Origin of the sequence: Microbacterium zouquanmingi (assembly GCF_052266675.1) — a bacterium.
Lineage (GTDB): Bacteria > Actinomycetota > Actinomycetes > Actinomycetales > Microbacteriaceae > Microbacterium.
The window spans coordinates 254,309-309,118 of sequence record NZ_JBQPRA010000003.1 but is presented as its reverse complement, the minus strand read 5'-3'; the positions used below and the strand labels follow the sequence as shown (position 1 = coordinate 309,118).

The window sequence follows — 54,810 nt, the reverse complement described above, 5'->3', positions numbered from 1 at the left end:
CACTGCTGGCGCTGCGCGGCGCGGTCGCATCTGAGCGGCGTGTCTGCTCGACGAGCTCAGGCGAAGCGCCCGAGTCGGATGCCGGCGTAGGCCAGCGCCGCGACCGTCTCACCATCGCGGATGTGACCATCGGAGACCATCTGGAGCGCCTCAGCGAAGGGCACCCAGGACACCTCTTCGATGCCCTCCTCTTCAGGAGCGGCATCCGCGCTGTCGGCCGCGCTCAGGCCGCGAGCGAGGAAGACGTGCTCGGGCGCAACGGTGACGCCGTTCAGTGCGTTCATCGATCCGAGCAGCGACCACTCCTCGGCCTGCATGCCGGTCTCTTCGAGGAGCTCTCGCTGGGCCGCGACGAGAGGATCCTGCCCGTCGCTGCCTCCCGCCGGAACCTCGATCGAGCGGCCGGTCGTGTAGCGCTCGAGCGTGACCAGGCACACCCGATCCTCGGCATCGAGTGCGACGACGAACACGGATGCGTTGCGCATTGTGACGACGCCGTAGATGCCGTCTCCGGCGGGTCCTGTCACGGCGTCTTCTCGCACGGAGATCCAAGGGTTCTCATATACGAGACGGGAATCGCGGGTCTGCCAGGTCATGATCGTGAGCATATCTGGGGCGGTCGGCGAGGGCTGAAACCGATACGCTGGAGGAATGACGTATACGGGCAATCCTTTCGGACAGGTTCTCGTCGCGCTCGTCACTCCGATGACGGCCGACGGTGAGGTCGATTGGGATGCCACAGAGAAGCACATCGACGACGTCATCACCGCCGGCGCCGACGGCATCGTCGTCACCGGTACGACGGGGGAGACCTCGACGCTGACCGACTCGGAGAAGCTGAAGCTCGTAGAGGTGGGCAAGTCTGTATCCGCCGGTCGCGCGAAGATCATCACCGGCGGCGGATCCAACGAGACCGCGCACGCCATCGAGCTGTACAAGGCGAGCGAGAAGGCCGGCGCCGACGGCATCATGATCGTCACGCCGTACTACAACAAGCCGACTCAGGCCGGAATCCTCACCCACTTCCGCCTGGTCGCGGACGCTACGGACCTTCCCGTGATCCTCTATGACATTCCGGGGCGCACCGGGGTGCCGATCAAATACGAGACGCTTCTGCGACTGGCGAAGCATCCGAACATCCTCGCTGTCAAAGACGCCAAAGGCGACTTCAGCGAGGTCAGCCGTGTGCTGAACCAGACGGACCTGATGTACTTCTCCGGTGATGACGCGAATGCTCTGCCGCATCTCTCGATCGGTGCGACCGGGCTCATCGGTGTGACAGGAAACATCACGGCAACTCCCTATCGCACGATTGTGGACGCGGTAAACCGCGGCGACCTGGCGGCTGCGACTGCAGAGCACAAGCGTCTTGAGCCGCTGGTCCGCGCGGTGATGACTCACGTCCCTGGCACCGTGTCGGTGAAGTACATCCTGCACGGTCTTGGACGCATCTCCAGCCCACGTGTGCGTCTGCCGCTGGTGGGACCGGAGGAGTGGGAAGCTGCCCTCATCGAGGATGAGCTCGCGGCGGTCACGGGCCTTCCCGGCGCCGATTTTTCGAATTTCCGCCCCGACCGCAATGCGGCCGCTGGCGGTGCGCTGCCGAAGGTGCACGGCACGACGCGCTGAGACGACGGGCGCAGAGTGCGCCCACTTTGCAATACGGGCACGATGTGTCCGACAGAGGAGACATCAATGTCCATTCCCATCGCAGCTCCTGTGCCACTCGCCGACGGAACGCTCCGCGTCGTCCCGCTGGGCGGACTCGGCGAGGTCGGTCGCAACATGACCACATTCGAGTACAACGGCAAGATCCTCATCGTCGACTGCGGTGTGCTCTTCCCCGAGGACCACCAGCCCGGCGTCGACCTCATCCTCCCGGATTTCGAGCCCATCAAGGACCGCCTCGATGACATCGTCGGCGTCGTGCTCACCCACGGTCACGAGGACCACATCGGTGCGGTGCCGTACCTGCTGCGTCTGAAGAGCGATATTCCGCTGATCGGTTCCGGCCTCACGCTCGCGCTGGTCGAGGCGAAGCTGAAAGAGCACCGTATCAAGCCATTCACGCTCACCGTGAAGGAAGGGCAGCGCGAGACGGTCGGGCCGTTCGATCTCGAGTTCGTCGCGGTGAACCACTCGATCCCGGATGCCATGGCCGTCGCAATCCGCACGCCCGCCGGTCTCGTGCTCGCTACTGGTGACTTCAAGATGGACCAGTTGCCGCTGGATGGCCGCATCACCGACCTGCGCGCGTTCTCGCGCCTCGGTGAAGAGGGCGTCGACCTGTTCCTCGTCGACTCGACCAACGCGGACGTGCCCGGATTCACGCCTACCGAGAAGTCGATCGGCCCGGTCCTGGACCAGGTCATCGCCAAGGCCACTCGCCGAGTCATCGTCGCGAGCTTCTCCAGCCATGTGCACCGCGTGCAGCAGGTGCTCGACGCCGCGCACGCCAACGGTCGCCGGGTGGCTCTGCTCGGGCGCAGCATGGTGCGGAACATGGGCATCGCCGCGGATCTCGGATACCTCAAGGTGCCCGAGAACGTGCTGATCGACTACAAGAAGGCCAAGGACATCCCCGACGACAAGATCGTCTACATGTCCACGGGGTCCCAGGGCGAGCCGATGGCAGTCCTCAGCCGCATGGCCAACCTCGACCACGCCATCGAGCCAGGGGAGGGCGACACCGTCATCCTCGCTTCGAGCCTCATTCCCGGCAACGAGAACGCGGTGTACCGAGTGATCGACGGGCTCACCAAGCTCGGCGCGAATGTCGTGCACAAGGCCAACGCTCGCGTGCACGTCTCCGGTCACGCGGCCGCTGGCGAGCTGCTGTACTGCTACAACATCCTCAAGCCCAAGAACGTGCTTCCCGTGCATGGCGAGTACCGGCACCTCATGGCGAACGCCAAGCTCGCCCAGGAGACCGGCATCCCCGAAGAGAACACTCTGCTCGCATCCAACGGCACCGTGATCGACCTGAAGGATGGCCAGGTCCGCGTGGCCGGCCAGTACGACATCGGCTTCGTCTACGTCGACGGCTCCACGGTCGGCGAGATCACCGACGCCGACCTTAAGGATCGTCGCATCCTGGGTGAAGAGGGCTTCGTATCGATCATCGTGGTGGTGGATGCTGCCACCGGGCGCATCATCACCGGACCCGAGATCCACGCGCGAGGCATCGCGGAGGATGATGCGGTGTTCGACGATGTCGTGCCGAAGATCGTCGCCGCGCTCAAAGAGGCATCCGGCAACGGGGTCCGCGACACGCATGCGCTCTCGCAGGTCGTTCGTCGCACGATCGGTCGCTGGGTGAACCAGAAGCTCCGTCGCCGGCCGATGATCGTACCGCTCGTAATCGAAGCCTGATCGGCCGGAAAGCCGCGTCATTACGCGGCGATGTCGGTGCCCGACCGTAGTCTGTGAGTATGGCCAGGAGTACTACGAAGACCGAGCGCGCTTCAGAGAAGGAACCCGCGCGCTCGAGGGCCAAGACGGCTGCGGCGCCGAAGAAGTACATCGACGATGTCGACAAGCCGCCGCTCGCCGTCCGGGCGTGGACAGGACTGGCGCACGGCGTCGGCGGGCTGTTCCGCGCGTTCGGCCCTGAGTCTCTCGAAAAGGACCAGCGACGTGACGGATTCCCGCTCCTTCTGGTGATCCTGGCGTGCCTCGGCGCGGTCAATGAGTGGTTCTTCATCGGCAACGAGGTCGCCCAGAACATCAGTGCATACTCGGTGGGGCTTCTGGTTGGCCGTACGGCATTCCTCATGCCTGTGCTGCTTCTGATCCTGGCTGGCTGGCTGTTCCGGCATCCGTCATCGGTCAACGACAACGGTCGCATCGGCATCGGTTTCGGACTGTTCGTGCTCTCCATCGCCGGTATCTGTCACCTTGCGGGCGGGCAGCCGCAGCCGAAGGACGGCATGCCCGCGTTGAGCGCTGCCGGTGGGCTTTTCGGATGGATGCTGGGCGAGCCGCTCTCATACCTGACCGACATCCCCGCCTACGTCATCCTTGCCGTGCTCATGGTCCTCAGCATTCTCATCATCACGAAGACGCCGCCGAACCGCATTGGCGCTCGACTCGGCGATCTTTATGCGTGGATGTTCGGCGCGGAACGCGTCGAGAAGCCGGTCAGAGAAGCCAAGCCCGAAGGAGAATTCGAGCAGGACGACGACCCGGACGTGCTGCCCTGGTGGCGACGCAACAAGACGGGACGTGAGGAAGACCCTGACGAGGGCATCGGCTCGCAGGACCTCACTGAACTGCTCACGACCGTCGATGAGGCCCCGGCGAACCACACCGCCTTCGACCAGGCGATCATCGTCGAAGATCCATCGGACTCGGTAACCGAGGTGCTCACCGACGTCGAGGGTGTCATGGCCGGACTCGGCTCGCAGGGCGGCACTGCTCTGCTCGACGATTACGGCGACACAGGGGAGCAGCCTGAGCTTCCCGGTCTCTCTGGCTTCGGCACAGAAGGCCCGGGCGATCGCGGCCTGCAGGCACCGGCGGCGCCGTACGCGCTGCCTTCGACTGCAGTGCTGCGCGAAGGTCCGCCGCCAGTGGTCCGCTCCGATGCGACCGACCGCGTCATCGAGCAGATCACGGGTGTGTTCACCCAGTTCAAGGTTGATGCGAAGGTGACCGGCTTCTCGCGCGGTCCGACGGTGACCCAGTACGAGGTCGAGGTCGGTCACGGCGTCAAGGTCGAGAAGATCACTCAACTGAGCAACAACATCGCCTACGCCGTGGCCTCCAACGATGTGCGAATCCTTTCGCCGATCCCCGGCAAGAGCGCAATCGGCATTGAGATCCCGAACGCAGACAAAGAGATGGTGGCGCTCGGAGACGTGCTGCGCTCGCCCGCGGCGCAGAAGAGCACCCACCCGATGACGATCGGTGTCGGTAAGGACGTCGGCGGCAACATCGTCGTCGCGAACCTCGCGAAGATGCCGCACCTTCTGGTGGCAGGTTCCACGGGCTCCGGTAAGTCGAGCTTCGTGAACTCGATGATCACGAGCCTGCTGATGCGCGCGCGTCCGGCCGATGTCCGCATGGTGCTCATCGACCCGAAGCGCGTGGAGCTCACCAGCTACGCCGGCGTTCCGCACCTGATTACCCCCATCATCACGAACCCCAAGAAGGCCGCCGAAGCGCTGCAGTGGGTCGTCAAAGAGATGGACATGCGCTACGACGACCTCGCGTCGTTCGGATTCCGCCACATCGATGACTTCAACAAGGCTGTGCGCGCTGGCGAAGTCGAGCTGCCAGTCGGCAGCGAGCGCGTCCTCAAGCCTTACCCGTATCTGCTGGTCGTGGTCGACGAGCTCGCCGACCTGATGATGGTGGCGCCGCGCGACGTGGAGGACTCGATCGTCCGCATCACTCAGCTCGCGCGTGCCTCCGGTATTCACCTGGTGCTCGCAACTCAGCGTCCGAGCGTCGATGTGGTCACCGGCCTCATCAAGGCCAACGTTCCCTCTCGCCTTGCGTTCGCCGTGACGAGCGTCACTGACAGCCGAGTGATCCTCGATTCACCAGGAGCCGACAAGCTGATCGGCCAGGGCGATGCCCTTTTCTCCCCGATGGGCACGTCCAAGCCTTTCCGTCTGCAGGGGGCCTGGGTCGAAGAGAGCGAGATCGACGCCGTCGTCAAGCACGTCACGGCGCAGGCTCGCCCCGAGTACCGCTCCGACGTTCAAGAGGCGATGGACCCGGCGAAGAAGAAGAAGGAAGTCGACGAAGACATCGGCGACGACCTCGAGGTGCTGCTCGCAGCCGCCGAACTCGTCGTCTCTTCGCAGTTCGGCTCGACGTCGATGCTGCAGCGCAAGCTTCGCGTCGGTTTCGCGAAGGCCGGGCGACTCATGGATCTGCTCGAATCGCGTGAGATCGTCGGTCCTTCTGAAGGATCCAAGGCTCGCGACGTGCTCGTCACCGCCGAGCAGCTGCCCGCAGTGATCGCGAAGCTGCGAGGGGATGATGTTCCGGCCGCGCCTCCTGCGCACCAGGAACCTCCTGCCGCAGTGGAATCGGTTGACTACGGACGCGATCCGATCGAGTCGCAGTTCGACGGACTTCCGATCGAAGACAACGGTGAGGGCGATGAAGACGCCTGGGGCCTGACAGGACGTGACTGATGAGTATTCCGCGGCAACTGCCGAACGCGATCACGATCGCGCGCATACCGCTCGCGGCGGTGTTCTTCGTGCTGCTCCTGCTGGGAGGCACGTACGGGAACAATGACCTCGTCATCCGCTGGATCGCTGGCGCGCTTTTCGTGCTGGCGATCTCCACGGACTGGGTCGATGGCTACCTCGCCCGCAAGTACGACATCGTCAGCGACTTCGGCAAGCTCTGGGACCCAATCGCTGACAAGCTGTTGACGGGTGCCGGTTTCGTAGGCTTGGCGATTCTCGCCGAATGGCCGTGGTGGGTCGTCATCATCATCCTCATCCGCGAGTGGGGCATCACAGTGCACCGCTTCATCGTGGCCAGCAATCATATTGTCGCCGCTGCGTGGATGGGCAAGCTCAAGACTGCTTTCCAGGGCGTTGCACTGAGCTGGTGGCTGCTTCCGCTTCATCAGCTCATCGGGATGGACTGGTGGACCGGGATCGGCATCGCTCTCATGTACGTCACTCTGGTGCTGACCGTCGTAAGCGGCATCGACTACATGGTGTCTCAGATGCGCGGATCAAGAACAGCTCGGTCGTGAACAGGCCTGCCCTGAGCGATGCGGCTCGGCTCGTGTCGTTGCTCAGCGTGAAAGGCTTGACTCTGGGAGTCGCTGAGTCTCTCACCGGAGGTGCTCTTGCCGCAGAGATCGTCTCGGTTCCTGGCGCATCGGCCACCCTTCTCGGTGGAGTCGTGGCCTACGCGACACCGGTCAAGGCGACGGTTCTGGGCGTAGACGAGGCGCTTCTCGAGAAGTACGGGCCAGTGCACTCCGAAGTTGCAGCGCAGATGGCCACCGGAGTGCGCAAGGCGGTGCGGGTAGCGGGACGTCCGGCCGACGTCGGGATCTCGACGACGGGGATCGCCGGCCCTGATTCACCAGACGGTCAGCCGGTCGGCACGGTGTGGATCGGCGTTTCCCGCGGTGAACAAGTCGATGCTCAGGCGTTTCGATTCGACGGCGACCGAAGTGCGGTGCGAGAGCAGGCTGTCCGTGCAGCGATCGGAGTCGCACTGCAGATGCTCGGGGAATAGCCCGTATGAGCTCGACGTTGTCATAGACGTGTTGCTCAAAGCGAAAGCACAGCGTGAAACGGTAGCGTTTTCTCCAGCGAGTCGGGTTAGACTGGCGATCCGTTCGGAGGAGACTTCGGTGAGGGAAATGGAGAGGAGGTTCCAATGATTCTTGTACGACAGGAAATCGGCGACGTGCTGAGGGACTTCCGCCTGCAGAAGGGGCGCACTCTTCGACAGGTTGCGAGTAAGGCATCTGTTGCGCTGGGTTACCTCAGCGAGGTAGAGCGCGGCCAGAAAGAGGCCTCCAGCGAGATTCTCGCTTCGGTCGCTGAAGCGCTCGATGTGCCCATCTCCATCATCATGCGCGAAGTCGGCGACAGGATCTCTGTGCTCGAGGGCATTCAGGTCTTCCCTGACGTGGTTCCCGATGACCTTATGGCGTCGGTCGAGCCCGAGCTGTCCCTGCACTGATACGACAGCGGATTCAGCGAGCCGATGCGACGCAGTGAGTTTCTTCGTGCTGTCGAGGATGAGTTCGGGCGGCGTTCTGTCACCCTCCTGAACGACCTCGTGTTGAGCGCGGTGGGTAATCGAACTCCTACCGAGGCGCTTGAGGCGGGTGTGCCGCCACGAGACATCTGGCTTGCGCTCTGTGCCGAGGCGGACGTCCCTGCGGAGCGCCGTTACGGAGTCGGACGGCTCGAGCCGCGCAAGTAGTGCTTCTTCGCAGCGGGTGCTGTGTTCGTAACCGGATGCTGTGTCAGCGGCGTGTCGTCGAATATGTGTTCGATGTGCGCGTATCGTTCTGCACAAGTGGTCTCGAGGTCTCGTTGTCCACCGTTCGTGGCATTTCCGTCCCAATGTCGGAGGTCCCTCGTACGGTGATTTCAGGCCAAGAAGCCATACGCCTTGTCGGAGAGTCCGTCCCAACCGGGGCGGCCGCGACAGCCTATAGGCGGCACCACGCGAACACGAGGAGCACACATCATGCCATCAGCAGCAGACCGCGAGAAGTCTCTGGAATCAGCTCTCGCCCAGATCGACCGCCAGTTCGGAAAGGGCTCGGTCATGCGGCTGGGCAGCGACGAGCGCGCACCAGTGGCCGTCATCCCCACCGGATCCATCGCCCTCGATGTCGCGCTCGGTGTCGGCGGACTCCCGCGTGGCCGCATCGTGGAGATCTACGGTCCGGAATCCTCCGGTAAGACCACGCTCACCCTGCACGCCATCGCCAACGCGCAGCGCGCCGGTGGCATCGCCGCCTTCGTCGACGCGGAGCACGCTCTCGACCCCGAGTACGCGAAGAAGCTCGGTGTCGACATCGACGCCCTCCTGGTCTCTCAGCCCGATACGGGTGAGCAGGCCCTGGAGATCGCCGACATGCTCGTTCGCTCCGGGGCCATCGATCTCATCGTCATCGACTCCGTCGCGGCGTTGGTGCCTCGCGCTGAGATCGAGGGCGAGATGGGTGACTCGCACGTGGGTCTGCAAGCACGCCTCATGTCTCAGGCGCTCCGCAAGCTCACCGGTGGTCTGAACCAGACCAACACCACCATGATCTTCATCAACCAGTTGCGCGAGAAGATCGGCGTGTTCTTCGGTTCTCCCGAGACCACGGCCGGCGGTAAGGCGCTGAAGTTCTACGCCTCGGTCCGCCTCGACATCCGCCGTATCGAGACGATGAAGGACGGTACTGAGGCCGTGGGCAACCGCACGCGGGTCAAGGTCGTGAAGAACAAGATGGCACCGCCCTTCAAGCAGGCGGAGTTCGACATCCTGTACGGAACGGGCATCTCACGTGAAGGCAGCCTGATCGATTTCGGTGTGGAGCATGGTCTCGTGAAGAAGTCGGGCTCGTGGTACACCTACGACGGCGATCAGCTAGGTCAGGGCAAGGAGAACGCACGCTCGTTCCTCATCAAGAACGCCGATATCGCGTTGGAGATCGAGACGAAGATCAAGCAGAAGCTCGGCATCGGCGGCGCAGTTGCGCCTGAAGCGGTGCCTGCGGCTGACGAACTCGCGCAGCGTCGTCCGGCCTGATGAGTTCTGCACACGATGACGGGGGCGAGGATCGTCTCGCCCCCGTCATTCCACTCTTCAGCGGCAAGATGATTCCCGCATCAGAGCTGGCACGTGATGAGGCCTCCACCGAACCTCGATCGACAGCAATGCCGGCGCATTCCTCTGCCCCGGGTCACAGGCCCCCGCAGAGACCAGAAGAAGCCGATCCCGACGACGTCATGCGGCACGCAGAAGAGGCGCTGGTCCGCAAGTTGCGGGCACGCTCCCTGTCTGTGTCCGAGGCGCGACACGTCCTGCGCGGACAGGGGCTCGATGCCGCCGGCATCGACGAGGTGATCGACAGATTCTGCGAGCGGGGTTACCTCGATGACGCGCTGCTCGCCGAGCACCTTGTCATCTCAGGCATCGAGCGCAAAGGCCAGGGCCGTGTGGCTCTCTCTCGCGCGCTCGCGCAGCGAGGCGTCCCGCGCGATGTTATCGATGCCGCGCTCGGTGACCTTCCGGATGATGACGCTGAGCGCGCACTGGAGTTCGCCAGAACCAAGGCGCGGTCGCTCTCGCGACTGGACTTCGACACCGCGCTGCGACGACTGATGGGGCAACTCGCCCGACGGGGTTACGGGGGGTCAGTGGCGATGACGGCGGCACGGACGGCGCTGGCCGAAGCTTCGCTCGGGGGCCCGACCACAGGTGTTCGTTTCGTCGACTCGGACTGACCCCCAGATTCCGCTCGTAGAATAGGGGCACCATGACTACTCCGCGCAGCGAACCGACGATCATCACGGCCTCACCGGCCGCGGTTGATGCCGACGGACACCAGCGAACCTATGAAGTACGCACCTTCGGGTGTCAGATGAATGTGCACGATTCAGAGCGGCTTGCGGGATCGCTCGAGAGCGCCGGATATCTTCGGGCGGATACCGGTACAGAAGCCGACGTCGTCATCATCAACACCTGCGCGGTGCGCGACAACGCGGCAGGAAAGCTCTACGGCACGCTCGGTCATCTCGCCTCGGTCAAGCGTCGCAGAGAAGGCATGCAGATCGCCGTCGGCGGTTGCCTTGCCCAGATGGACAAAGACGCGGTTCTCGACAAGGCGCCCTGGGTCGACGTGGTCTTCGGCACGCACAACATGGGTTCGCTGCCTGGACTCCTCGAGCGTGCGAAGCACAACGGTGACGCCGAGCTCGAGATCCTCGAGTCCCTCGAGGTGTTCCCCTCGACGCTGCCGACCAAGCGCGACTCGGCGCACAGCGGCTGGGTGTCAATCTCCGTGGGATGCAACAACACCTGCACGTTCTGCATCGTGCCGAGCCTCCGCGGCAAGGAGAAGGACCGTCGCCCAGGAGACATCCTCAACGAGATCCGCCTCCTGGTCGAAGACGGTGCGATCGAGGTCACCCTCCTCGGCCAGAACGTCAACTCCTACGGTGTCGAGTTCGGAGACCGTCAGGCCTTCAGCCAGCTGCTGCGAGCTGCCGGTGAGATCAACGGTCTCGAGCGGATCCGCTTCACGAGCCCGCATCCTGCCGCGTTCACCGACGATGTGATCGATGCCATGGCCGAGACGCCTGCTGTCATGCCGCAGCTGCATATGCCGCTCCAGTCCGGCAGTGATCGCATTCTCAAGGCGATGCGCCGTTCGTACCGCAGCTCGAAGTTCCTCGGGATCCTCGATCGAGTGCGTGAGCGGATGCCGTTCGCGGCGATCTCCACCGACATCATCGTCGGCTTCCCCGGCGAGACCGAAGAAGACTTCGAAGACACCATGCGCGTGGTCGAGCAGGCTCGCTTCGCGAATGCATTCACCTTCCAGTACTCGATCCGTGAGGGCACACCGGCTGCGACCATGGCGGACCAGGTCCCCAAGGCTGTCGTCCAGGAGCGCTACAACCGCTTGATCGCGCTGCAGGAGAAGATCTCCCTCGAAGAGAACGAGAAACAGGTCGGACGCGAGGTCGACGTGCTCGTCTCGGTGGGCGAAGGAAAGAAGGACGCTGAGACGCACCGTCTGACTGGCCGCGCTGAAGACAATCGCCTGGTTCACTTCGAAGTGACCGAAGGATCGGAGATCCCGCGGCCGGGCGACGTCGTCACAGTCACGATCACCCACGGTGCCCCCTTCCATCTGCTCGCCGACGACCCGACGGGTGCGCCGCTGCGCATCCGCCGCACTCGTGGCGGCGACGCGTTCGACCGTGCGCAGACGGAGTCGTGCGGTATTCCGGCATCCACCGGCGAAACGGGCGCGCCACGCGCGGTCTCGCTGGGGCTTCCCACGCTCCGCGTCGGTGTCTGAGCCCCTCCCGCCGCGCCTATGGGCGATCGTCGGGGCCACCGGCACAGGCAAGAGCGATCTCGCACTCGGTCTCGCTGAAGCGCTGCGCGCCGACGGAAATCCCGCAGAGATCGTCAACGCCGATGCTATGCAGCTCTACCGCGGCATGGATATCGGCACTGCAAAGCTTCCCGTCGCGGAGCGTCGCGGCATCGGGCACCATCTGTTCGATGTGCGAGACGTCACAGAAGAAGCGGCAGTGGCGTGGTACCAGCCACTTGCTCGTGCGGCGATCGCAGACATCCACGCACATGGCGGCGACGCGATTCTGGTCGGAGGTTCGGGTCTGTATGTCTCGAGCGTGATCTTCGACTTCCGGTTTCCGCCGCGCGATCCCGCGATCAGGGCACGGCTCGAGCGCGAGCTCGAGGAACTCGGCATCAGGGCTCTCTACGAGAAGCTCGTCGCTGCGGACGGGGCGACCGCCGCGAAGGTCGATCCGAAGAATGGTCGCCGAATCGTGCGCGCGCTCGAAGTGCTCGAGCAGGGGGCGCAGACGCATGGCGCCGCACTGCCGGATGCTCCTCAACTGTGGCACGCCGACACCAGCATCATCGGTCTGCACGTCGAACGGCCGGAGCTTGTTGAGAGGCTTGACCGGCGCGTCGAGGGTATGTGGGAGCAGGGGATGCTTGAGGAGGCATCCGCGCTCCGAGAAGCGGGAATCGAACGAGGCACGACCGCACCGCGAGCGATCGGGTACGCTCAAGCGCTTGCGCAGTTGTCGGGCGAGAAGAGCGAGGCCGAAGCCATCGCTGAGACCCAGGCGCTCACGCGTCGGTATGCGAGACGACAGGTCTCCTGGTTCAAGAGATATCCCGCGATCAGATGGGTCTCGCCCATGTCTGACCCCCGTGACATCCTGATGGGATGACGACGCATTACTACACGGCTTCGAGCCTTGATGGTTTCATCGCGACGACACAGCACTCACTCGACTGGCTGCTGAAACAAGACATCGATGAGAACGGGCCCATGGCGTACGACGGGTTCCGCGCGATGCTAGGGGCGATGGCGCTCGGCGCGACGACCTACGAATGGGTTCTCGCTCACGAAGGCTCCTGGCCGTATACGCTGCCGACGTGGGTGTTCACTCATCGTGCGATCTCCGTACCCGAAGACGGCTCCGTGCGGCTCACGCAGTCCGATGTGCGCGACGTGCACGCCGAGATGACGGCGGCTGCGGGCGGCAAAGATCTGTGGATCGTGGGTGGGGGAGAACTCGCCGGCCAGTTCGCCGATGCCGGACTCCTCGACGAGGTTTGGGTGCAGTACGCACCGGTCACACTGGGGAGTGGTTCGCCTGTGCTTCCGCGGGTGCTCGACCTTGAACTGATCGATGTCGCGCGCAACAGGGCCTTTCTGTGCGGGCGCTATCGCGTGCTGCGCCGAACGCCGAACACGAAGTAGGCCGCAGGACCGATCCAGTTCACGAGAATCACCGGAATCCAGGCTGGTCTCGGCCCACGGATCTCTTCTGCGCGACGCTGCGCAAGGTCCCGGAACGCCACGATCGCAAACGCGACCTGGACGATACTGATCACCACGAGCGCCGCACGGCCAGCCGGACTAGCCACGAGAGGAAGATGGAGCGGGTCGCGGTGGCTTGCGGATCTCTAGAATGAGGGAATGGTCGCATTCACCAAGGGGCACGGCACAGGCAACGACTTCGTCATCATTGCCGACCCTGACGGTGAGCTCGAGCTCACCGTAGATCAAGTAGCCGCCCTCTGCGATCGCCATTTCGGCATCGGTGCCGATGGAGTGCTCAGAGTCATCCGTTCCGCGTCGATCCCCGAGGGCGACGCTGCCCTCGCAGAGGAACCTGCGGCCGAGTGGTTCATGGACTACCGAAATGCCGACGGCTCGATCGCCGAGATGTGCGGCAACGGCATCCGCGTCTTCGCGCACTACCTGGTGCGCTCTGGGCTCGCAACGATCGAGCCGGGTTCCACGCTCCCGATCGGCACGCGTGCCGGCGTTCGTGACATCACAGCGGGTGCGGACGGATACCAGGTCGACCTTGGTCGATGGAAGCTCTCGGGCGTTGACCCGCTCGCGAAGGCTCGCGGTCTGGATGTGGCGCGCCCCGGCCTGGGCATCGACGTCGGCAATCCGCACGTCGTAGTCGCACTCGCATCGGACGAAGAGCTTGCAGGTCTCGAACTCGAATACATTCCCGAACTCGAGCCCGTGCCGCCGACGGGCGCGAACATCGAGTTCGTCGTCCCGGGGGAGCCTCTGGTTCGCGACGGTATCGGCCATGTCACCATGCGCGTGTTCGAGCGCGGAGTGGGGGAGACGCTGAGCTGTGGCACCGGTGTCGCAGCGACCGCTCTGGCTGTTCGCTACTGGGCCGGCGAGCGTGCTCCGGACCACTGGCAGGTCGAGGTTCCCGGTGGTGTGCTCGGTGTACGGATGTTCCCTGCTGAAGACGGTGAGCATGTGGCGCTGTCCGGACCCGCACAGCTCGTCTACACGGGCACCATCGACCTGTTCTGATAACGCCGGCTCTGCCGCCTCAGAGAGGCGCTTTCGGTCGAATGCGTCGCTCCATGACGGACCGCGAGACAACAGGGTGTCTCATCGAGCACCATGGTGCGTATGAGCAAGCAGATCCGTTTCAACGCCTTCGACATGAACTGCGTCGCCCACCAATCCTCCGGGATGTGGCGGCATCCGCTCGACCAGTCTGCGCGCTACAAGGAACTCGCGTACTGGACCGAGCTCGCGCAGCTCCTCGAGCGCGGGCACTTCGACGGACTGTTCATCGCCGATGTGCTCGGCACATATGACGTCTACGGCGGCACGAACGAGGCGGCGATCCGTCACGGTGCCCAGGTTCCGGTCAATGACCCCGTACTGCTGGTGAGTGCGATGGCCGCCGTCACCGAGCACCTCGGCTTCGGTGTGACCGCTGGCACCGCGTACGAACACCCCTATCCGTTCGCGCGCCGCATGACAACTCTTGATCACCTGACGAACGGCCGGGTCGGCTGGAACGTCGTTACCGGATACCTGCCTTCTGCCGCACGCAACATGGGTCATGACGACCAGCTCGAGCACGATCAGCGCTACGAGGTCGCCGACGAGTACCTCGAGGTGACGTACAAGCTCTGGGAAGGCTCATGGGAGGATGACGCGGTGATCCGTGACCGCGAAGCCGGCATCTTCACCGATCCCGACAAGGTGCACGAGATCGGCCATTATGGCGAACACTTCACCGTTCCCGGCATCCACATCTCAGAGCCCTCTCCGCAGCGCACCCCCGTGATCTTCCAGGCGGGTGCTTCTCCGCGCGGCATCGCCTTCGCCGCAGGCAACGCAGAAGCGATCTTCGTCGCGGCGCCCACGAAGACCGTTCTCGCAGGCACCGTGAAGCGCATCCGTGACGCTCTCGAAGCCGCAGGGCGCGACCGCTACTCCGCGAAGATCTACACGCTGCTGACGATCATCACTGACGAGACGAGCGAGAAGGCCCACGCCAAGCACGAGGACTTCCTCCAGTACGCCAGCGATGAGGGTGCTCTCGTCTTCATGTCGGGGTGGATGGGCATCGACCTCTCGCAGTTCGACCTCGACGAGCCGATCGGCAACGTCAAGAGCAACGCGATCCAGTCGACCGTGGCCAACTTCCAGCAGGCGAACGACGACGGCAAGGAGTGGAAGGTTCGCGACATCGCTCGGCTCGGCAACATCGGCGGTCTCGGACCCCGCGTGGTCGGCTCGCCCGAAGAGGTCGCCGACTTCCTGCAGGACTGGGTCGAAGAGACCGATGTCGACGGCTTCAACCTCGCCTATGCGATCACACCGGGAACCTTTGAGGACATTGTCGAGTTCATCGTGCCTGAACTGCAGCGTCGTGGTGTCTATCAGACCGAGTACACGCCCGGAACGCTTCGCCAGAAGCTGCACGGGCGTGGAGACCGGCTGCCAGACGAGCACCGAGGCGCGGGATTCAGCCTGCGAAACGCGTCGCGCGTCTAATCAGTCAGCGTGATCGGTTCGGTCGGCGGGTTGCCGTGCCGCCTCACCTTGAGCACGCGGTAGCCCTTGCCGGTCGCTGCGCGGTGCACGCTATAACCGGGCTGGAAGGTCGCTGCCAGCCAGCGCTGGAGCGAGTCTGAGCCGAGATTGCGCTGCACGACGAGCCAGGCGTCGCTGTGCTCATCGAGTCGAGGAATCCAGCGCTCCAGCATCCCGTGGAGAACGTCTTTGCCCACGCGGATGGGTGGATTCGAGCGGATTGTTCGAAAGACGACGTCATTGGGAACATCGTCAGGCAGAACCGCGTTGATATTGGTGAGTCCAAGCGCCTCGGCGTTGCGACGGACGAGGTCAAGAGCTCGCTCATTGACGTCGACCGCCCAGACCGTCGAGTGCGGTGCGGCGAGGGCCATGGTGATGCTGATCGGCCCCCAGCCGCTTCCGAGGTCGAGAAAGTCTCCTCCGGGTGGCAGCGGAGGCATGTTGGCGAAGAGGACTGCGGTTCCGGCATCGAGGCGGTCGGGACTGAAGACGCCACCAGCGGTGGTCACTTCGAGGTCACGGCCTGCGAGGGTGACGTTGATCGCCCGCAGGTTCTCCGCACTTGCCGGGGTCGCAGAGAAATAATGATCGGACCCCATACGCCGAGCGTACCGGAGCGGCGGGTTAAGGTTAAGACGCCGAATACAGAAGGCAGAGGATGACGAAGACCACAGACGACGCGCACAGCGACGAAACACTCGACCGCGTGCTCGCGAGCGCAGAGAGGCGCACCGAGGCGAACGTGTTCGGTGCCGCCCAGGCACTGCAGGATGCCTCGACAGCAACCTACGGCCATCGCGATGGCGACCAATGGGATCTTGAGGACCGTCACGCGCTTCGCCGTGTTGGTGGTCTTTCGACCGAGCTCGAGGACATCACCGAGGTCGAGTACCGCCAGCTGCGGCTTGAGAACGTCGTGCTGGTGGGCGTGTATCCGCAGGGTGCACAGGTCGATGCCGAGAATTCGCTGCGCGAATTGGCAGCACTGGCGGAGACCGCCGGTGCTGTCGTTCTGGACGGCGTGTTGCAGCGGCGTCCTCATCCAGACCCCGCCACCTACCTCGGCCGAGGAAAAGCTCAAGAGCTCAAGGACCTGGTTGCAGCGACAGGTGCTGACACCGTGATCGCCGACACCGAGCTTGCCCCGAGCCAGCGCCGCGCTCTGGAAGACGTCGTCAAAGTGAAGGTCATCGACCGCACCACCGTCATCCTCGACATCTTCAGCCAGCACGCGAAGAGCCGCGAGGGCAAGGCGCAGGTCGAGCTCGCACAACTCGAGTACCTGCTTCCGCGTCTGCGCGGCTGGGGTGACTCGATGAGCCGTCAGGCCGGCGGCCAGGTCGGCGCCGGGGGAGCGGGCATGGGATCGCGTGGCCCTGGTGAGACGAAGATCGAGCTCGATCGCCGTCGCATCCGCACCCGGATGGCCCTGCTTCGTCGGCAGATCCGCGATTTCGCGCCCGCACGCGACGCGAAACGCGCCGAACGCAAACGCAACACGATTCCGTCGGTTGCGATCGCCGGCTACACGAACGCAGGAAAATCGAGCCTGCTGAACGCGCTCACGAGCGCTGGCGTGCTCGTCGAGAACGCTCTGTTCGCGACGCTGGATGCCACGGTGCGTCGCTCTATGACCGACGATGGCCGTGTTTACACGTTCACCGACACGGTCGGGTTCGTGCGGAGCCTTCCCCATCAGCTCGTCGAGGCATTCCGATCGACGCTCGAAGAGGTTGCCGACGCGGACATCGTTCTGCACGTCGTCGACGGCGCGCATCCTGACCCTGCGGGGCAGCTGCAGACCGTCCGCGATGTCATGGGCGATGTCGGTGCCCGTGACCTGCCTGAGATCGTCGTGTTCAACAAGGTGGATCTGCTCACGGATGACGACCGGCTCGTGCTGCAGGGCCTCGAGCCGAACGCACACTTCGTGTCGTCTCGCTCAGGGGAGGGCATCGAGGAGCTGCGCGCGGCGATCGATGCAGCGCTGCCGATGCCGGCGGTCGAAGTGCATGCGCTCGTGCCTTACGACCGGGGAGACCTCATCGCCGCGGTGCATGAGACGGGGATCCTGCTTTCGGCGGAGCACGGTGAGCACGGCACTGAGGTGCACGCCCATGTCTCAGAGCGCCTCGCCGCGGATCTGGCGCCCTTCGCACACGCGTGAGCTGGACCCCCGTCAGCGCGCCGAGAAACGAGCCTCAACCGTGGCCGAGATCACGATGTCTTCCGGTTCGTAGGCCATTTCTGCCACCCCGGTATCCGCGGTTGCGGCGAACGCCGCGCCCCGCGCTCTCAACATGGACGGTGCGGGCGCCAGCTCTCGAGAGATGAGTCCGGTGTCGGCGATCTCCACGGGAGTCACCGACTCAAGGCCCAGCGCGGCAGCGTAGGCCTGAGCGCGCTGGACTGCGACACCGACGGCAGCGGAGGCGACCTCACGTTCGACGTCGGCCCGTGTCTGGGCAGTGAGATGCCAGTCCACCCCGCCGATTTCGACGCCATCCCAGGACGAGATCGCTGACACCCAGACCGAGAGCTCGGATGCTTCCATGAAAGTGGGAGCGAAATCGACGCTGGCGCGGTAAACGAGCGCGAGTTGCTTTCCCTCGCTGCTCCACGGCCGTTCGGCGCGGACGGCGAGGCTCTTGCTGGACCAGTCCGTGACAGATCCAACATCCTGCCGCTCGGCGAGGCTCGCACGCACGGGTTCCGCCAGGCTCAGCGCACGCTCGACGACGGACGCGCGCGCAGGGCCTTCGGCGCGCACGGTGACGTGGATGGTGGCCCGCTCGGGCGCAATCCGGGTCTGGTTCTCGCCGCGCACAGTGATGGTGACATCGCTCATGGCTGTGACTCTACGCGAGGAATAGCGTGGGCACGGGTTCCGTTGTATCCTTTGATGCTCGGGTACTTCGGTGCTCGGGTGAGTAATTCCACAGAGTGACAGCGGTCATCTTCGCAAGAAGAACCACGGGGCTGATCGGTTTCGACAGTGCTTGTGAATTCACGTGAAGCGGGCCGAGGATGCAGGGTTATCTCGTGAACGCCCCCTGCAAAAACATAGTTGCCGAAACAAAGCGCAACGACTTCGCCCTCGCTGCATAAGCGAGCCCGATAGTCCGTCAGACCGTATGTGATTCCGATACGGACCCTGGCGTCATTTAGGAATCTTGCTGTGTGACGGCGTCTGGACGTCACGCGGGACTCTTCCCAGGCTGGGCTTGTCGACTTAGGTGTCTGTGACAAAGGTCGGAGCCGAGCAGAACGTCTGCACAGACTGCGCCCGGAGAAGCCGTGGATACTCAGCGTTGGACGGGGGTTCGATTCCCCCCAGCTCCACCGTCCGCTGTCACTGTGGATAACCCCCACGTTCCCTTTACGAGAGTATGGAACGTGGGGGTTTCTTCTTGCGCTCAGACGCAGGAATCTGATCCGTGTCGCGGAGAGCGTCCTCACCGAGCGGTTGTGCGTCAACCCCCTCACGGATTGATGCGCCGCAGGCATATGCTCCCCGGAACGATCGGAGGAGATGAGATGAGCGACCCGCAGAACACACACGGCACCCCGGGACCAGACGAAGAAGCAGACACTGCTTCCGGAGGCACCCCCGATGAGCCGGACAAGGTCATCGAGCAGGAGAGCGAGAGCACCGACGACGAGCATCGGCCGTTGGAGAACCCGTCCGGCGGTTGAGCTGACGTCGAGGTGGACAGACCCTCGCGTTCGGAGCTCCCCTGAACGCGAGGGTCTTCTTCACCTCACGGGTGGGTGATCAGAACCAGGCCCTGTTTTGTATCGGCGAGCGTCACCCAGCCGTCGCCGAACTCGTACGTCATGCCGAAGCCGGCTTCGTCGACCGCGATCGAGAACGATGGGTCTTCTGTTACGTAGTGGTGACCGCCCTCATCAACGCGCGTCCATCCCGCTGACAGCAGCTTCTGCTGCATCCCCGCCGATTCGGATGCGTCCAACGGTGCCCAGCCGAAGACCTGGACGTGATCGGACGCAACGGTGTAGTCACCCCAGACGCACTCCAGTCCGCCCTCAACCACTTCGCCGCCGATTCGGAATTCGCGCTCCTTGAACGTCCATCCGTGCGCGTCGAAGATTTCCACGGTGCTGGGCGCGATGAGAGTCTCGCACGTCGCGTCGGCGACCGGTTCGTTCACGGCCTCGGTCTCGACCGGGTCAGGGGATGCCGTCGGAGCGGCGGTTGAGGCGCTCGGGGTCGGAGTTGGTGTTTCGGGAGCAGGTGCGGGCTCTGCGGTGCACGCGGTGAGCACCAGGCCGAGTGCGAGAGCACTGAGAGCGCTCGGGATGCGGCTGTTCATCGGATCTCCGGATCAGTCGTTTGCGTGTGTGAGGGTGAGGAACTCGCCGTGCAGGATGCCGTTGGTCGCCAGTGCCGATCGGTCTGAGATGCTGTCGGCTCCGTCGAACGAGGTGAAGGTGCCGCCGGCCTCCCGCACGATCGGGACGGCAGCTGCGATGTCGTACTCTTTGACGTCGAACTCCGCGACCATCTCAAGTCGTCCTTCAGCCAGCAGCATGTAGCTGTACACGTCGCCGTAGGCGCGGTCGCGCCACACGCGATCGGCGACGCGGAGGAGATCGGGGAGGCGCCCGGCATCCGCCCACTGCGTGATGCTCTGGAAGCTGACCGCGGCATCGTCCAGCGATGCGACGGCGGACGTCTCGAGGCGACGAGGGCCAGAGTGCGTTGCTGTCCACGCGCCTGCGCCGGTTGACGCCCACCAGCGGCGTCCGAGAGCCGGCATGCTGACCACGCCGACCTGAGGCACGCCGTCGACGGCGAGCGAGATCATGGTGCCCCAGAGCGGCACGCCGCGCATGAAGTTCGCGGTGCCGTCGATCGGATCGATGATCCACTGGCGTCGCGCATCGCCCTCGACGCCGAACTCTTCGCCGAAGATGCCGTCGGAGGGGCGCTCCTCCGCAAGAACGGATCGCAGGGCGCGTTCAGTCGCCAGATCCGCGTCTGTCACGTGCGAGCGGTCGGCCTTCGTCGAGATCTTCAGGTCGCTCGCGTCGAAGCGCGGAAGCGACTCGGAATCGGCGGCATCCGCAAGCCGGAGCGCGAGCGCGAGATCGGCAGAGAAGTCGGTGGCGGCGGGTGTTTCGGTCACGTTCTCAGGATAGTCCTGGGGATGCCGACGCGTATGCGGCCTCGATTTCGCATGCGCTGGAGAAGCTGGTAATGTAATTCCTCGGCCGGGGTTCTCCCGGGCCAAGCGCCTCTAGCTCAATGGCAGAGCAATTGACTCTTAATCAATGGGTTCCCGGTTCGAGCCCGGGGGGGCGCACGGATCAGCCTCAGAACACTCTCGCCAGTGTTCTGAGGCTTTTCTGTTTCTCAGGCGAGACCGCGCATTCTTAGGCGCGACCGCGCAGGCGACAGCTCAGGCGACAGCGATGACCTGACCGCCGGTGATCTTCTGCAGCGTCTCGAAGGTCAGCGGCATCACGGTGTGCGGATGTCCTGCCGCTGCCCAGATCTCGTCGAAAGCGCTCAGCGCCTCATCGACGAATGCGCGGAGAGGTGCGGGGTGGCCCACCGGGGCGACACCGCCGATCGCCTGCCCCGTCGCCTCCCGCACGATGGATGCTGGTGCCATTTCTACGTGACTTGCGCCGATGGATGCCGCGACGACGGCGAAGTCCGCCCGGTGCCCTCCACTTGTCATCACCAGGATCGGCTCCCCATCAGCAAGAAGCACCAGACTGTTGGCGATTGCTGCGACGTCGCACCCGATCGCAGAAGCGGCCTCCACCGCGGTGCGTGCGGAATCAGGCAGCACGCGGATCTGCGGCTCGACGCCAGCGGACTCCAGTTGCTGCTTGACGATGCGACTGCGTTCGGGGAGGGGGATACTCGCGCTCATCTGCTCACGGTAGCAATCCCGTGAAGCGGGTCGCGTTATCGGTCAGGTTGCGTCGCCGAGCGTGATGGCCTCAGCATCCTCCGTGGCGGCAACCGCTGGCCCGTCATCGATGCGCGCGAGAATCCCGAGCGAGGGCCCCACGCGCTGGCCGGTTGCGCGCTCGAGCAGGGTGAGCGCGCGCCACTGTGCGGCAGGAGCGTCGTTGTCGGCTTCCTGGGCGGCGATGTACTGCGCATGATGCTTGACGAGAATGAGATGGATGCTTACGATTCAAGTAACCTGAATCAGCTTTCAGGTTTACCCCCAAGACCTTCCAAGGGCGAAAGGCATTCACATGCGAGTTACAAAGAAGCTGCTCCTGAGCTCCGTGGTCGCCACGGCAGCCCTCGTGCTGGCGGCATGCGCACCACAGGCCGCGACTGGTGGGGGTGGTGAAAACGAAGGCGATGGCCCGGCGGAGGTCACCGTCGGTGTCATCACCAGTGAGACAGGACCTCTGGCCGGTTACGGCGAGCAGTATCTCGAGGCGTTCAAGGCAGGCCTTGACTACGCGACTGATGGCACGAACGAGGTGGACGGCACCCAGATCGTTGTCGAGTACCGTGACGATGCGGGAGACCCGGACACAGCTGTGACCGCGGCGAAGGAACTCATCGGCGATGGCGTCAACATCCTCCTGGGGAGCGCCTCCTCTGGTGTCGCGCTCGCGATGGCGGAGCAGGCCGAGCAGAACAAGGTGTTGTTCATCTCCGGGCCGGCTGCCGCCGATGCGATCACGGGTATCAACGAGTACACCTTCCGCTCGGGCCGTCAATCCGCTCAGGACGTTGCAACGGCCGGCACCTTCCTTGACGATGTCGACGGCAAGACGGTCGCTGTGTTCGCGCAGAACAATGCCTTCGGCCAAGGAAACGTGGCAGCGGTCGAGGCGATCCTGGGCGGCCAGGGAGCGACAGTCGCCCCGGTGCTCGTCGCGGAAGACGTGACCGAGTTCACGCCGTTCGCACAGCAGGTCCTCAGCGCGCAGCCGGATCTGGTGTTCGTCGCGTGGGCAGGAGCGACCTCCGGTGCAATGTGGCAGGCAATGAGCCAGCAGGGCGTCCTCGACGAGATCCCGGTGGTCACCGGTCTCGGCGATGCAGCGACGTTCGGCGCATACGGCGAAGCCTCGGAGAAGATCAACTTCCTCAACCACTACTTCGCAGCAGCGCCCGACAACGAGGTCAACACCGCCATGGTCGAATCTCTCGAAGCGGCAGGTGCGACTCCCGACCTGTTCAGCCCGGACGGCTTCAACGCAGCGATCATGCTGGTGCAGGCCGTCAAGGAGGGCAAGGGGGATGTGGATGCGATGATCGCAGCCCTTGAGGGCTTCGAATTCCAAGGGCCGAAGGGAACCAATACGGTGCGTGCAGAGGACCACGCTCTGCTGCAGGACATGTACCAGGCCAAACTGGTCGCTGATGGATCCGGGTTCGTGCCCGAGCTCGTCGCGACCGTCGACGCGGCCGACGTCGCGCCGTAACCGGCGCCCCTGCGATAGAAGGCGAAATTCCCGATGAACGACACCCCAGTCCTGTCCGACCGCAGATCAGATGGCGCGTCACTCCGCGTCGAAGGTCTCGGCCTGCAGATCGGCGGAGCGACGATCCTCAAAGACGTCGATCTCGACATCGCACCCGGTTCCCTCGTTGGGGTCATCGGTCCGAACGGTGCGGGCAAGACCACGCTGTTCAACGCGATCTCGGGCGTGACCCGGCCCACCGCCGGTCGGATCATCCTCGATGGCGATGACATCACCGATCTGTCCGTCCCGAAGCGGGCACGGGCGGGACTGGGGCGCACGTTCCAGACTTCGAGTCTGTTTCCCAAGCTCAGCATTCTCGAGAACGTCCGGGTGGCTGTCCAAGCGGCGCGGGGCGGCAGCTACTCCCTGCTGAAATTCCCGCGACGTGACGATGCGGCGACCACCCAGGCGATCGCAGTGCTCGAACAGGTCGGGCTCGCACACCGCCTGGATACGCCGGCCGGTGATATCAGCCATGGCGATAAACGCAAGCTCGAGATCGCATCGCTGATGGCCACTGACTCACGCCTCGTGCTGCTCGACGAGCCGATGGCCGGAGTCGCCTCGGGCGACGTAGCAGGACTCGTCGGCAACATCCGTGAGATGCAGCAGGCCAGCGGCTGCACCGTGCTCATGGTCGAGCACCACATCGATGTGCTCATGGGACTCGTCGATCTCGTCGCAGTGATGTACTTCGGCACGATCATCGCAGTCGACACGCCGCAGAACATCATGGAGAACCCCACGGTGCAGAGCGCCTATCTCGGAACGGGGGCAACGGCATGACCGACCCCATTCTTCAGGTCCGATCGCTCCGAGCCTCCATCGCCGGTCAGCAGGTCGTCGAGGACGTGACCTTCGACGTGCCGGCCACCGGGATCACCGCGGTACTCGGCCGCAACGGCGTCGGAAAAACTTCGACTCTGCGCGGAATCCTCGGACTCATCTCCCGGCGCGGCGAAGTACTGCTCGAAGGCGAGAGGATCGACGGGCTGCCCACGCACAAGATCGTCCAGCGCGGTGTCGGCTACGTGCCCGAGGACCGCGAAGTCTTCGCAGGCCTCACCGTCGCAGAGAATCTCGCTCTCGCAGAACGGCAGCGAGATCCGCGCCGCGAGTTCGTGGCGGAGCTCTTCCCCGACCTCGTACAGCGCAAGGATCAGCGCGCGGGAACTCTCTCCGGCGGCCAGCAGCAGATGGTCTCCGTCGCACGCGCACTTCTCAACGACAACCGAATCATCCTCGTCGACGAACCCACCAAAGGGCTCGCGCCGAAGATCGTGCAAGAGGTGTCAGAGGCGCTCGCTGAGGCCGCGAAGACTGTTCCGATTCTGCTCGTCGAGCAGAATCTCGACGTGGTCCGCCAGCTCGCTGCCGACGCTATCGTGATTGCCGGCGGTCGGGTCGTGCACACGGGAGATGCGAACGCGATTCTCGACGACCCTGACCTCACCCGACGGCTCCTCGGAGTCAGTTCGGAGGCGCACGCATGAGCGCGCTCATCCTCACCCTCGTCATCGGCGTCGGCCTCGGCGCGCTGTACTTCCTCGTCGCCAGCGGACTGAGCCTGATCTATGGACTCATGCACGTGCTGAACTTCGCGCACGGCGCGTTCCTCACCCTCAGCGCTTTCGTCGGCTGGGCTGTCGCGCAGGCTGTCGGGGCCGATACCTGGCCGGGCTTCCTGCTCTCGATCCTCGTCGGAGCGGTGGTGGGTGGGGTGTTCGCGACTCTCACCGAACTCGTGCTGATCAGACCGCTCTATGAACGACACATCGAGCAGGTGCTCGTCACCGTCGGACTCTCGTTCGCCGCGATCGCCCTGTTCGAGGGCATCTGGGGAACCGATGCCATCAACGTCACAGGCCCATCGTGGCTCGGCCAGACGACGAATGTTCTCGGTGCCAGCATCCCGAACAAATATTGGGTGCTGATCATCGCCGCCGGTCTCGTTCTGGCGGGCCTTGTGCTGTTCCTGAAGAACACGCGATACGGCATGATCATCCGCGCCGGCGTCGAGAACCGCGCCATGGTCACCGCTCTCGGCATCGACGTGCGCCGCTCGTTCACCCTCGTATTCGCGATCGGTGGAGCCGCGGCGGGAATCGGCGGTGTACTCGCCATGCACGCCATGACCTACGTATCCGCCCACCTCGGCTCGACCCTGCTGATCTTCGCATTCATCGTGACGGTCGTCGGCGGCCTCGGCTCGCTTACGGGAGCTGCGATCGCTTCGGTGCTCGTCGCCGTGCTGCAGCAGGTCGCCAACACCTATCTCGGCGGCACCGGCGACTTCATCGTCGTGATCCTGCTCGCCGTCGTCCTGCTCGTGCGACCCGCGGGCCTCATGGGGAGGAAAGCATGATGGCTCTCAAGCGCTTTGCGCCCGCAATCGTCGGTGCAGTTCTCGTCATCGTGATGGCGATCCTGCCGTTGCTCAACCTGTCGCTGCCCGGCATCCTGCCCGGGCCCACGTACACACCGGGTTCGCTCGCTCTCCTCTCTCTGTGCATGGTCTTCGCGGCCCTCGCGCTGTCGTACAACCTGCTGCTCGGCTCGGCGGGCATGCTGTCGTTCGGCCACGCGCTCTATTTCGGCGCTGGTGCCTACGGTCTCGGCATTCTGCTCGATGCCTTTGCCCTTCCGCTGTGGCCGGGCGTGTTCGTCGCAGTGCTGGGCGGCATGGTGGTCGCACTCGTCACCGGCGCAGTCGCGATGCGCGTGAATGGAATTCCCTTCGCGATGGTGACGCTCGCATTCGCTCAGGCCGGCTCTGTGCTCGTCCGACGCAACCAGGCGATCACCGGCGGTGAAGAAGGCCTCGGCCTGCACACCGAGAGCGTGCCCGACTGGTTGGTCGGCGTGATCAACACCCGCAACCTGTACTGGTTCGCCCTCATCGTGCTCGTCCTCGTCTACCTGATCGTGCTCTGGGTCGATAAGTCCCGGCTCGGTCACCTCGCCGCCGCAGCGCGCGAGAACGAACTGCGCGTCGAGGTTCTGGGGCTCCGCCCTGCTCGTGCGAAGCTCATCGTCTTCGTGATCGCCGCCCTCTGCGCGAGCCTCGCCGGCATCGCCTACCTGCTGCTGCAGTCGGGAACTCAGCCCAGCGCGGTCGGCGCCGACCTCACGATCACGGTGCTGGTGATGGTAGTTCTCGGTGGTGTCGGATTCCGCTGGGGCGTGATCGTCGGCGGCGTGCTCTACACGATCCTCGATCAGCGACTCACGGTGCTTGCCAGGGCTGACGGGATTCAGGCGCTGCCCGATTTCCTCCGCATCCCGCTTTCGGAGCCTCTGTTCCTGCTCGGCGTACTGTTCATCCTCGTGGTGATGTTCCTGCCGGGCGGCATCGCCGGGACCGTCGACAACCTGCGTCGCCGTCGCCGTGGCGCCGTTGCCCGCGCGGGCTCGCTCGCAGCGCTTGAAGACAGCGAGTCGCTCGACGCCGAGGTGAGTGTGCGATGAGCTCCGAGCTCGATGGACTGCACACGGTCGGCCGATGGCTGCGCGATCGCGCGGCGTCGAATCCGGCGAAGACCGCGATCGACGACCGCGGTGTGGCTCTGGACTACGCGACGCTCACTCATCGCTCAGAACAGCTCGCGATGCGACTGACGCAGGCCGGGTACGGTGCCGGACAGCGCATCGCCACAGTGTCGGGAAACTCGGCCGATCATGTTGTCGCTTTCTTCGCGTGTGCGTTCCTCGGCATCGCCTTCGTGCCGCTGTCATGGCGCTTGACTCCGACAGAGCTGGCCGAGCTCATCCGTCGGAGCGGCTCTGACCTCGTACTCGTCGAGGACGAGTACGTCGCCCTTGCCGGCGCGGCATTGCGGATGCTGGGCCCGGACGCTCCCGCCTACGTGTTCCTCGGGAGCACAGGGGCCGAGGCCGATGTGCCTCGCGCGCAGGCACCGGTGCCGACGCGTCCCGTGCGTGACGAAGATCCGCTGCTGGTGATCTACACGTCGGGGAGCGAGGCGGCGCCCAAGGGCGTCGTGCTCACTCACGCGAACTGCTTCTGGACGAACATGGCGCTGTCGCAGGCCATGCCGATGGTGTCGACCGACGTCGTGCTGGCGATGCTGCCGCAGCATCATGTCGCCGCGTGGAACGTCCAGCCGCTCCTGGCGTGGTGGGCGGGCGCGACGGTGGTGCTCGAGCGCTCTTTCCAGCCCGACCGAGTGCTGCAGCTGATCTGCGAGCGACGGGTCACGACGATGATGGGTGTGCCGACGCAGTACCGGATGCTGCAGGCGACACCGGGCTGGGCAGACGCCGATTTCTCGTCCCTGCGCCACGTGCTCGTCGGCGGCGCGACGATCCCCGTTGATCTCGCTGAGGCATGGGCAGAACGTGGCGTGGCTTTCACGCAGGGGTACGGGCTCACCGAGGCAGGGCCCAATGTGCTCGCCCTGCCCGCAGCGGAGTTTGCCTCCCACCCCGGAGCTGTCGGCCGTCCCTACCCGTCGGTCGACGTCTGCCTGGTCGACGTCGCCACGCTGTTGCCGCTCGAGGGCGAAGCCACTGGCGAGCTGTGGGTGCGCGGCCCCAGCACGTTCGCTGGCTATCTTGATGATCCGGATGCTACCGCCAGAGCCCACTCGAACGACTGGCTGAGGTCGGGTGACCTCGCGCATCGCGATTCCGAGGGCATCTATCGGATCGTCGATCGACTCAAGGAGATCTACGTCTCAGGGGGCGAGAACGTCGCCCCCGCCGAAGTCGAGCGGGTGTTGAGCGAGCATCCGCTTGTCGCGTCAGTCGCCGTGGTCGGCGCGCCCGACCCGGTCTGGGGTGAGCGCGGCTGCGCGTTCATCGTGGCACGTGATGTGCTGTCAGCCGACGAGCTGCGCGCCTTCGCTCGTGAGCGCTTGGCCGCCTTCAAACTCCCGGCGCGGATCGTCTTTCTCGACGATCTGCCCCGGTCCACGATCGAGAAAGTCGCTCGTGCGCGCTTGCGTGCGATGGCCGCGCAGCTGATGAACGACCAAGCAGAAGAGAGCACTGATGACCGAGTCTTCTGAGACTGCCGCCGTCGATACCTTCGTGTCTCCTGCCACAGGGCGACCGCTCACGAAACGCGGAGAGGCCACCAGAACGAAGCTGCTGGTGGCAGCCGAGTCTGTGTTCGCCGACCTCGGTTACCACGAGGCATCGATCGTGAAGATCACCGAGAGCGCAGGCGTTGCACTCGGCACTTTCTACCTGTACTTCGACAGCAAGCAGAGCATCTTCGAGGCACTCGTCATCGACCTCAACAGCAGAGTGCGGCATTCGATGTCAGAGGCCATGGCTCAGGCGACTGATCGTCTGGAGGCCGAGCGGCTCGGCTTCGAGGGGTTCTTCCGATTCACGGCGGCTCACCCCGCGCTCTACCGTGTCGTTCGCGAAGCCGAGTTCGTGTCTCCGGCCACGCTCAGGATCCACTACGAGCGGATCGTGGAGGGGTACCGCGCGGGCCTGCGCGCAGCTCAGCGAGACGGCGACGTGGATTCTGGGCTCGATGCCGAGGTAGCCGCATGGGCGCTCATGGGTGCGGGAGAGCTGATCGGGATGCGATATCTGCTGTGGGAAAAGGATGCAGCAGGCAACCCTCCCTCTGCGATCGACCCCGCCGTGATCGCCGGTATGACGAGGTTCATCGAGAACGCGCTGCGGCCCAGAGCGACCGCATCCACGCGAGAAGGAGAGCGAGCATGACTGAACAGGATCTGACCGGACGCCGTGCAGTCATCACTGGTGGCGCGAGCGGGATCGGGCTCGCGTGCGCACAGGAAGTCGCGGCACGCGGTGCGCATGTCATCATCGCGGACCTCGATCGTGCTGCGGCCGAGCAGCATGCGGCAGCCCTGGGCGGCGAGGCATGGACAATCGATCTCTCTGAGACGACCGCACTCGATGACCTGAAGCTCGAAGCTGACATCCTGATCAACAACGCCGGGATCCAGCGGGTCAGTCCGATTCAGGACTTCGATCCTGATTCGTTCCGCACGATCACTCGGATCATGCTCGAAGCTCCCTTCCTGCTGATCCGCGCGGCGCTTCCGGGAATGTACGAGCGGGGCTGGGGGCGGGTCATCAACATCTCCAGCGTGCACGGTCTCCGTGCCAGTCCGTTCAAATCCGCGTACGTGGCAGCCAAGCACGGGCTGGAGGGGCTCTCGAAAGTGACCGCTCTCGAGGGCGGAGCGCATGGAGTGACCAGCAACTGCATCAATCCGGGGTATGTGCGCACGCCTCTGGTCGAGAAGCAGATCGCTGACCAGGCGAAAGTGCACGGCATCCCGGAGAGCGAGGTCGTCGAGAAGATCATGCTCACCGAGAGCGCGATCAAGCGACTCGTCACCCCGACCGAAGTCGCATCTCTCGCCGGATGGCTGGCGTCACCGCATGCCGGGATGGTCACGGGAGCCTCGTACACGATGGACGGCGGATGGACTTCTCGATGAGCACACACACCTATCGCACCGTGGATGTCCCGGTGAGCGGGGGAGAGCTGCGTGTCGGCGTCTGGGACCCCGTGGGCGCTCGTGATGACACGCGCGCACTGCTCGCCATTCACGGCGTCACGTCGTCGCACCTCGCGTGGCCGTTCCTCGTCGAGGAGCTGCCCGGGGTGCGTGTGATCGCACCCGACCTGCGTGGGCGCGGGGCGAGCAGGAGCATCACAGGTCCAGCCGGAATGGCCGCTCACGCGGCCGATATGGTCGCCGTTCTGGATGCTTTCGCGCTCGCCACTGTGCCCGTCGTCGGCCACTCGATGGGCGGCTTCGTCGCTGTGGTCCTGGCGCACCTGCACCCGGAGCGTGTGGAGCGCCTGCTCCTCATCGACGGCGGCCTGCCTCTGGATGTGCCAGCGGGTGTGAATCCTGAACAACTGGTATCCCTCATTCTCGGGCCGACGGCAGACCGGCTGTCGAAGCGCTGGAGCAGTGTTGACGAGTACATCGAGGCGTTCTGGAGGCACCACCCGGCGTTCGAGGGGGACTGGAGTGATGCACTCGAGCAGTACATCGCCTACGACCTCGTGAGCGACGGGGATCGATTGCGCCCCGCCACGAGCTACCAGACCACCGTCGAAGACACCATCGATCTGAACCTGGGGTCGGCGTTGACCGAATCGCTCGCGGATCTGCGGCATCCGACGCTGTTCGTCACGGTCCCACGCGGGCTCCAGAACGAAGAGCCGGGACTGTACCCGCCAGCGCACCGCCAGCGTCTGCTCGACGCGTTTCCTGACCTGGTCCACCAGCACATCGATGACCTCAACCACTACACGATCGTCATGAGCGATCGTGGTGCGGCCGCCCTCGCTCCGCTCGTGCGGTCAGCGCTCGAATCTCCGCGAACGCGAGTGGTCTGAGCAGCTCAATGCGAGGTGCGGCTGCTGATGCGAGAGGACAGCTGGTGAGCGTGCGCCAGGAGGGTGCGTCCTAGGTCCGCCAGGCGATCAGCGCCGAAGCGGAATTCAACCCCCGTCAGGCTCAACGCCCATTCCGGCCGTCCAGCGCGGTCGAACACTGCGGCCCCCATGCCCCAGCTGCCGTTCACGATGAGACCGGGGTTCACCGCGTAGCCGCGTTCCTTCGTCTCGGCCAGTCGTCGGCGCAGGGGAGAGAGCCCGTGCGTGCGTCCCCAGCGTTGGCTGAGCTCTGGGTGGCGCTCCAGATACGCATCCACATCGTGGTCAGGGAGAAAGGACAGGATGGCGAGCCCTGCGCTTGCAACGCCGAGGGGGAACCGCACTCCTTCGCTCAGCACGAAGGAGCGGATCGGGAACGCTCCCTCCTCGCGCAGCAGGCAGACCGTCTCGTCCGCGCGGCGCACCGAGAGGAAGGCGCTCTCCTCGGTCTTCACAGCCAGCGAGCGGACGATATCGCGCGCGAGTGCAGTGATGTCGTAACGGGCTGCGGCCACTGATCCCATGAGGAACAGCTCCGGTCCCGGCATCCATCGGGCGGTCTCCTCATCGCGATCGACGAGGCCTTCGGCGCGCAGTGCGCTCAGCAGTCGATGCGCGGTCGATCGGGAGAGATCGGCGGAACGCGCAAGGGACTGCACCGTCGCGCCCTCCTCACCGCTGGACGTCACCAGTCGCAACAGGCGGGCGGCACGCGCCACGGCCTGCGCGCCGGGTACCGTACGATCGTGGGTGTCCATAATGTGGACACTAGTCGGCGATTCGCCCATATCGCAAGAGCGGGTTTCGACCCGAAGCACGCGAAGGCGGATGCTGGAAGAAGACCTCACACGAAGGAGTGCTGCGTGATCGACAAGCAATGGGCCTCGGCTACCGAAGCCGTCGCAGATATCCCGGACGGCGCGTCCCTGGCAGTCGGAGGGTTCGGTCTCTCGGGCAACCCGATCGCGCTCATCGAAGCGCTGCTCGCGCAGGGGACCACGAACCTCAGCGTCGTCAGCAATAACTGCGGCGTGGACGACTGGGGCCTTGGTATCCTGCTGAACGCACAGCGCATCCGAAAGATGACCTCGTCGTACGTCGGCGAGAACAAGGAGTTCGAACGGCAGTTCCTCTCGGGCGAACTCGAGCTGGAGCTCACGCCTCAGGGCACTCTCGCCGAGAAGCTGCGTGCCGGCGGTTCTGGAATCGCCGCGTTCTTCACCCAGACGGGTGTCGGTACGCAGGTCGCCGAGGGCGGTCTGCCGCGTCGCTATAACGCAGATGGCTCGATCGCTGTGGCGTCTCCCGTGAAAGACGTGCGGTCCTTCGAGATCAACGGCGTGGCGAAGGACTTCGTCCTCGAAGAGGCGATTGCGACCGACTACTCACTCGTACACGCCGCGGTCGGGGACCGGCACGGCAACCTCGTCTTCAACAAGGCCGCGCGCAACTTCAACCCGCTGGCAGCCATGGCGGGTCGGGTCTGCATCGCCCAGGTCGAGGAACTCGTCGAACCCGGCGAGATCGATCCAGACAGCGTGCACCTTCCCGGCGTGTTCGTGCACCGCATCATCGAAGTGGGAACCGACATCGAGAAGCGCATCGAGCGTCGCACCGTCACTCAGAGCGAAGGAGCCTGATCATGGCACTCACCCGCCAGCAGATGGCCGCACGGGCGGCCGCGGAGCTCATCGACGGCTCCTACGTCAACCTCGGCATCGGCCTCCCGACACTCGTTCCGAACTACGTCCCCGAGGGCGTCACCGTGGTTCTTCAGTCCGAGAACGGCATCCTCGGTGTCGGACCATACCCGACCGAGGACGCGGTCGATCCCGACCTGATCAACGCAGGCAAGGAGACCGTCACGACGCTTCCGGGTACGGCGTTCTTCGACTCCGCCACGAGCTTCGGCATGATCCGCGGCGGCAAGATCGATGCGGCGATCCTCGGGGCCATGCAGGTGTCGGCCACCGGTGACCTCGCGAACTGGATGATCCCGGGAAAGATGGTCAAGGGGCCCGGCGGCGCCATGGACCTCGTCCACGGCGCAGGGCGCCTCATCATCCTCATGGAGCACGTCGCGAAGGACGGTTCGCCGAAGATCGTGAACGAGTGCTCCCTTCCTCTCACCGGCAGGGGAGTCGCGCACCGCATCATCACGGATCTCGCCGTCATCGACGTGACCGATGCGGGCCTGGTGCTGGTCGAGACCGCGCCCGGCGTGAGCGTGCAGGACATCGTCGACGCGACAGAGCCGCCGCTCACCGTCTCTGAAGAATTGAAGGAGATCTCATGAGTGACATCGTCATCGTCGCGGCCGCGCGCACGCCGCAGGGCCGCCTGAAAGGTCAGCTCGCGTCGTTCACCGCTCCGCAGCTCGGATCCTTCGCGATCAAGGGCGCTCTGGCACAGGCATCCATTGACCCGTCCGCGATCGACGCCGTGATCGTCGGGCAGGTGCTCGCGGCCGGTTCCGGCCAGAACGCCGCACGCCAGGCATCGATCGGCGCCGGTATCGGCTGGGATGTGCCTGCGCATTCGGTGAACAAGGTCTGCTTGTCTGGCCTCACCGCGATCATCGACGCGGCCCGCATGATCCGAACACGGGATGCCACGACGGTGGTCGCAGCAGGCATGGAATCCATGACCCGCGCCCCGCACCTGCTGATGGGTTCGCGCGATGGCTGGACCTACGGAAGCGTGGAGGTGCTTGACCACATGGCCTTCGACGGCCTCACCGACGCGTACGACAACGAGAGCATGGGCGCCTCCACAGAGCGTCACAATGAGCGCTTTGAGCTCACGCGGGAGGCGCAGGACGAGGTAGCCGCACGCTCTCACCAGCGCGCGGCTACCGCGATGGATGCCGGCGTGTTCGATGACGAGATCGTCACCGTCGAGGTACCGCAGCGGCGCGGTGAGCCGATCGTCGTCACCCGCGATGAGGGCGTGCGCCCTGAGACCACTGCCGAAACGCTCAGCAGGCTGCGCGCAGCATTCGCCGACGGCGGATCGATCACTGCGGGCAACTCTTCGCAGATCTCTGACGGCGCATCAGCTGTCGTCGTCACGACGCGCGAGAACGCCGAGGCGCAGGGGTGGCCGGTTCTCGCCACGATCGGCGCGAGCGGACAGACCGCCGGCCCCGACAACTCGCTGCAGGCGCAGCCAGCTCAGGCCATTGTGCGAGCACTCGACAAGCAGGGGCTCACTGCGGCCGATCTCGACCTGGTCGAGATCAACGAGGCCTTCGGCGCCGTCGTCGCACGCTCGCAGACCGAACTCGGCGTTTCGAGCGACATCGTGAACATCCACGGTGGCGGCATCGCGATGGGTCACCCCATCGGCGTCTCCGGCAACCGGCTCGTTGTGCACATGGCGCACGAGCTCGCACGGCGGGGGAGCGGAACCGTGGCCGTAGGGCTCTGCGGAGGCGGCGGTCAGGGTGAGGCGCTCATCCTCACCCGCTGAGATCGAGCCCGCCGCGCCGGGCGCGCACTGAGCACGCCGCGGCGTGGGGAGAGCTCACGAGTGAGTCAGCGGCGGCTCTTGGCGTGCCCTTGGGCATCGGCGAGCGCCTTCTGCGACCGGAACTGAAGCCGCTGAGCCTTCTTCGCCTTCTTGACCGATTGCGGCGAGTCGGCATCGACGAGCTGTCCGGTTCGCTCCCGCCTCATGTCGACGACAGCGCCGATCGCGAGGGAGAGAGTGATGCCCCAGCTCACCCATGAGAGCGCAGCGCGCCAGGTGATCGGTTCATCGCGCGTGCCGCGCAGCAGTGACACTCCTGCGGAGATCGCTGCGATGAGTCCGGTGCTGAAGAGGTAACGCATGGCACCAACCTACCTGCGCTCAGGTGTCCCAGGTAGAATGACTCCGGCGCGTGAGCGCTTGAAGCTGTGTATCTACCGGCCGTCGGCATCCTGACGGAAAGCGGCGACACCTGATCCCGCGTCTTCGAACGCGCGAGAGTCATGATCCAGACACACGCACCCGTTTCGGCGAGTCTCCTTCGACGAACCGGCCTCCCTTACTTTCTGATCGCCTTCGTTGCGCGACTCCCCTTCGCGATGATGGTCGTCGGTGTTTTGACTGTCGTCGTCTCCGCGCGCGGGTCGTTGTCGCTCGGCGGACTGACCTCCGCTGCCGTCGGGCTCGGTACAGCGTGCTTCGGCCCGCTCCTCGGGGCCGCGGCAGATCGTTTCGGTCAACGTCCTGTGCTCATCATTCTCACGATCGTCAACAGCGTGATGCTGGTCGTCTTCGCGCTGGTGGTCTACAGCCCATCGGCAGATGCTCTCGTGCTGGTGGCGGCCATGGGCATCGGAGCATCCGCACCTCAAGTCGCGCCGATGTCGCGTTCTCGGCTCGTGGCGATCATCAGCGAGCAGATACCGGAGAACCGCCGCAGTCGCGTTCTCTCCGGCACGATGTCGTACGAGTCCGCCGCGGATGAGACGGTGTTCGTCTTCGGTCCGTTCCTGGTGGGCATCTTCGGCTCCCTGATCGCCCCTTGGGCTCCGCTGATCGGCGCTGCAGCACTCACGCTCATCTTCGTGGGGGCCTTCGCCCTGCATCCGAGCGGCCGCCATGTGTCAGCCGACCGCGACGACGACGGTCGTGCGCCCTCCGCGGCCTCAGAACTGCTTCGGCCGAACCTGCTCATCGTGGTGATCGGAATCCTCGGTGTCGGTCTCTTCTTCGGCACGATGCTCACGTCGTTGACGGCGTTCATGGCTGATCGTGGTGCGCCGGAAGAGGCAGGTCTCCTCTACGGGGTCATGGGTGTCGGATCGGCACTCCTCGCGCTCGGGGTCGCATGGCTTCCGCCGCGATTCTCACTGCGGGCGCGCTGGCTGGTGTTCTCTGGCATCCTTCTGGCGGCGTCGTTCCTGCTTCCGTTCGCCGACTCGCCCGTCACGATGGCGTGGGCTCTGGCAGCGATGGGCATCGGGATCGGACCGACCCTGGTGACGCAGTACAGTTTCGGGGCTGCGCGCAGCCCGCTCGGACGATCGGCGACAGTGATGACGATGCTCGGCTCAGGGGTGATCGTCGGGCAGTCGATCGGATCCGCTGTCACCGGTGAGATCGCGCAGAGCTTCGGCACGCAGGCGTCGCTGCTTCTGCCCATCGCTTCCGCGGCGATCGTGCTCTTCGCAGGCATCCTGAACTGGTTCGCCAGCCGCACCCATCCCCGCAGTCGATAGCCTGGGGGTTCATCACCGGCATCGAGGAGCTCCCATGGACACCGCAGAATTCGTCGTCGTCGCAAACAGGCTTCCGGTCGACAGAGTGGTGGGGGAGCACGGCGAAGAGATCTGGCGCACGTCCCCAGGTGGTCTGGTCGCTGCCCTTGAGCCAGTGATGCAGAACGTGGACGGCGCGTGGGTGGGGTGGGCCGGGCAAGCCGACCTCGAGCTCGAGCCGTTCGTCGAGGACGGCATTCGGCTCATCCCGATCGCGCTCAGCGAGGCGGAAGTCGCCGAGTACTACGAGGGCTTCGCGAACGACACGATCTGGCCTCTGTACCACGACGTGATCGCACCTCCCCAATACCACCGGGAGTGGTGGGATGCCTACGTCACAGTGAACCGTCGCTTCGCAGAAGCCGCGGCGGCAGTCGTGGCAGAGCATGGCACGGTCTGGGTGCACGACTATCAGCTCCAGCTCGTGCCCGAGATGGTGCGCGCGCTGCGGCCGGATGTGACGATCGGCTACTTCCACCACATCCCATTCCCCGCACACGGCCTGTACGCCCAGCTGCCGTGGCGCGACCAGGTGCTGCGCGGCCTGCTCGGCGCCGACGTGATCGGCTTCCAGCGCGCTCAGGACGCGGTCAACTTCCTCACCGCAGTGCGGCGTCGCTTGCAGCACGAGGTCAAGGGATCCATCGTCACCGTCCCAGGCGAGAGCCGCTCGCGCCCAGTGCTCGCCAAAGCCTTCCCGATCTCCATCGACACCTCGCCGTATCTCGAGCTCATCGAAAAGCCCGAAGTGCGCGCTCGTGCAGCCGAGATCCGCGAGAGTCTGGGCAACCCGAAGCGCATCCTGCTCGGCGTCGACCGCCTCGATTACACCAAGGGCATCCGCCATCGCATCAAGGCGTACGGCGAGCTTCTCGCCGAGGGGCGCCTCCACGTCGAAGACGTGACGCTCATCCAGGTGGCCAGCCCGAGCCGTGAGCGCGTCGACGCCTACGTGCACCTGCGCGACGAGATCGAGCTGGCGGTGAGCCGGATCAATGGCGACACCGACACGATGGGGCACAGCGCGATCAGGTACCTGCATCAGGGATTCCCCCGCGAAGAGATGGTGGCCCTCTATCTCGCCGCCGACGTGATGCTCGTGACGGCGCTGCGTGACGGGATGAACCTCGTCGCCAAGGAGTACATCGCCACCAGGGCCGACAACCGCGGAGTTCTCGTGCTCAGCGAGTTCACGGGTGCAGCAGACGAGCTGCGCCGGGCCGTCCGAGTGAACCCGCATGACATCGAAGGCCTGAAGGATGCGATCATGGCGGCCGTCGAAATGACACCTGGCGAGCAAGGCCGACGCATGCGTCCGCTTCGCAAGCGGGTGCTCGAGCACGATGTGAATGCGTGGTCGTCCTCATTTATCAAGGCCCTCGCCGAAGTACACGCGCGGCACGCATGAGAGAAGAGATGAAATGACACACCGCTGGAATCGTGAACCCGCTGACGAGGCTCTGACCGCCATCGCGCGCACAGAACGCCTGGTCGTCGCTTTGGACTTCGACGGCACAGCATCTCCGCTCGTGCTCGACCCGATGGCGGCGCGCGCACTGCCCGAGGTGAAAGTCCAGCTAGAGCGGTTGGCGGCCCTGCCGGACACCTTCGTCGCGTACGTCTCAGGGCGCAGCATGAATGACCTGCGAGTGATCGCCGAGCACACGGATGACTCCGCCATCGCTCTGGCAGGATCGCACGGTGCGCAGTACTGGTTCCCAGGCCTCGGGGAGGTCGACATCGCGGACGCGGTGATGGAAGACGGCGCGCGCGAAAGCCTGTGGGCGGCTGCGCAGCCCATCGTCGACCGCTACGAGGGCGCACAGCTCGAGCCGAAGACGTTCGGCATGGGAATCCACACCCGCCGTGCGACGCCTGAAGCGGAGGCTGCGGTCTTCACTGAAGTCGACGCGCTCGTGGCCGAGCAGTTCCCGCACTGGCGACGCAGGGCTGGGCATCGCGTTCTCGAGTTCTCATCGCGCGTGGAAGGCAAGGATGCGGCGATGACTGTTCTTCGCGAACACTTCGATGCCACCGGCATCCTATTCGCCGGAGACGATGTCACCGACGAAGACGCCATGCAGGTGCTCGGCGCCGGAGATCTCGGCGTTCGTGTCGGACCCGGTGAATCATCCGCTGTGCTGCGTGTGGACACTCCACAAGACATCGCGGCTCTTCTGGAGGTGCTCGCGTCCGAACGCTCCTCCCGACGGGAATAGACTGCCGTCATGTCCTCGCAAGATCCTTCTTCACACGCGTCCCCAGACATCAAGCCCCGCAGCCGTGTCGTCACCGACGGAATCGAGGCGACGACCTCCCGAGGCATGCTTCGTGCCGTCGGCATGGGGGATGAGGATTGGGACAAGCCGCAGATCGGTATCGCATCCAGCTGGAACGAGATCACACCCTGCAACCTGAGCCTTGATCGCCTTGCGCAGGGCGCCAAAGAAGGCGTGCACTCCGGAGGCGGGTACCCGCTGCAGTTCGGCACGATCTCGGTGTCGGACGGCATCTCGATGGGCCACGAAGGCATGCATTTCTCGCTGGTGTCGCGCGAGGTCATCGCCGACTCTGTCGAGACGGTCATGATGGCTGAGCGGCTTGACGGCAGCGTGCTGCTGGCAGGGTGCGACAAGTCGATCCCCGGCATGCTGATGGCCAGTGCTCGCCTCGACCTGTCCAGCGTGTTCCTGTATGCCGGCTCCATCGCTCCCGGATGGGTCAAGCTCTCGGACGGCACCGAGAAGGACGTCACGATCATCGACTCCTTCGAGGCCGTCGGTGCGTGCCGCGCGGGTCTCATGAGCGAAGAAGATCTCAAGCGCATCGAGTGCGCGATCGCGCCCGGCGAGGGCGCCTGCGGTGGCATGTACACCGCCAACACCATGGCATCGGTCGCGGAAGCACTCGGACTCAGCCTGCCCGGCTCTGCCGCACCGCCCGCCGCAGACCGCCGTCGCGACTACTTCGCGCACCGCTCGGGTGAAGCAGTCGTCAACCTGCTTCGCCAGGGCATCACGACACGTGACATCCTCACGAAGGAGGCCTTCGAGAACGCGATCGCACTCGCCATGGCGCTCGGGGGCTCGACCAACGTCGTGCTGCACCTGCTGGCGATCGCCCGTGAGGCGGACGTCGAGCTGAACCTGCACGACTTCAACCGCATCGGTGACAAGGTCCCGCACGTAGCCGACATGAAGCCGTTCGGTCAGTACGTCATGAATGACGTCGACCGTCACGGCGGCATCCCCGTCATCATGAAGGCCATGCTCGATGAGGGGCTGCTGCACGGCGACGCCCTCACCGTCACGGGCAAAACGCTGGCCGAGAACCTCGCAGACCTCGACCCGCAGCCGATCGACGGCGAGGTCATCCACACCTTCGACAACCCGATCCACGCCACCGGCGGCCTGACGATTCTGCACGGATCCCTCGCACCGGAAGGCGCGGTCGTGAAGACCGCCGGCTTCGACGCCACGGTGTTCGAGGGCCCGGCGCGCGTATTCGAGCGCGAGCGGGCCGCGATGGATGCCGTCGCGAACGGCGAGATCAACGCCGGCGAGGTCATCGTCATCCGCTATGAGGGTCCGAAGGGCGGACCCGGCATGCGCGAGATGCTCGCCATCACCGCGGCCATCAAGGGTGCGGGGCTCGGAAAAGATGTACTACTCTTGACTGACGGACGATTCTCAGGCGGCACAACCGGCCTGTGCATCGGCCACATAGCACCCGAAGCGGTGGACGCAGGTCCTATCGCCTTCGTGCGCGATGGTGATCTGATACGGGTCGATATCGCAGCTCGCTCTCTTGACTTACTCGTCGATGAGGCAGAGCTCGCATCCCGCCGCTCTGGCTGGGAGCCGCTTCCCCCGCGCTATACCCGTGGCGTTCTGGCCAAGTACTCGAAGCTCGTGCGCTCCGCTGCGCAGGGCGCGACGACCGGCTGACACTGAGACAGGCTCAGGACCGATGGCAGGTTCGAGCGCTGACGACATCTGAGATCACCAAGGAAAGACATGACTGCTGACTCTGTTTCGGCCGTTCCACGGCCACCGTCCCCGAAGGCATCCGCCCCAGAGCTCACCGGCGCAGAAGCTGTCGTCCGTTCGCTGGAGCTGCTGGGAGTGACCGACGTGTTCGGCCTTCCTGGGGGTGCGATCCTCCCCGTCTACGACCCGCTGATGGATGCCAAAGACCTGCGTCACATCCTCGTGCGTCACGAGCAGGGCGCAGGACACGCGGCAGAGGGCTACGCATCGGCATCGGGCAAGGTGGGCGTGTGCATTGCGACCTCAGGGCCTGGCGCGACCAACCTGGTCACCGCGATCGCCGACGCATACATGGACTCCGTGCCGCTGCTTGCGATCACCGGACAGGTCTTCTCGAGCCTGATGGGCACGGACGCCTTCCAGGAGGCGGACATCGTCGGAATCACGATGCCCATCACAAAGCACTCGTTCCTCGTCAAGGACGCCGCGGACATCCCCGGCGCGATCGCTGCAGCGTACGAGATCGCTTCGACGGGGCGTCCTGGGCCCGTGCTCGTGGACATCACGAAGGACGCACAGCAGGAGACCGCTCCGTTCATCTGGCCGCCGAAGGTCGATCTGCCGGGCTACCGTCCGGTGACGAAGGCGCACGGCAAGCAGATCCAGGCCGCTGCAACACTGCTCGCCGAGGCGAAGAAGCCGGTGCTCTATGTCGGTGGTGGTGTCATTCGCGGGCGGGCGGCTGCTGAGCTGAAGGAACTCGCAGAGTCCACGGGTGCTCCCGTCGTGACCACGCTGATGGCGCGGGGTGCGTTCCCGGACTCGCACGAGCAGCACCTCGGCATGCCTGGAATGCACGGCACCGTCCCCGCAGTGCTCGCGCTTCAGGAATCCGACCTCATCGTCTCGCTCGGTGCGCGCTTCGACGACCGAGTGACCGGAAAGGTCGCTCTGTTTGCCCCGCACGCCAAGGTCGTGCACGTCGACATCGACCCGGCCGAGATCTCCAAGATCCGCACCGCCGACGTGCCGATCGTGGGCGATGTCCGCGATGTCCTCATCGATCTGGATGCCGCGTTCCGCGGAACCATCGGCACCACCAAGCCCGACATCTCGGACTGGTGGTCCTACCTCGACGGCCTTCGCGACGAGTTCCCGCTCGGGTACTCGGAACCCAGCGACGGTCTGCTCGCGCCGCAGTACGTGATCCAGCGCATCGGAGAACTGACCGGACCGGAGGGCATCTACGCCGCCGGCGTCGGACAGCACCAGATGTGGGCCGCGCAGTTCATCAAGTATGAGCGCCCCAACGCCTGGTTGAACTCCGGTGGCGCCGGCACGATGGGCTATTCAGTCCCTGCAGCCATGGGCGCCAAGGTCGCAGAGCCCGACCGCGTCGTTTGGTCGATCGATGGCGACGGCTGCTTCCAGATGACCAACCAGGAGCTCGCCACCTGTGCGATCAACAACATCCCGATCAAGGTTGCGATCATCAACAACTCCTCCCTGGGGATGGTCCGCCAGTGGCAGACCCTCATCTACGGCAGCCGGTACTCCAACACCGACCTGAACACCGGACACGACTCCATTCGGATCCCGGACTTCGTCAAGCTCGCCGACGCATACGGCTGCCTTGCGATCCGAGTCGAGAAGGAAGAAGACGTCGACGCCGCGATCAAACTGGCCCTTGAGACCAACGATCGCCCGGTCGTCATCGACTTCGTCGTCTCCGCCGACGCGATGGTGTGGCCGATGGTGCAGCAGGGCCTGAGCAACAACTACATTCAGTACGCACGCGATCATGCCCCCGCGTTCGATGAGGAGATCTGAACCATGTCGAAGCACGTGCTGAGCCTCCTTGTCGAGGACACGCCGGGCCTGCTGACGCGCGTCGCAGGACTCTTCGCGCGACGCGGATTCAACATTGAATCACTTGCGGTCGGTATCACCGAAGTGCCGGGCATCTCCCGCATCACGGCGGTGGTCGACGTCGAAGAGCTGCCGCTCGAGCAGGTGACCAAGCAGCTGAACAAGCTGATCAACGTCATCAAGATCGTCGAGCTCGAGCCGGCGAGTTCGGTGCAGCGCCAGCACGTGCTGGTGAAGGTGCGCACCGACAACACGACGCGCTCGAACGTGATCGAGGTCGTCAACCTGTTCCGCGCGTCGGTCGTCGACTACGCCTCTGATGCACTGGTGATCGAGGTCACCGGAGATCGCGGCAAGGTCGATGCGCTGCTGCGCGCGCTCGAGCCCTTCGGCATCAAGGAGATCGCGCAGTCTGGTCTTCTCGCCATCGGCCGCGGTGGCAAGAGCATCACGGAGCGCGTTCTGCGCGGCTGACCCTTCGACAAGCTCAGGGACCGACGTCCCGATCAACCACAATCAAGGAGAAATACAACGTGAGTACTGAGATCTTCTACGACGACGACGCCGACCTGTCCCTCATCCAGGGCAAGAAGGTCGCAATCGTCGGCTACGGCTCGCAGGGCCACGCCCACGCGATGAACCTGCGCGACTCGGGCGTCGAGGTCACCATCGCGCTGAAGGACGGCTCGAAGTCGATCGCCAAGGCTGAGGAGGCCGGCTTCTCGGTCAAGAACGTCGCGGATGCCACCGCTTGGGCCGACGTCATCATGATCCTGGCTCCGGACCAGCACCAGCGCACGATCTACTCGGAGTCGATCGCCCCGAACCTCTCCACGGGCAAGACGTTGGCGTTCGCCCATGGCTTCAACATTCGCTTCGGCTACATCGACGCTCCTGAGGGCGTTGACGTCATTCTCGTCGCTCCCAAGGCTCCTGGACACACCGTGCGCCGCGAGTTCGTCGCAGGCCGTGGCATCCCGGACATCATCGCCGTCGAGAAGGATGCTTCGGGTCAGGCCTGGGCGCTTGCGCTTTCCTACGCGAAGGCCATCGGCGGAACGCGTGCCGGCGTCATCAAGACGACCTTCACCGAAGAGACCGAGACCGACCTCTTCGGCGAGCAGGCTGTGCTCTGCGGTGGCATGAGCCACCTCGTGCAGGCCGGCTTCGAGACGCTCGTCGAGGCCGGCTACCAGCCGCAGATCGCCTACTTCGAGGTGCTGCACGAGCTCAAGCTCATCGTCGACCTCATGTGGGAGGGCGGTATCGCCAAGCAGCGCTGGTCGATCTCCGACACTGCTGAGTACGGCGACTACGTCTCCGGTCCCCGCGTGATCGACGCTCGTGTCAAGGAGAACATGCAGGGCGTTCTCGCCGACATCCAGTCCGGTGCCTTCGCCAAGCGCTTCATCGAGGACCAGGACAATGGTGCGAAGGAGTTCCAGGAACTGCGTGCCAAGGAAGAGAAGCACCCGATCGAGGTGACTGGCAAGGAGCTGCGTTCGCTCTTCGCTTGGAAGCAGCAGGACGAGGATTACGTCGACGGCTCTGCCGCGCGCTGATCCACCGCTTCGAAGAAAGGGCGCCCCTCGCGGGGCGCCCTTTCTCATTATTCCGCGGGATTCCGCGTCGACTCACCGGGTGAGTTCTTCGAGCACCTCGACGACGTGACGATAGGGCTTGCCGGTTGCACGGGTCATGCCGATCTCACAGGTCCGGTTCGCCGAGACGAAGGCATCGAAGCCGCCGCGCTCGGCGTCGGCCTCAGTCAGTTCAGCCGTTTCAACGGCCGTCGCGCTTTCGGTGAGCTCAGGGTGCAGCATCCCGCGGTCGCCGGCGAATCCGCAGCATCCCCACCCGTCCGGGACGTACACCTCGTTCGCCACCGCTGCCGCAAGTGCGGTCAGCGCTCCCGTCGCCCCGAGAGCGGTGGTCGAGCACGTCGGGTGCACCGCAATCGATTCGAGCTTCGCTGAAACAGTGAGCCGGGGGAGCACCTCTCGCGCGACGAAGGTGGTCGCATCTTCTATGCGCATTCCGGAATATTCCGGATACTCTGCGAGCGACTTCGCCAGCATCACGTGCAGTCCCTCCGTGCACGAGGCGGCGTCGCAGACGATCGGGAGCTGGCCGTGACGGCTCGCCTCCCAGAGGTTGGAGAGCACGCGCTCGGTCATCCGGTCGTAGCCCGAGAGCTGCCCCTTCGACTTCCACGGTGTGCCGCAGCAGAGGCTGCCTGCGTCCTCTGGGATCACAATGGGGATGCCGGTGCGATCGAGCAGCGCGCGCACGGCGTCGCGCGAGCCTTCACCATGACCTTCCGGTCCGAACATCGTCCCGATGCATGCGCCGAAGAACACCGCCTGTGCGTCAGCGGGATTCGACGCCTTCGGGGCGGGCGAGCCGCCGCGGGGGAGGTCTCCGTCGTAGAGCGGCACAGTATCCGCGCCGAGAACCGCTCGTCCGAGCTGCGTGGCTCCGCGCACGAGCTGAGCGGGCAAGGCATCCGCGATCGTGAGCGCAACGCCCCCGATCCGCGTCACCGCGCCCCAGCCCCGGGCTGCAGCATCCCACACGCCGTCCTCGAGCTTCGATGCCTCTTCGGCGCGCAGCCGGCGCACCAGATCTCCGGTGTTGATGTCGACCGGGCAGGCCACCGCGCACATCCCGTCGACGGCGCAGGTCTGCACCCCGTCGTAGTCGTAGTCGGCACGCAGATCCTTCAGGAGCTCAGTATCGCCCTGCTCTTCTGCCCACGCCATGTCACGCCGCAAGACGATCCGCTGGCGGGGAGTGAGGGTGATGTCCTTGCTCGGACACGTGGGCTCGCAGTATCCGCACTCCACACAGCGATCGACTTCGCTCTCGACGGTCGGCACGCGCTTGAGGTCCTGCAGGTAGGACTCGGCGTCCTCGGAGAGCACGACCCCGGGGTTCAGGATCCCCTGGGGATCGACCAGGCGCTTGATCTCCCACATCAGGTCGGTGAGGAAATCTCCGTATTGGCGACGCACAAACGGCGCCATGATCCGTCCGGTGCCGTGTTCAGCCTTCAGCGACCCGGCCTGTGCGAGCACGAGGTCCACGAGATCATCGGTGAAGCGGCGGTACCGCGCGAGGCTCTCCGCATCGTCGAAGCGCTCCTTGAGGAGGAAGTGCACATTACCGTCTTTGGCGTGGCCGAAGATGACGCAGTCTTTGTAGTCGTGGATGGCGAACAGCTCGATCAGCCGCTCGCACGTCGCCAGCAGCCTGTCGACCGGAACGACGATGTCTTCGAGCAGTGCGGTCGTGCCGGACGGGCGGGCACCGGCGACGGCCGTGTACAGGCCCTTGCGGACACTCCACAGCGAGGCGCGCTGGGCGGCATCGGTCGTCAGCGCGGGTTCGACGGCGAGGGGGAGGGCGCGGAAACGGCCCAGGGCGCGCTCGCTCTTCTCGACGAGCTCGTCCGGATCGGACGCATGCACCTCGACGAGGAGCGCTGCGTGCGCGTCGACCGTGATGCTCGCGATGGATGTGGGGACATCGCTCAGCCCCTGTGCGACGCGGAGCGATGCGGCATCCATCAGCTCGATCGTTGCGAGGTGCTGCGCGACCAGATCGGGAAGAGCTCCCATGGCATCCGCGAGGGATTCGAAGACGAGCAGTCCCGTGGCGATCTGCGGGCGCACCTCCACAGTGCGGAACCGGGCTTCGGCGACGAACGCCAAGGTGCCCTCGGATCCGATCACGAGGTGTTCGAGAATCTTCACCGGATCATCGAAATCGACCAGTGAGTTCAGCCCGTAACCCATCGTGTTCTTCATCGAGAACTGTCGGAGGATGAACTCGACCGACTCCGGGTCGGCGAGAAGCCGTTCTCGCAGAGTCAGCAGGCCCTCCGCGAGGGCCGGCTCCGCGGACTGGAGCTGCTCGAGCGCGTCGGGCGCGCCGGTGTCGAGAACGGTTCCGCTCGGCAGCACGAGCAGCAGCGAATCTACCGTCTGATACGAGTTCTCCGTGACACCGCAGGCCATACCGCTGGAGTTGTTCGCGATGACGCCACCGATCGTGCACGCGATCTCGCTCGCGGGATCAGGGCCGAGCTTTCGCCGGTAGCGGGCCAGACGCGTATTGACCTGGCGCACGGTGGCGCCCGGCTCGACGCGAACCAGACGCCCTTCGTCTTCGACGTGGATGCCGCGGAAATTGCTTCGAGTGTCGACGAGGACATCACCGGATACGGCCTGACCAGAAAGGCTCGTCCCGCCCGAACGGAAAGTGAGCGTTCGCCCAGCGGCGCGCACGGCATCGAAGGTGCGAGCGACTCCGGCGGCGTCTTGCGGGGTGAGGACGGCGTCGGGGATCAGGAGGTAGTGCGACGCGTCATGCGCTCGCGCGAACCGGTCGATTGAGCGCGAGGAGATCGCCGTCTGGGAGCCGAGTCGCTCAACGTCGAGCGGATGCGCGAGAGTCGTGGACACGACAGCCTCCAAAAGTTGTCTGACAAGAATACAGGGGAGTCTAGTCTCGTCTAGGCTCATGATGTGACAAGCACGGATGAACCCCTCGGCATCGTCGGAGTCGTCGACGCTGTCACGCGTCGACTTCGCTCGCAGATCCTCTCCGGGGAGATCGCCGCTGACGCCGCACTGACCGAGGCGAAAGTCTCAGCATCCTTCGGCGTCGCCCGACCCAGCGCGAAAGCAGCGATCGAACAGCTCGTCGCCTCTGGGCTGTTGGTGCGCACAGCGCATCGTTCCGCGCGGCTCGTGGCGATCGATGCGGCGATGGTGCACGACGTCTACCGCACCCGCACGAGGTTGGAGAGCGCGGCCCTGCGCGAGCTTGCGGCAGGCCGGAGCGTTGTTCCCGCTGCCGCGCACGCGAACGCAGAGATCTTCGCGATGGATCCAGGACCGGATGCTGCAACCGTCGAACCTGACCTTCGCTTTCACACTGCGCTCATCGACGGCATCGCGAGCCCGCGGACTTCACGCATGTATGCCAGCGTGCTCGACGAGGTGCGCCTGTGCATGGCGCAGGTGCAGAATCGAAGACTGCTCGATGCGCGCGACATCGCCACGCAGCACGCTGACATCCTCGACGCTGTCGCGGCAGGCGATGGCGAACGCGCTGCGGCGCTGCTGGCCGCGCATCTCGGCGCGGCCGAACAGCGCCTGGTCGAGGCGTTGGGGGAGTGCACGCACTCCGAGTGAGGCTATTCGCTCTCGCTGCCCGACGCGTCCTGAATCTCGATCGGGGCATCCGCAGGGTCCGCCCAGACGGGAGCGGGGAGCATGGTGTTCACCGCTCCGCCCTGGATCGCGCGGAGTGCATCAGCGATCTCGTCGGCATTCTCCGGCACCGCGAGGCCGCACGTGCGCAGCTCAGAGGCGAACTTCAGCGTCAGACGGATCTTTCCCGCTTCGATGGCCTGCGCCGTCGTGCCGGTGCGCTTCTCGCTGCCGGTCTGGATGTCGGAGACCTCTTCGCACACGTGGTAAACGGATCCACCGTCGACCCAGACGACCTCGTCCTGTCCGAGCAGCTGGATGACCGTCGACTGGTCGGCGGTGTACTGCTCTACCGATGACGGGTTGTAGTCGATGCCGAGCGCGACAGCAGCGATGGCGAGAACGACACCGACGATGCCGGCCGTCGTCTTCTGCCCCTTGTCCATGTCCTTGTTGAGGAAGATCAGGATGACCAGCGGCAGGAACGCGATGACAGCGATGATCGCGCCCAGCTGATTTTGGACGAAGAACCTCACCGTGTCGGACTTCTTCGCCGGATCGAGCTTGTTCGCCTTCTTCCAGAGGAAAGAGCCGGTGATCGACAGCGCAGCGATCACGACCAGCACCACGATCAGGGTGATGAACGCCCACTGCGGGAACTGAGCGGAAACGCCCTGTTCCTCGAGCAGGCCGGTGTCGGCGTTACGAACGAGGACACCGTCCTCGCCGACGTATTCGCGCTGACGAAGCAGCCAGAAGATGGCCACGGCCTCGGCTGCGATCGCGACGGCCCAGAGCACCACCGCGATCCAGCGGAACATCGTGGCCTTCTGCTTCGCCTCCGCGGTCGGGGTCCAGGTACGTTCCGTCGTCGCTGCGACGTCGGATGCGGGCGACTTCTTCTTGTGTTCTGCCACGGTGGATCCCCCTTGTGATGCTGTGAACTCCCTGAGCATATCGGCAGCGCTTGCGGGTAGCTACGCTGGAGCCATGACATCGGATGCGGACGACGCGCTTTCCTGGGAAGGCGATGACGGTCACCCAGATCAGAAGAGCGCGGCCGAGGCCGAGCGCGAGCCAGTACTCCCGAAGGGCTGGAAGGCCGTCGGCAAAGACAGTACAGCGGTAGAAGATTCCGGTTCGGACGGCGCCATCGTCGACTCGGAGGAACCGCCCGCATTGAGCACTCCAATGCTGCTGCTGGCGGGGATCATGGGCGGGATCTACTTGCTCTACACGATCGGATGGATCATCGGGGGCTTCCGCCTGCAGGTGGGCGCGCTCTTCCTCATCCCAAACGTGATGTACCAGGTGGGCGTCTGGGCGGCAGTGCTGGCGCCAGCACTGTGGTTCACCGCGGTATGGCTGCTCACCCGTCACTCGCCATCCTGGCAGCGCATCCTCTGGCTCCTGGTGGGGGTCGTGCTGCTTGTGCCATGGCCATTCGTTATGACGGGGGCGGTGGGAGCATGAGCGAGCAGACTGTGCAGAGCAGGCCTTCGCTGGGCATTCTGAAGACGATCATCATCGGTGCCGCAGGTCTCTTCTACGCCTACGGTGTGTGGAATGCGATCGCGTATCTCGTGACATTCGCGCAGCTGGGGCTGAACGCGTACGGCTGGTTCGTGCTGATCTTCTCGGTGCTGTTCCCGATCCTCGTGTTCGCCGGGGCATTCGCTCTCGGCAGACGGCGCACTGCGCTGGAGCTCAGCGTGGTGATGATTGCGGGGCTCGGGTTGGTCGCGGTGTTCTGGATCAACGTCGTCGCCCTCAGTGCGGTCAACCCGCTGTCGTTGACCTCGTGACCCCGCGCGTCACATGAACGGAGTGGGCGCAAGGCTCAGGTAGGGTGGACACGATCGCGCCCCCGACGGTGTGCGGCGCATCGATCCCCATCCGCGCTGTGCCGCCAACTCGAAGGATCCGCCTGTGCCAAAGCCCGTCGTGCTCATTGCCGAAGTCCTCTCACCCGCAACGATCGAGGCGCTCGGCCCCGACTTCGACGTCCGTCAGGTGGACGGCACGGATAGAGAAACGCTGTTCTCGGCGCTGGCAGATGCAGACGCGGTCTTGGTGCGCTCGGCGACCAAGATGGATGCTGAGGCTCTCGGCCACGCCCCCAAGCTCAAGGTGATCGCACGTGCCGGCGTCGGCCTCGACAACGTAGACATCGCGGCTTCGACCAAGGCCGGGGTCATGGTGGTCAACGCCCCGACCTCGAACATCATCTCTGCCGCAGAGCTCACCTGCGCTCACATCCTGAGCCTTGCCCGCCACGTGCCCGCCGCCAACGCATCGCTCGCAGGCGGAGCGTGGAAGCGCAGCTCGTACACCGGCACCGAGCTGTTCGACAAGACGCTCGGCATTGTCGGCCTCGGTCGCATCGGCGCGCTCGTCGCCGCGCGCATGCAGTCGTTCGGCATGAAGATCGTGGCGTACGACCCCTACGTGACAAGTGCTCGCGCCCAGCAGCTCGGTGTCGAGCTGCGCACCCTCGATGAGCTCGTGGCCGAGGTCGACTTCCTCACCATCCACATGCCGAAGACCCCCGAGACCACGGGAATGATCAGCGCAGAGCAATTCGCTGCGATGAAGAACACGGCGTACGTCATCAACGTCGCCCGTGGCGGCCTGATCGACGAGGTCGCACTGCGCACCGCCCTGCAGAACGGCGAGATCGCCGGGGCCGGCCTCGACGTGTTCACCTCCGAGCCCCCTGCAGAGGGCGGCTCTGCACACGACCTGCTCGCGTTGCCGAACGTCGTCGTCACCCCGCACCTGGGAGCCTCGACCGACGACGCGCAGGAGAAGGCGGGCATTTCGGTGGCCCGCTCGGTCAAGCTCGCGCTCGAAGGAGACCTCGTCCCGGATGCGGTGAACGTCGCCGGTGGCGTGATCGACCCGTTCGTGCGTCCTGGGATCGCGCTGGTCGAAAAGCTCGGACAGATCTTCAGCGGACTGGCAGGCTCCGCAGTCACGACCCTCGACATCGAGGTTCGCGGCGAGCTCGCGGACTACGACGTGAGCGTGTACAAGCTTGCAGCCCTCAAGGGCATCCTCTCCAACGTGGTCAGTGAGAACGTCTCATACGTCAACGCACCGCTGTTCGCCGAACAACGTGGCATCGAAGCGCGTCTGATCGTCGAGAAGGAAAGCCCCGAGTACCGCAACCTCACAACGCTTCGCGGCGCCCTCGCCGATGGCACTGTTCTCTCGGTCGCGGGAACCCTCGCAGGCACACGAATGGTGGAGAAGATCGTCGGCATCAACGGTCACGATATCGAGGTTCCGATCGAGACGAACCACATCGTCATGCAGTACATCGATCGTCCAGGCATCGTCGCTGTCTATGGCCAGAAGTTCGGTGACGCAGGCATCAACATCGCCGGCATGCAGGTCGCTCGCCGTGCCGCCGGTGGCGAGGCGCTCACCGTTCTCACCGTCGACTCCCGGGTTCCGGATGAGCTGCTCGCCGAGGTCGGTGAGGCTATCGAGGCCACACTCATGAAGCAGATCGAGATCGCCGAGGTCTGAGCCGACTCACGTGGCTGCGCGCGTGACCAGATCCACCAGCGCGCGCAGCTCGGCATCGCGGGGGACCAGCGGCTCAAGGCCCTGCGCGTCGAGCGAGTTGTTGAAGTACAGCCCGTCACTGACGAGGAGTACGAGGTCGAGCGCGGTCTCGTCGCGCACATGCGGCCTGATCGCCTCGCCCCAGCTGCGCCGGGTGTCGCGCAGTGCGCGCACAGCGTCGGGTGATCCGCCCTGCGCGAGGCGCGAGACGGCGATGAGCGCGCGGTCGAGCGGCTCGTTCTCCATGACGGATGTGCGGATGTAATACGCGACAGGGCCTTCGGATGCCGCAGCCATCTCTTCGAGATCTGCTTCGACGAGACGCTCCAGGCGTGTGATCATGCCCGCAGCGAGATCGTCCTTCGAAGCGAAGTGATATAGCAGCCCGCCCTTGGACACTCCCGCCGACTTCGCGGTGGCATCCAGAGTGGCCGTCCGTTCGCCGTCCTCGATGAGGATCACTTCAAAGGCGTCCAGGACGCGTTCGCGTGCCAGGGGAGGGCGAGACATATCTGTTACTATACCAGCCGGACGGTTTAGTAACAGGATCGTCATCTCTGATGAGGAACTCATGACCAACTCTCCGTCGACGGACACCGCTGGCTTTAACGCACCGCGCGCAGGCGCGCGCGGATGGTTGGCGCTCGTCGTCCTCATGCTCCCGGTGCTGCTCGTCTCTGTCGACAACACCGTGCTGAGCTTTGCGCTGCCCGAGATCTCGCTGGCTCTTTCGCCTTCCGGTGCGCAGCAGCTGTGGATCATCGACGCCTACCCGCTCGTGCTGGCGGGGCTCCTCGTGACGATGGGAACGCTCGGGGACCGGTTCGGACGCCGACGGATGCTTCTGATCGGCGCGACGGGATTCGCGGCAGTATCCGTGCTCGCCGCGTTCGCGCCCACCGCTGAGCTCCTGATCGCAGCGCGTGTGATGCTCGGATTCTTCGGTGCGATGCTCATGCCGTCAACGCTGTCGCTGCTGCGCTCGATCTTCCAGAACCGAGACCAGCGCCGCATGGCCATCGCTGTCTGGGCATCCGCGTTCTCTGCGGGTTCTGCGCTCGGTCCGATCGTCGGCGGTTTTCTGCTGGAGCACTTCGGGTGGGGATCTGTGTTCCTCATCGCCGTGCCGGTGCTTATTCCGCTTCTGATCGCCGCGCCGCTGCTCGTGCCAGAGAGCCGCGACCCGAATCCTGGGAGGATCGACCCGATCAGCATCCTGCTCTCGATGGCTGCGATGATTACGGTCGTCTACGCCATCAAGTCCTTCGCTGTGGACGGCCCGACGCTGATCGCCACTGCGTGGGCACTGGGGGGCACCGTCATGGGCGTGATGTTCGTGCGTCGCCAGCTTCGCGCACCGATCCCGATGCTCGACATGGCCCTGTTCCGTCGGGGGACGTTCTCCGGTGCGATCCTCGTGAACCTGCTGAGCGTGGTGGCGCTGGTCGGATTCTTGTACTTCGTGCCGCAGCATCTTCAGCTCGTGCTTGGCATGTCGCCAATGTTGGCAGGACTCGCACTCGTGCCCGGCATGATCGCGGTCATCGTAGCCGGGCTGACGGTTGTCCCGATCTCGCGTCGGGTGCCTCCGCACATCGTCGTGCCCGCAGCCCTCGCGTTCTCAGTGATCGGCTACATCCTGGTGGCGTTCACGACCGAAGGACATGGCGTGATGCCGCTCGTGCTGGCATTCGTGGTGCTGGGGATCGGAATCGGCGCAGCCGAGACGATCTCCAACGAGCTGATTCTCTCGAGTGCCCCAGCCTCGAAAGCGGGTGCCGCGAGTGCCGTCTCCGAGACTGCGTATGAACTCGGCGCCGTACTCGGGACCGCGGTGCTCGGTGGGATCATCACGGCGTTCTACCGGGGCGCTCTCGTCGTTCCGGAAGCCATCCCCGCGGATGCGGCGGCGGCAGCGCGCGAGACTCTCGCAGGTGCCTACACGGCTGCGCAGCAGCTTGATGAACCGCTCAGCAGTGCACTGTGGACCGCGGCAGCAGCCGCTTTCGATTCCGGGGTGACTATCACCGCTCTGATCGGTGCAGCTTTGGTCGTCGTCGCCGGAGTCATCGCCGCTGCCACATTGCGCGTGGCACGTCCGCGCTGACAGTACGCTGGGATCACCTGCCCGTCGTCGTGCGCAGGGAACCCCGATGCAAGGAGTGCGCATGTCGCGTGTCGTGAAGCTGGCAATCATCCCGGGCGATGGTATCGGTCCAGAGGTCATCGCTGAGGCCGAACGTGTCCTCGACACCGTCACCGCGAACAGCGATGTGACCTTCGAGAAGACTCGCTTCGTACTGGGAGCAGCGCGCTACCTCGACACCGGTGACATCCTCACCGATGAGGACCTCGATTCGATCAAGACACAGGATGCCGTGCTTCTCGGTGCTGTCGGTGGCCAGCCCGGTGACCGGCGACTGAAGAACGTCAGCATCGAACGCGAGCTGCTCCTGAAGCTGCGGTTCTCCCTCGACCACTACGTGAACCTGCGGCCGTCGAAGCTGTACGCCGGTGCTCCCGGTCCGCTCTCCAACCCGGGCGAGATCGACTTCGTCGTCGTGCGTGAAGGTACTGAAGGGCCCTACACGGGCAACGGCGGTGCGATCCGCAGCGGTACAGTGCACGAGGTCGCCATCGAGACCAGCGTCAACACCGCCTACGGCGTCGAGCGCCTGGTTCGTCACGCCTTCGAGCTCGCAGAGCGCCGTCGGCGCAAGCTGAGCCTCGTGCACAAGACGAACGTGCTCGTGAACGCTGGGGGAATGTGGCAGCGCATCGTGAACGAAGTGGCTGCGGAGCATCCTGACGTGGCCGTAGACTATCTTCACGTCGACGCGGCGACGATCTTCCTGGTCACGAACCCGTCCCGCTTCGATGTGATCGTCACCGACAACCTCTTCGGCGACATTCTCACGGATCTGGCAGGTGCCGTCACCGGTGGCATCGGCCTCGCCGCGTCGGGCAACATCAATCCCTCAGGCGAATTCCCCTCGATTTTCGAACCCGTTCACGGCTCGGCCCCTGACATCGCAGGACAGCAGAAAGCCGACCCCACTGCGGCGATTCTGTCGGCATCACTGCTGCTCGATCATCTCGGGCTCACCGAGGAAGCCGCTCGAATCGCCAGCGCTGTGGAAGCCGACATCTCCGAACGGGACGGCTCGAGGACAACCACACAGGTCGGCGACGCCATCATCGCAAAGCTCCAGGCGTAATCTGGAGGCACGCGAGCGCCGCCGCAACGAACGCAGGATGTGAAATGACACCGATCGAAACCGAACTCGCCCCGCTCGAGTTCGCTGTGACCAAGAATCTCGCCGCGAAGGCTCCCGCCGAGCGCGAAGAGGCTCTCAAGAACCCAGGATTCGGCACGGTCTTCACCGACCACATGGTCGACATCTGCTGGTCGGCGCGTGGCGGCTGGCACCGCCCCAGGGTGCAGCCTTACGGGCCGATCCCGCTCGACCCGGCTGCGGCAGTGCTGCACTATGGTCAGGAAGTCTTCGAAGGGATCAAGGCGTATCGTCATGCCGATGGTTCGATCCACACCTTCCGGCCTCAGTCGAACGCGGAACGCATGCAGCGCAGCGCGCGCCGGATGGCGCTCCCAGAGCTTCCGACCGAGTACTTCCTGCAGTCGCTGCGCGAGCTCATCGCCGTCGACGCGGCCTGGACGCCGTCGGGAGCAGACCAGAGTCTGTACCTGCGGCCATTCATGTTCGCGAAAGAGGCGTTCCTCGGCGTTCGTCCGGCGCAGAAGGTTGCGTACTATCTGATCGCGAGCCCGGCCGGCTCGTACTTCAAGGGTGGAGTGAAGCCGGTGCGCATCTGGCTGTCCGAGACCTACACCCGCGCCGGCAAGGGCGGCACGGGGGCGGCGAAGACGGGCGGCAACTACGCGTCGAGCCTGCTGCCGCAGGCTGAGGCCTATGACAAGGGCTGTGACCAGGTCGTGTTCCTCGACCAGGACGGCAACGTCGAAGAGCTCGGCGGCATGAACGTCGTATTCGTGTACAAGGACGGACGTATCGTCACGCCGCAGTCCGACAGCATCCTTGAGGGCATCACTCGCGACTCACTGCTGCAACTCGCAGAGGACCGCGGGCACACCGTCGAGCGTCGCGCTGTCTCGCTGCAGGAATGGCGAGACGGTGTGGCATCGGGCGACATCATCGAGGTGTTCGCATGCGGCACCGCCGCTGTCGTCACCCCGATCGGCGCTCTCGTCACGGCTGATTTCGAAGAGGAGCAGCCGACCGGCGACCTTGCGCTCTCGCTGCGCGAAGAGCTCACCGACATCCAGTACGGGCGCGCGACCGACAAACACGGCTGGCTCTACCGGCTCGACGCCTGAGTTCTCGCTGGCGTCTCCACCGTCTCCACCGTCTCCACCGTCTCCACCGTCTCCACCGTCTCCACCGTCTCCACCGTC

At 64.8% G+C, this 54,810-nt stretch carries 55 protein-coding genes, 1 tRNA gene and 1 other RNA gene (1 of these 57 running past the window's edge); 45 read left to right on the top strand and 12 right to left on the bottom strand.

Features of this window, described 5'->3' with window-relative positions; all coding sequences use genetic code 11:
* A protein-coding gene (locus ACTU6V_RS08955) for an SDR family NAD(P)-dependent oxidoreductase (protein ID WP_443468098.1) crosses the window boundary here: on the top strand, nt 1-34 show its final stretch. 728 nt of this gene lie to the left of the window's left edge; only the last 34 of its 762 coding nucleotides appear in the window; its start codon lies beyond the left edge, outside the window; its stop codon occupies nt 32-34.
* A gap of 22 nt (nt 35-56) precedes the next feature.
* Here ACTU6V_RS08955 and ACTU6V_RS08950 read toward each other — a convergent pair whose 3' ends face one another.
* Nucleotides 57-596: an NUDIX domain-containing protein gene (locus tag ACTU6V_RS08950; RefSeq protein ID WP_443475443.1), complete on the bottom strand. Its 540-nt coding sequence runs from the start codon at nt 594-596 to the stop codon at nt 57-59.
* A gap of 55 nt (nt 597-651) precedes the next feature.
* On the opposite strand from ACTU6V_RS08950, the gene dapA reads away from it, so the two are divergent.
* From dapA to ACTU6V_RS08890, 12 genes are all read left to right on the top strand, one after another.
* Nucleotides 652-1,629 carry a 4-hydroxy-tetrahydrodipicolinate synthase gene (gene dapA / locus ACTU6V_RS08945; RefSeq protein WP_443475442.1) on the top strand — a complete coding sequence of 326 codons (978 nt, stop codon included), beginning with the start codon at nt 652-654 and terminating at the stop codon, nt 1,627-1,629.
* Between the two features lie 66 nt (nt 1,630-1,695).
* Entirely contained in the window at nt 1,696-3,372 is a 1,677-nt protein-coding gene (locus tag ACTU6V_RS08940; protein WP_443468101.1) for a ribonuclease J, read from the top strand.
* A 59-nt stretch (nt 3,373-3,431) separates the two neighbouring features.
* Nucleotides 3,432-6,149, top strand: coding sequence for an FtsK/SpoIIIE family DNA translocase (locus ACTU6V_RS08935; RefSeq protein WP_443475441.1), 2,718 nt, complete (start codon nt 3,432-3,434; stop codon nt 6,147-6,149).
* Nucleotides 6,149-6,727, top strand: coding sequence for a CDP-diacylglycerol--glycerol-3-phosphate 3-phosphatidyltransferase (pgsA, locus tag ACTU6V_RS08930; RefSeq protein WP_443475440.1), 579 nt, complete (start codon nt 6,149-6,151; stop codon nt 6,725-6,727). Before ACTU6V_RS08935 ends, pgsA begins: the two co-directional genes overlap by 1 nt.
* The gene (locus ACTU6V_RS08925) at nt 6,724-7,221 is read left to right on the top strand and encodes a CinA family protein (RefSeq protein ID WP_443475439.1); all 498 of its coding nucleotides are present in this window, start codon (nt 6,724-6,726) and stop codon (nt 7,219-7,221) included. Before pgsA ends, ACTU6V_RS08925 begins: the two co-directional genes overlap by 4 nt.
* Before the next feature lie 144 nt (nt 7,222-7,365).
* The gene (locus tag ACTU6V_RS08920) at nt 7,366-7,674 is read left to right on the top strand and encodes a helix-turn-helix domain-containing protein (protein ID WP_443468104.1); all 309 of its coding nucleotides are present in this window, start codon (nt 7,366-7,368) and stop codon (nt 7,672-7,674) included.
* Nucleotides 7,675-7,698: 24 nt separating this feature from the next.
* The gene (locus ACTU6V_RS08915) at nt 7,699-7,920 is read left to right on the top strand and encodes a DUF3046 domain-containing protein (RefSeq protein ID WP_443468105.1); all 222 of its coding nucleotides are present in this window, start codon (nt 7,699-7,701) and stop codon (nt 7,918-7,920) included.
* A gap of 270 nt (nt 7,921-8,190) precedes the next feature.
* Nucleotides 8,191-9,246: a recombinase RecA gene (gene recA / locus ACTU6V_RS08910; RefSeq protein WP_443468106.1), complete on the top strand. Its 1,056-nt coding sequence runs from the start codon at nt 8,191-8,193 to the stop codon at nt 9,244-9,246.
* Nucleotides 9,246-9,944 carry a regulatory protein RecX gene (locus ACTU6V_RS08905; protein ID WP_443468107.1) on the top strand — a complete coding sequence of 233 codons (699 nt, stop codon included), beginning with the start codon at nt 9,246-9,248 and terminating at the stop codon, nt 9,942-9,944. The genes recA and ACTU6V_RS08905 overlap by 1 nt, the downstream gene beginning before the upstream one ends.
* Nucleotides 9,945-9,976: 32 nt before the next feature.
* Nucleotides 9,977-11,527, top strand: coding sequence for a tRNA (N6-isopentenyl adenosine(37)-C2)-methylthiotransferase MiaB (gene miaB, locus ACTU6V_RS08900; protein ID WP_443468108.1), 1,551 nt, complete (start codon nt 9,977-9,979; stop codon nt 11,525-11,527).
* A complete protein-coding gene (miaA, locus tag ACTU6V_RS08895; RefSeq protein WP_443475438.1) occupies nt 11,520-12,440 on the top strand; it encodes a tRNA (adenosine(37)-N6)-dimethylallyltransferase MiaA in 921 nt (306 codons plus the stop codon). The genes miaB and miaA overlap by 8 nt, the downstream gene beginning before the upstream one ends.
* Nucleotides 12,437-12,976, top strand: coding sequence for a dihydrofolate reductase family protein (locus tag ACTU6V_RS08890; RefSeq protein ID WP_443468110.1), 540 nt, complete (start codon nt 12,437-12,439; stop codon nt 12,974-12,976). The genes miaA and ACTU6V_RS08890 overlap by 4 nt, the downstream gene beginning before the upstream one ends.
* Here the strand turns inward: ACTU6V_RS08890 and ACTU6V_RS08885 are convergent.
* Nucleotides 12,940-13,077: a PLDc N-terminal domain-containing protein gene (locus ACTU6V_RS08885; RefSeq protein ID WP_443475567.1), complete on the bottom strand. Its 138-nt coding sequence runs from the start codon at nt 13,075-13,077 to the stop codon at nt 12,940-12,942. The two genes, ACTU6V_RS08890 and ACTU6V_RS08885, sit on opposite strands and share 37 nt — an antisense overlap.
* 118 nt (nt 13,078-13,195) lie before the next feature.
* On the opposite strand from ACTU6V_RS08885, the gene dapF reads away from it, so the two are divergent.
* Together dapF and ACTU6V_RS08875 are read left to right on the top strand one after the other, a co-directional pair.
* Nucleotides 13,196-14,068: a diaminopimelate epimerase gene (gene dapF / locus ACTU6V_RS08880; RefSeq protein WP_443468112.1), complete on the top strand. Its 873-nt coding sequence runs from the start codon at nt 13,196-13,198 to the stop codon at nt 14,066-14,068.
* A gap of 102 nt (nt 14,069-14,170) precedes the next feature.
* Entirely contained in the window at nt 14,171-15,553 is a 1,383-nt protein-coding gene (locus ACTU6V_RS08875; protein ID WP_443468113.1) for an LLM class flavin-dependent oxidoreductase, read from the top strand.
* Here ACTU6V_RS08875 and ACTU6V_RS08870 read toward each other — a convergent pair.
* Nucleotides 15,550-16,194, bottom strand: a complete 645-nt coding sequence (locus ACTU6V_RS08870) for a class I SAM-dependent methyltransferase (RefSeq protein ID WP_443475437.1) — start codon at nt 16,192-16,194, stop codon at nt 15,550-15,552. The two genes, ACTU6V_RS08875 and ACTU6V_RS08870, sit on opposite strands and share 4 nt — an antisense overlap.
* 59 nt (nt 16,195-16,253) lie before the next feature.
* Between ACTU6V_RS08870 and hflX the strand changes: the two genes are divergently transcribed.
* A complete protein-coding gene (gene hflX / locus ACTU6V_RS08865) occupies nt 16,254-17,762 on the top strand; it encodes a GTPase HflX (protein ID WP_443475436.1) in 1,509 nt (502 codons plus the stop codon).
* A gap of 12 nt (nt 17,763-17,774) precedes the next feature.
* On the opposite strand, the gene ACTU6V_RS08860 is transcribed toward hflX, so the two are convergent.
* Nucleotides 17,775-18,443, bottom strand: a complete 669-nt coding sequence (locus ACTU6V_RS08860; RefSeq protein ID WP_443468116.1) for an SIMPL domain-containing protein — start codon at nt 18,441-18,443, stop codon at nt 17,775-17,777.
* Nucleotides 18,444-18,570: 127 nt separating this feature from the next.
* Here ACTU6V_RS08860 and ssrA point away from each other — a divergent pair.
* Together ssrA and ACTU6V_RS08850 are read left to right on the top strand one after the other, a co-directional pair.
* Nucleotides 18,571-18,940, top strand: a transfer-messenger RNA (tmRNA) gene (gene ssrA / locus ACTU6V_RS08855).
* Between the two features lie 192 nt (nt 18,941-19,132).
* Nucleotides 19,133-19,291: a hypothetical protein gene (locus tag ACTU6V_RS08850; protein WP_443468117.1), complete on the top strand. Its 159-nt coding sequence runs from the start codon at nt 19,133-19,135 to the stop codon at nt 19,289-19,291.
* 65 nt (nt 19,292-19,356) lie between these two features.
* On the opposite strand, the gene ACTU6V_RS08845 is transcribed toward ACTU6V_RS08850, so the two are convergent.
* On the bottom strand, nt 19,357-19,929 hold the full coding sequence (locus ACTU6V_RS08845; RefSeq protein WP_443468118.1) for a hypothetical protein: 573 nt from the start codon (nt 19,927-19,929) through the stop codon (nt 19,357-19,359).
* 12 nt (nt 19,930-19,941) lie between these two features.
* Nucleotides 19,942-20,745, bottom strand: a complete 804-nt coding sequence (locus ACTU6V_RS08840) for an inositol monophosphatase family protein (RefSeq protein ID WP_443468119.1) — start codon at nt 20,743-20,745, stop codon at nt 19,942-19,944.
* Nucleotides 20,746-20,850: 105 nt separating this feature from the next.
* On the opposite strand from ACTU6V_RS08840, the gene ACTU6V_RS08835 reads away from it, so the two are divergent.
* Nucleotides 20,851-20,922: transfer RNA gene (locus tag ACTU6V_RS08835), tRNA-Lys, on the top strand.
* Nucleotides 20,923-21,018: 96 nt separating this feature from the next.
* Here the strand turns inward: ACTU6V_RS08835 and ACTU6V_RS08830 are convergent.
* Nucleotides 21,019-21,501, bottom strand: a complete 483-nt coding sequence (locus tag ACTU6V_RS08830) for a YbaK/EbsC family protein (RefSeq protein ID WP_443468120.1) — start codon at nt 21,499-21,501, stop codon at nt 21,019-21,021.
* A gap of 334 nt (nt 21,502-21,835) precedes the next feature.
* Here ACTU6V_RS08830 and ACTU6V_RS08825 point away from each other — a divergent pair, with 334 nt between their 5' ends.
* The 9 genes from ACTU6V_RS08825 to ACTU6V_RS08785 are packed head-to-tail and all read left to right on the top strand — an operon-like array spanning nt 21,836 to nt 30,437.
* Nucleotides 21,836-23,026: a substrate-binding domain-containing protein gene (locus ACTU6V_RS08825; RefSeq protein ID WP_443475435.1), complete on the top strand. Its 1,191-nt coding sequence runs from the start codon at nt 21,836-21,838 to the stop codon at nt 23,024-23,026.
* Nucleotides 23,027-23,059: 33 nt separating this feature from the next.
* The gene (locus ACTU6V_RS08820; RefSeq protein ID WP_443468122.1) at nt 23,060-23,854 is read left to right on the top strand and encodes an ABC transporter ATP-binding protein; all 795 of its coding nucleotides are present in this window, start codon (nt 23,060-23,062) and stop codon (nt 23,852-23,854) included.
* Nucleotides 23,851-24,561: an ABC transporter ATP-binding protein gene (locus ACTU6V_RS08815; protein WP_443468123.1), complete on the top strand. Its 711-nt coding sequence runs from the start codon at nt 23,851-23,853 to the stop codon at nt 24,559-24,561. The genes ACTU6V_RS08820 and ACTU6V_RS08815 overlap by 4 nt, the downstream gene beginning before the upstream one ends.
* Nucleotides 24,558-25,433 carry a branched-chain amino acid ABC transporter permease gene (locus tag ACTU6V_RS08810; protein WP_443468124.1) on the top strand — a complete coding sequence of 292 codons (876 nt, stop codon included), beginning with the start codon at nt 24,558-24,560 and terminating at the stop codon, nt 25,431-25,433. Before ACTU6V_RS08815 ends, ACTU6V_RS08810 begins: the two co-directional genes overlap by 4 nt.
* Nucleotides 25,430-26,536, top strand: coding sequence for a branched-chain amino acid ABC transporter permease (locus ACTU6V_RS08805; protein ID WP_443475434.1), 1,107 nt, complete (start codon nt 25,430-25,432; stop codon nt 26,534-26,536). The genes ACTU6V_RS08810 and ACTU6V_RS08805 overlap by 4 nt, the downstream gene beginning before the upstream one ends.
* Nucleotides 26,533-28,098 carry a class I adenylate-forming enzyme family protein gene (locus ACTU6V_RS08800; protein ID WP_443475433.1) on the top strand — a complete coding sequence of 522 codons (1,566 nt, stop codon included), beginning with the start codon at nt 26,533-26,535 and terminating at the stop codon, nt 28,096-28,098. The genes ACTU6V_RS08805 and ACTU6V_RS08800 overlap by 4 nt, the downstream gene beginning before the upstream one ends.
* Entirely contained in the window at nt 28,082-28,774 is a 693-nt protein-coding gene (locus tag ACTU6V_RS08795; protein ID WP_443475432.1) for a TetR/AcrR family transcriptional regulator, read from the top strand. The genes ACTU6V_RS08800 and ACTU6V_RS08795 overlap by 17 nt, the downstream gene beginning before the upstream one ends.
* Complete coding sequence (locus ACTU6V_RS08790; RefSeq protein WP_443468128.1) at nt 28,771-29,523, top strand: 3-hydroxybutyrate dehydrogenase; 753 nt, start codon at nt 28,771-28,773, stop codon at nt 29,521-29,523. The genes ACTU6V_RS08795 and ACTU6V_RS08790 overlap by 4 nt, the downstream gene beginning before the upstream one ends.
* Nucleotides 29,520-30,437: an alpha/beta fold hydrolase gene (locus ACTU6V_RS08785; RefSeq protein WP_443468129.1), complete on the top strand. Its 918-nt coding sequence runs from the start codon at nt 29,520-29,522 to the stop codon at nt 30,435-30,437. The genes ACTU6V_RS08790 and ACTU6V_RS08785 overlap by 4 nt, the downstream gene beginning before the upstream one ends.
* A 5-nt stretch (nt 30,438-30,442) precedes the next feature.
* Here ACTU6V_RS08785 and ACTU6V_RS08780 read toward each other — a convergent pair whose 3' ends face one another.
* Nucleotides 30,443-31,234 carry an IclR family transcriptional regulator gene (locus ACTU6V_RS08780; RefSeq protein ID WP_443468130.1) on the bottom strand — a complete coding sequence of 264 codons (792 nt, stop codon included), beginning with the start codon at nt 31,232-31,234 and terminating at the stop codon, nt 30,443-30,445.
* A 105-nt stretch (nt 31,235-31,339) separates the two neighbouring features.
* Here ACTU6V_RS08780 and ACTU6V_RS08775 point away from each other — a divergent pair, with 105 nt between their 5' ends.
* Genes ACTU6V_RS08775 through ACTU6V_RS08765 form a run of 3 tightly spaced genes read left to right on the top strand, consistent with a single transcriptional unit; the run spans nt 31,340 to nt 33,947 of the window.
* Complete coding sequence (locus ACTU6V_RS08775; protein WP_443468131.1) at nt 31,340-32,116, top strand: CoA transferase subunit A; 777 nt, start codon at nt 31,340-31,342, stop codon at nt 32,114-32,116.
* Nucleotides 32,117-32,118: 2 nt separating this feature from the next.
* Entirely contained in the window at nt 32,119-32,772 is a 654-nt protein-coding gene (locus ACTU6V_RS08770) for a 3-oxoacid CoA-transferase subunit B (RefSeq protein ID WP_443468132.1), read from the top strand.
* Nucleotides 32,769-33,947: an acetyl-CoA C-acetyltransferase gene (locus tag ACTU6V_RS08765; RefSeq protein ID WP_443468133.1), complete on the top strand. Its 1,179-nt coding sequence runs from the start codon at nt 32,769-32,771 to the stop codon at nt 33,945-33,947. Before ACTU6V_RS08770 ends, ACTU6V_RS08765 begins: the two co-directional genes overlap by 4 nt.
* A gap of 65 nt (nt 33,948-34,012) precedes the next feature.
* On the opposite strand, the gene ACTU6V_RS08760 is transcribed toward ACTU6V_RS08765, so the two are convergent.
* Nucleotides 34,013-34,309, bottom strand: a complete 297-nt coding sequence (locus tag ACTU6V_RS08760) for a hypothetical protein (RefSeq protein ID WP_443468134.1) — start codon at nt 34,307-34,309, stop codon at nt 34,013-34,015.
* 141 nt (nt 34,310-34,450) lie between these two features.
* Between ACTU6V_RS08760 and ACTU6V_RS08755 the strand changes: the two genes are divergently transcribed.
* From ACTU6V_RS08755 to ilvC, 7 genes are all read left to right on the top strand, one after another.
* Nucleotides 34,451-35,686: an MFS transporter gene (locus ACTU6V_RS08755; RefSeq protein ID WP_443468135.1), complete on the top strand. Its 1,236-nt coding sequence runs from the start codon at nt 34,451-34,453 to the stop codon at nt 35,684-35,686.
* Between the two features lie 34 nt (nt 35,687-35,720).
* Nucleotides 35,721-37,133, top strand: a complete 1,413-nt coding sequence (locus tag ACTU6V_RS08750; protein ID WP_443468136.1) for an alpha,alpha-trehalose-phosphate synthase (UDP-forming) — start codon at nt 35,721-35,723, stop codon at nt 37,131-37,133.
* A 13-nt stretch (nt 37,134-37,146) separates the two neighbouring features.
* Nucleotides 37,147-37,944 carry a trehalose-phosphatase gene (gene otsB / locus ACTU6V_RS08745; protein WP_443468137.1) on the top strand — a complete coding sequence of 266 codons (798 nt, stop codon included), beginning with the start codon at nt 37,147-37,149 and terminating at the stop codon, nt 37,942-37,944.
* A 9-nt stretch (nt 37,945-37,953) separates the two neighbouring features.
* Nucleotides 37,954-39,672, top strand: a complete 1,719-nt coding sequence (gene ilvD / locus ACTU6V_RS08740; protein WP_443468138.1) for a dihydroxy-acid dehydratase — start codon at nt 37,954-37,956, stop codon at nt 39,670-39,672.
* 69 nt (nt 39,673-39,741) lie between these two features.
* On the top strand, nt 39,742-41,544 hold the full coding sequence (locus ACTU6V_RS08735) for an acetolactate synthase large subunit (RefSeq protein WP_443468139.1): 1,803 nt from the start codon (nt 39,742-39,744) through the stop codon (nt 41,542-41,544).
* Between the two features lie 3 nt (nt 41,545-41,547).
* Nucleotides 41,548-42,057 (top strand): acetolactate synthase small subunit, encoded by a 510-nt coding sequence (gene ilvN, locus ACTU6V_RS08730; RefSeq protein ID WP_443468140.1) that lies wholly within the window; start codon nt 41,548-41,550, stop codon nt 42,055-42,057.
* 59 nt (nt 42,058-42,116) lie between these two features.
* Nucleotides 42,117-43,145 (top strand): ketol-acid reductoisomerase, encoded by a 1,029-nt coding sequence (gene ilvC, locus ACTU6V_RS08725; protein WP_443468141.1) that lies wholly within the window; start codon nt 42,117-42,119, stop codon nt 43,143-43,145.
* A gap of 72 nt (nt 43,146-43,217) precedes the next feature.
* Here the strand turns inward: ilvC and ACTU6V_RS08720 are convergent, their stop codons facing one another.
* Nucleotides 43,218-46,109 carry an FAD-binding and (Fe-S)-binding domain-containing protein gene (locus tag ACTU6V_RS08720; protein WP_443468142.1) on the bottom strand — a complete coding sequence of 964 codons (2,892 nt, stop codon included), beginning with the start codon at nt 46,107-46,109 and terminating at the stop codon, nt 43,218-43,220.
* Between the two features lie 3 nt (nt 46,110-46,112).
* Between ACTU6V_RS08720 and ACTU6V_RS08715 the strand changes: the two genes are divergently transcribed.
* Entirely contained in the window at nt 46,113-46,784 is a 672-nt protein-coding gene (locus ACTU6V_RS08715; protein WP_443468143.1) for a GntR family transcriptional regulator, read from the top strand.
* Between the two features lie 2 nt (nt 46,785-46,786).
* Here the strand turns inward: ACTU6V_RS08715 and ACTU6V_RS08710 are convergent, their stop codons facing one another.
* Nucleotides 46,787-47,719, bottom strand: coding sequence for a hypothetical protein (locus tag ACTU6V_RS08710; protein ID WP_443468144.1), 933 nt, complete (start codon nt 47,717-47,719; stop codon nt 46,787-46,789).
* Nucleotides 47,720-47,792: 73 nt separating this feature from the next.
* Between ACTU6V_RS08710 and ACTU6V_RS08705 the strand changes: the two genes are divergently transcribed.
* From ACTU6V_RS08705 to serA, 3 genes are all read left to right on the top strand, one after another.
* On the top strand, nt 47,793-48,275 hold the full coding sequence (locus ACTU6V_RS08705) for a hypothetical protein (RefSeq protein ID WP_443468145.1): 483 nt from the start codon (nt 47,793-47,795) through the stop codon (nt 48,273-48,275).
* Complete coding sequence (locus tag ACTU6V_RS08700; RefSeq protein WP_443468146.1) at nt 48,272-48,607, top strand: hypothetical protein; 336 nt, start codon at nt 48,272-48,274, stop codon at nt 48,605-48,607. The genes ACTU6V_RS08705 and ACTU6V_RS08700 overlap by 4 nt, the downstream gene beginning before the upstream one ends.
* 124 nt (nt 48,608-48,731) lie before the next feature.
* Entirely contained in the window at nt 48,732-50,336 is a 1,605-nt protein-coding gene (gene serA, locus ACTU6V_RS08695) for a phosphoglycerate dehydrogenase (protein WP_443468147.1), read from the top strand.
* Nucleotides 50,337-50,342: 6 nt separating this feature from the next.
* Here the strand turns inward: serA and ACTU6V_RS08690 are convergent, their stop codons facing one another.
* Nucleotides 50,343-50,885, bottom strand: a complete 543-nt coding sequence (locus ACTU6V_RS08690; RefSeq protein WP_443475431.1) for a TetR/AcrR family transcriptional regulator — start codon at nt 50,883-50,885, stop codon at nt 50,343-50,345.
* A gap of 61 nt (nt 50,886-50,946) precedes the next feature.
* Between ACTU6V_RS08690 and ACTU6V_RS08685 the strand changes: the two genes are divergently transcribed.
* From ACTU6V_RS08685 to ACTU6V_RS08675, 3 genes are all read left to right on the top strand, one after another.
* The gene (locus tag ACTU6V_RS08685) at nt 50,947-52,482 is read left to right on the top strand and encodes an MFS transporter (protein ID WP_443468149.1); all 1,536 of its coding nucleotides are present in this window, start codon (nt 50,947-50,949) and stop codon (nt 52,480-52,482) included.
* A gap of 61 nt (nt 52,483-52,543) precedes the next feature.
* On the top strand, nt 52,544-53,593 hold the full coding sequence (locus ACTU6V_RS08680) for a 3-isopropylmalate dehydrogenase (protein WP_443475430.1): 1,050 nt from the start codon (nt 52,544-52,546) through the stop codon (nt 53,591-53,593).
* Between the two features lie 44 nt (nt 53,594-53,637).
* The gene (locus ACTU6V_RS08675; RefSeq protein ID WP_443475429.1) at nt 53,638-54,732 is read left to right on the top strand and encodes a branched-chain amino acid aminotransferase; all 1,095 of its coding nucleotides are present in this window, start codon (nt 53,638-53,640) and stop codon (nt 54,730-54,732) included.
* The last annotated feature ends 78 nt before the right edge of the window (nt 54,733-54,810 follow it).

What these genes read in the sequence shown, in the direction of transcription:
- ACTU6V_RS08690 (WP_443475431.1), bottom strand. Translation starts at nt 50,885, where the DNA reads ATGTCTCGCCCTCCCCTGGCACGCGAACGCGTCCTGGACGCCTTTGAA.
- ACTU6V_RS08780 (WP_443468130.1), bottom strand. Translation starts at nt 31,234, where the DNA reads ATGGACACCCACGATCGTACGGTACCCGGCGCGCAGGCCGTGGCGCGT.
- ACTU6V_RS08685 (WP_443468149.1), top strand. Translation starts at nt 50,947, where the DNA reads ATGACCAACTCTCCGTCGACGGACACCGCTGGCTTTAACGCACCGCGC.
- ACTU6V_RS08935 (WP_443475441.1), top strand. Translation starts at nt 3,432, where the DNA reads ATGGCCAGGAGTACTACGAAGACCGAGCGCGCTTCAGAGAAGGAACCC.
- ACTU6V_RS08790 (WP_443468128.1), top strand. Translation starts at nt 28,771, where the DNA reads ATGACTGAACAGGATCTGACCGGACGCCGTGCAGTCATCACTGGTGGC.
- ACTU6V_RS08705 (WP_443468145.1), top strand. Translation starts at nt 47,793, where the DNA reads ATGACATCGGATGCGGACGACGCGCTTTCCTGGGAAGGCGATGACGGT.
- otsB (WP_443468137.1), top strand. Translation starts at nt 37,147, where the DNA reads ATGACACACCGCTGGAATCGTGAACCCGCTGACGAGGCTCTGACCGCC.
- ACTU6V_RS08735 (WP_443468139.1), top strand. Translation starts at nt 39,742, where the DNA reads ATGACTGCTGACTCTGTTTCGGCCGTTCCACGGCCACCGTCCCCGAAG.
- ACTU6V_RS08915 (WP_443468105.1), top strand. Translation starts at nt 7,699, where the DNA reads ATGCGACGCAGTGAGTTTCTTCGTGCTGTCGAGGATGAGTTCGGGCGG.
- ACTU6V_RS08805 (WP_443475434.1), top strand. Translation starts at nt 25,430, where the DNA reads ATGATGGCTCTCAAGCGCTTTGCGCCCGCAATCGTCGGTGCAGTTCTC.
- ACTU6V_RS08870 (WP_443475437.1), bottom strand. Translation starts at nt 16,194, where the DNA reads ATGGGGTCCGATCATTATTTCTCTGCGACCCCGGCAAGTGCGGAGAAC.
- ACTU6V_RS08765 (WP_443468133.1), top strand. Translation starts at nt 32,769, where the DNA reads ATGAGTGACATCGTCATCGTCGCGGCCGCGCGCACGCCGCAGGGCCGC.
- dapF (WP_443468112.1), top strand. Translation starts at nt 13,196, where the DNA reads ATGGTCGCATTCACCAAGGGGCACGGCACAGGCAACGACTTCGTCATC.
- ACTU6V_RS08760 (WP_443468134.1), bottom strand. Translation starts at nt 34,309, where the DNA reads ATGCGTTACCTCTTCAGCACCGGACTCATCGCAGCGATCTCCGCAGGA.
- recA (WP_443468106.1), top strand. Translation starts at nt 8,191, where the DNA reads ATGCCATCAGCAGCAGACCGCGAGAAGTCTCTGGAATCAGCTCTCGCC.
- ACTU6V_RS08675 (WP_443475429.1), top strand. Translation starts at nt 53,638, where the DNA reads ATGACACCGATCGAAACCGAACTCGCCCCGCTCGAGTTCGCTGTGACC.
- ilvD (WP_443468138.1), top strand. Translation starts at nt 37,954, where the DNA reads ATGTCCTCGCAAGATCCTTCTTCACACGCGTCCCCAGACATCAAGCCC.
- ACTU6V_RS08820 (WP_443468122.1), top strand. Translation starts at nt 23,060, where the DNA reads ATGAACGACACCCCAGTCCTGTCCGACCGCAGATCAGATGGCGCGTCA.
- ACTU6V_RS08825 (WP_443475435.1), top strand. Translation starts at nt 21,836, where the DNA reads ATGCGAGTTACAAAGAAGCTGCTCCTGAGCTCCGTGGTCGCCACGGCA.
- ACTU6V_RS08720 (WP_443468142.1), bottom strand. Translation starts at nt 46,109, where the DNA reads ATGAGCCTAGACGAGACTAGACTCCCCTGTATTCTTGTCAGACAACTT.
- ACTU6V_RS08860 (WP_443468116.1), bottom strand. Translation starts at nt 18,443, where the DNA reads ATGAGCGATGTCACCATCACTGTGCGCGGCGAGAACCAGACCCGGATT.
- ACTU6V_RS08800 (WP_443475433.1), top strand. Translation starts at nt 26,533, where the DNA reads ATGAGCTCCGAGCTCGATGGACTGCACACGGTCGGCCGATGGCTGCGC.
- hflX (WP_443475436.1), top strand. Translation starts at nt 16,254, where the DNA reads ATGACGAAGACCACAGACGACGCGCACAGCGACGAAACACTCGACCGC.
- ACTU6V_RS08950 (WP_443475443.1), bottom strand. Translation starts at nt 596, where the DNA reads ATGACCTGGCAGACCCGCGATTCCCGTCTCGTATATGAGAACCCTTGG.
- ACTU6V_RS08785 (WP_443468129.1), top strand. Translation starts at nt 29,520, where the DNA reads ATGAGCACACACACCTATCGCACCGTGGATGTCCCGGTGAGCGGGGGA.
- ACTU6V_RS08845 (WP_443468118.1), bottom strand. Translation starts at nt 19,929, where the DNA reads ATGAACAGCCGCATCCCGAGCGCTCTCAGTGCTCTCGCACTCGGCCTG.
- ACTU6V_RS08755 (WP_443468135.1), top strand. Translation starts at nt 34,451, where the DNA reads ATGATCCAGACACACGCACCCGTTTCGGCGAGTCTCCTTCGACGAACC.
- ACTU6V_RS08680 (WP_443475430.1), top strand. Translation starts at nt 52,544, where the DNA reads ATGTCGCGTGTCGTGAAGCTGGCAATCATCCCGGGCGATGGTATCGGT.
- ACTU6V_RS08940 (WP_443468101.1), top strand. Translation starts at nt 1,696, where the DNA reads ATGTCCATTCCCATCGCAGCTCCTGTGCCACTCGCCGACGGAACGCTC.
- ACTU6V_RS08815 (WP_443468123.1), top strand. Translation starts at nt 23,851, where the DNA reads ATGACCGACCCCATTCTTCAGGTCCGATCGCTCCGAGCCTCCATCGCC.
- ACTU6V_RS08890 (WP_443468110.1), top strand. Translation starts at nt 12,437, where the DNA reads ATGACGACGCATTACTACACGGCTTCGAGCCTTGATGGTTTCATCGCG.
- ACTU6V_RS08750 (WP_443468136.1), top strand. Translation starts at nt 35,721, where the DNA reads ATGGACACCGCAGAATTCGTCGTCGTCGCAAACAGGCTTCCGGTCGAC.
- pgsA (WP_443475440.1), top strand. Translation starts at nt 6,149, where the DNA reads ATGAGTATTCCGCGGCAACTGCCGAACGCGATCACGATCGCGCGCATA.
- dapA (WP_443475442.1), top strand. Translation starts at nt 652, where the DNA reads ATGACGTATACGGGCAATCCTTTCGGACAGGTTCTCGTCGCGCTCGTC.
- ACTU6V_RS08810 (WP_443468124.1), top strand. Translation starts at nt 24,558, where the DNA reads ATGAGCGCGCTCATCCTCACCCTCGTCATCGGCGTCGGCCTCGGCGCG.
- ACTU6V_RS08830 (WP_443468120.1), bottom strand. Translation starts at nt 21,501, where the DNA reads ATGAGCGCGAGTATCCCCCTCCCCGAACGCAGTCGCATCGTCAAGCAG.
- ACTU6V_RS08795 (WP_443475432.1), top strand. Translation starts at nt 28,082, where the DNA reads ATGACCGAGTCTTCTGAGACTGCCGCCGTCGATACCTTCGTGTCTCCT.
- miaB (WP_443468108.1), top strand. Translation starts at nt 9,977, where the DNA reads ATGACTACTCCGCGCAGCGAACCGACGATCATCACGGCCTCACCGGCC.
- ilvN (WP_443468140.1), top strand. Translation starts at nt 41,548, where the DNA reads ATGTCGAAGCACGTGCTGAGCCTCCTTGTCGAGGACACGCCGGGCCTG.
- ACTU6V_RS08905 (WP_443468107.1), top strand. Translation starts at nt 9,246, where the DNA reads ATGAGTTCTGCACACGATGACGGGGGCGAGGATCGTCTCGCCCCCGTC.
- ACTU6V_RS08875 (WP_443468113.1), top strand. Translation starts at nt 14,171, where the DNA reads ATGAGCAAGCAGATCCGTTTCAACGCCTTCGACATGAACTGCGTCGCC.
- ACTU6V_RS08770 (WP_443468132.1), top strand. Translation starts at nt 32,119, where the DNA reads ATGGCACTCACCCGCCAGCAGATGGCCGCACGGGCGGCCGCGGAGCTC.
- ACTU6V_RS08850 (WP_443468117.1), top strand. Translation starts at nt 19,133, where the DNA reads ATGAGCGACCCGCAGAACACACACGGCACCCCGGGACCAGACGAAGAA.
- ACTU6V_RS08700 (WP_443468146.1), top strand. Translation starts at nt 48,272, where the DNA reads ATGAGCGAGCAGACTGTGCAGAGCAGGCCTTCGCTGGGCATTCTGAAG.
- ACTU6V_RS08920 (WP_443468104.1), top strand. Translation starts at nt 7,366, where the DNA reads ATGATTCTTGTACGACAGGAAATCGGCGACGTGCTGAGGGACTTCCGC.